This is a genomic window from Pseudonocardia hispaniensis (assembly GCF_042658695.1).
GTDB lineage: Bacteria > Actinomycetota > Actinomycetes > Mycobacteriales > Pseudonocardiaceae > Pseudonocardia > Pseudonocardia hispaniensis.
Genome location: NZ_JBHSQW010000044.1, coordinates 524,634 through 580,054, shown reverse-complemented (window position 1 = coordinate 580,054; position 55,421 = coordinate 524,634). Strand labels below are relative to the sequence as shown.

The 55,421-nt window shown below is 71.7% G+C and carries 55 protein-coding genes and 1 tRNA gene (2 of these 56 cut by a window edge); 21 read left to right on the top strand and 35 right to left on the bottom strand.

Features of this window, described 5'->3' with window-relative positions:
* Window positions 1-114: the 3' end of a hypothetical protein gene (locus ACFQE5_RS23090; RefSeq protein ID WP_379588024.1), read on the top strand. The gene continues 351 nt to the left of window position 1, outside the view; only the last 114 of its 465 coding nucleotides appear in the window; its start codon lies beyond the left edge, outside the window; it ends in the stop codon at window positions 112-114.
* A 39-nt stretch (window positions 115-153) separates the two neighbouring features.
* Window positions 154-3,120, top strand: coding sequence for a hypothetical protein (locus ACFQE5_RS23085; protein WP_379588022.1), 2,967 nt, complete (start codon window positions 154-156; stop codon window positions 3,118-3,120).
* A gap of 169 nt (window positions 3,121-3,289) precedes the next feature.
* Here ACFQE5_RS23085 and ACFQE5_RS23080 read toward each other — a convergent pair whose 3' ends face one another.
* From ACFQE5_RS23080 to ACFQE5_RS23065, 4 genes are read right to left on the bottom strand one after another with little or no spacing between them, the layout of a single operon-like run.
* Complete coding sequence (locus tag ACFQE5_RS23080) at window positions 3,290-5,467, bottom strand: FtsK/SpoIIIE domain-containing protein (protein WP_379588021.1); 2,178 nt, start codon at window positions 5,465-5,467, stop codon at window positions 3,290-3,292.
* Window positions 5,464-5,634, bottom strand: a complete 171-nt coding sequence (locus ACFQE5_RS23075) for a hypothetical protein (protein WP_379588019.1) — start codon at window positions 5,632-5,634, stop codon at window positions 5,464-5,466. The genes ACFQE5_RS23080 and ACFQE5_RS23075 overlap by 4 nt, the downstream gene beginning before the upstream one ends.
* The gene (locus ACFQE5_RS23070; protein ID WP_379588018.1) at window positions 5,631-5,942 is read right to left on the bottom strand and encodes a hypothetical protein; all 312 of its coding nucleotides are present in this window, start codon (window positions 5,940-5,942) and stop codon (window positions 5,631-5,633) included. Before ACFQE5_RS23070 ends, ACFQE5_RS23075 begins: the two co-directional genes overlap by 4 nt.
* Window positions 5,939-6,691, bottom strand: a complete 753-nt coding sequence (locus ACFQE5_RS23065; protein ID WP_379588017.1) for a DUF2637 domain-containing protein — start codon at window positions 6,689-6,691, stop codon at window positions 5,939-5,941. The genes ACFQE5_RS23070 and ACFQE5_RS23065 overlap by 4 nt, the downstream gene beginning before the upstream one ends.
* A gap of 117 nt (window positions 6,692-6,808) precedes the next feature.
* On the opposite strand from ACFQE5_RS23065, the gene ACFQE5_RS23060 reads away from it, so the two are divergent.
* Complete coding sequence (locus tag ACFQE5_RS23060) at window positions 6,809-7,075, top strand: hypothetical protein (RefSeq protein WP_379588016.1); 267 nt, start codon at window positions 6,809-6,811, stop codon at window positions 7,073-7,075.
* Between the two features lie 73 nt (window positions 7,076-7,148).
* On the opposite strand, the gene ACFQE5_RS23055 is transcribed toward ACFQE5_RS23060, so the two are convergent.
* From ACFQE5_RS23055 to ACFQE5_RS23015, 9 genes are all read right to left on the bottom strand, one after another.
* A tRNA-Ile gene (locus ACFQE5_RS23055) sits at window positions 7,149-7,223 on the bottom strand.
* A 207-nt stretch (window positions 7,224-7,430) separates the two neighbouring features.
* Entirely contained in the window at window positions 7,431-7,865 is a 435-nt protein-coding gene (locus tag ACFQE5_RS23050) for an SRPBCC family protein (protein ID WP_379588015.1), read from the bottom strand.
* Between the two features lie 15 nt (window positions 7,866-7,880).
* The gene (locus ACFQE5_RS23045; protein ID WP_379588014.1) at window positions 7,881-8,714 is read right to left on the bottom strand and encodes a phosphoenolpyruvate hydrolase family protein; all 834 of its coding nucleotides are present in this window, start codon (window positions 8,712-8,714) and stop codon (window positions 7,881-7,883) included.
* Entirely contained in the window at window positions 8,711-9,901 is a 1,191-nt protein-coding gene (locus ACFQE5_RS23040) for a Tm-1-like ATP-binding domain-containing protein (protein ID WP_379588012.1), read from the bottom strand. The genes ACFQE5_RS23045 and ACFQE5_RS23040 overlap by 4 nt, the downstream gene beginning before the upstream one ends.
* A 52-nt stretch (window positions 9,902-9,953) precedes the next feature.
* Window positions 9,954-10,226 carry a DUF1876 domain-containing protein gene (locus ACFQE5_RS23035; RefSeq protein WP_379588010.1) on the bottom strand — a complete coding sequence of 91 codons (273 nt, stop codon included), beginning with the start codon at window positions 10,224-10,226 and terminating at the stop codon, window positions 9,954-9,956.
* 6 nt (window positions 10,227-10,232) lie between these two features.
* The gene (locus ACFQE5_RS23030; protein ID WP_379588009.1) at window positions 10,233-11,324 is read right to left on the bottom strand and encodes an LLM class flavin-dependent oxidoreductase; all 1,092 of its coding nucleotides are present in this window, start codon (window positions 11,322-11,324) and stop codon (window positions 10,233-10,235) included.
* The gene (locus ACFQE5_RS23025) at window positions 11,321-12,355 is read right to left on the bottom strand and encodes an ABC transporter substrate-binding protein (protein WP_379588008.1); all 1,035 of its coding nucleotides are present in this window, start codon (window positions 12,353-12,355) and stop codon (window positions 11,321-11,323) included. The genes ACFQE5_RS23030 and ACFQE5_RS23025 overlap by 4 nt, the downstream gene beginning before the upstream one ends.
* A 38-nt stretch (window positions 12,356-12,393) precedes the next feature.
* A complete protein-coding gene (locus ACFQE5_RS23020) occupies window positions 12,394-13,248 on the bottom strand; it encodes an ABC transporter ATP-binding protein (protein WP_379588007.1) in 855 nt (284 codons plus the stop codon).
* Window positions 13,239-14,228 carry a FecCD family ABC transporter permease gene (locus tag ACFQE5_RS23015; protein WP_379588006.1) on the bottom strand — a complete coding sequence of 330 codons (990 nt, stop codon included), beginning with the start codon at window positions 14,226-14,228 and terminating at the stop codon, window positions 13,239-13,241. Before ACFQE5_RS23015 ends, ACFQE5_RS23020 begins: the two co-directional genes overlap by 10 nt.
* Window positions 14,229-14,426: 198 nt before the next feature.
* Here ACFQE5_RS23015 and ACFQE5_RS23010 point away from each other — a divergent pair, with 198 nt between their 5' ends.
* Window positions 14,427-14,750: a hypothetical protein gene (locus tag ACFQE5_RS23010; protein WP_379588004.1), complete on the top strand. Its 324-nt coding sequence runs from the start codon at window positions 14,427-14,429 to the stop codon at window positions 14,748-14,750.
* A gap of 6 nt (window positions 14,751-14,756) precedes the next feature.
* Here the strand turns inward: ACFQE5_RS23010 and ACFQE5_RS23005 are convergent, their stop codons facing one another.
* The 4 genes from ACFQE5_RS23005 to ACFQE5_RS22990 are packed head-to-tail and all read right to left on the bottom strand — an operon-like array spanning window position 14,757 to window position 17,626.
* Window positions 14,757-15,314 (bottom strand): PadR family transcriptional regulator, encoded by a 558-nt coding sequence (locus ACFQE5_RS23005; RefSeq protein ID WP_379588003.1) that lies wholly within the window; start codon window positions 15,312-15,314, stop codon window positions 14,757-14,759.
* 9 nt (window positions 15,315-15,323) lie between these two features.
* Entirely contained in the window at window positions 15,324-16,589 is a 1,266-nt protein-coding gene (locus tag ACFQE5_RS23000; protein ID WP_379588001.1) for a PPE domain-containing protein, read from the bottom strand.
* 21 nt (window positions 16,590-16,610) lie between these two features.
* A complete protein-coding gene (locus ACFQE5_RS22995; RefSeq protein ID WP_379588000.1) occupies window positions 16,611-17,204 on the bottom strand; it encodes a DUF3558 domain-containing protein in 594 nt (197 codons plus the stop codon).
* Window positions 17,201-17,626 (bottom strand): PE domain-containing protein, encoded by a 426-nt coding sequence (locus ACFQE5_RS22990; RefSeq protein ID WP_379587998.1) that lies wholly within the window; start codon window positions 17,624-17,626, stop codon window positions 17,201-17,203. Before ACFQE5_RS22990 ends, ACFQE5_RS22995 begins: the two co-directional genes overlap by 4 nt.
* 149 nt (window positions 17,627-17,775) lie before the next feature.
* Between ACFQE5_RS22990 and ACFQE5_RS22985 the strand changes: the two genes are divergently transcribed.
* The 3 genes from ACFQE5_RS22985 (at window position 17,776) to ACFQE5_RS22975 (ending at window position 20,329) form a co-directional block, all read left to right on the top strand.
* A complete protein-coding gene (locus ACFQE5_RS22985; RefSeq protein ID WP_379587997.1) occupies window positions 17,776-18,405 on the top strand; it encodes a PadR family transcriptional regulator in 630 nt (209 codons plus the stop codon).
* A 209-nt stretch (window positions 18,406-18,614) separates the two neighbouring features.
* Complete coding sequence (locus ACFQE5_RS22980) at window positions 18,615-19,556, top strand: ATP-binding cassette domain-containing protein (protein ID WP_379587996.1); 942 nt, start codon at window positions 18,615-18,617, stop codon at window positions 19,554-19,556.
* A complete protein-coding gene (locus ACFQE5_RS22975; RefSeq protein ID WP_379587995.1) occupies window positions 19,553-20,329 on the top strand; it encodes an ABC transporter permease in 777 nt (258 codons plus the stop codon). The genes ACFQE5_RS22980 and ACFQE5_RS22975 overlap by 4 nt, the downstream gene beginning before the upstream one ends.
* 19 nt (window positions 20,330-20,348) lie before the next feature.
* On the opposite strand, the gene ACFQE5_RS22970 is transcribed toward ACFQE5_RS22975, so the two are convergent.
* The gene (locus ACFQE5_RS22970; RefSeq protein WP_379587994.1) at window positions 20,349-21,266 is read right to left on the bottom strand and encodes a DoxX family protein; all 918 of its coding nucleotides are present in this window, start codon (window positions 21,264-21,266) and stop codon (window positions 20,349-20,351) included.
* 101 nt (window positions 21,267-21,367) lie between these two features.
* On the opposite strand from ACFQE5_RS22970, the gene ACFQE5_RS22965 reads away from it, so the two are divergent.
* From ACFQE5_RS22965 to ACFQE5_RS22955, 3 genes are read left to right on the top strand one after another with little or no spacing between them, the layout of a single operon-like run.
* On the top strand, window positions 21,368-22,378 hold the full coding sequence (locus ACFQE5_RS22965; protein WP_379587993.1) for an ROK family protein: 1,011 nt from the start codon (window positions 21,368-21,370) through the stop codon (window positions 22,376-22,378).
* 9 nt (window positions 22,379-22,387) lie between these two features.
* On the top strand, window positions 22,388-24,028 hold the full coding sequence (locus tag ACFQE5_RS22960; protein WP_379587992.1) for an alkaline phosphatase D family protein: 1,641 nt from the start codon (window positions 22,388-22,390) through the stop codon (window positions 24,026-24,028).
* Window positions 24,025-24,558 (top strand): GNAT family N-acetyltransferase, encoded by a 534-nt coding sequence (locus ACFQE5_RS22955; RefSeq protein WP_379587990.1) that lies wholly within the window; start codon window positions 24,025-24,027, stop codon window positions 24,556-24,558. The genes ACFQE5_RS22960 and ACFQE5_RS22955 overlap by 4 nt, the downstream gene beginning before the upstream one ends.
* Here the strand turns inward: ACFQE5_RS22955 and ACFQE5_RS22950 are convergent.
* Entirely contained in the window at window positions 24,548-25,276 is a 729-nt protein-coding gene (locus tag ACFQE5_RS22950) for a TetR/AcrR family transcriptional regulator (protein ID WP_379587989.1), read from the bottom strand. The genes ACFQE5_RS22955 and ACFQE5_RS22950 overlap by 11 nt on opposite strands.
* A gap of 84 nt (window positions 25,277-25,360) precedes the next feature.
* On the opposite strand from ACFQE5_RS22950, the gene ACFQE5_RS22945 reads away from it, so the two are divergent.
* Entirely contained in the window at window positions 25,361-26,806 is a 1,446-nt protein-coding gene (locus ACFQE5_RS22945) for an MFS transporter (RefSeq protein WP_379587988.1), read from the top strand.
* 15 nt (window positions 26,807-26,821) lie between these two features.
* On the opposite strand, the gene ACFQE5_RS22940 is transcribed toward ACFQE5_RS22945, so the two are convergent.
* Window positions 26,822-27,589 (bottom strand): maleylpyruvate isomerase family mycothiol-dependent enzyme, encoded by a 768-nt coding sequence (locus tag ACFQE5_RS22940; protein ID WP_379587987.1) that lies wholly within the window; start codon window positions 27,587-27,589, stop codon window positions 26,822-26,824.
* A gap of 190 nt (window positions 27,590-27,779) precedes the next feature.
* On the opposite strand from ACFQE5_RS22940, the gene icmF reads away from it, so the two are divergent.
* Entirely contained in the window at window positions 27,780-31,025 is a 3,246-nt protein-coding gene (icmF, locus tag ACFQE5_RS22935) for a fused isobutyryl-CoA mutase/GTPase IcmF (RefSeq protein ID WP_379587986.1), read from the top strand.
* Window positions 31,026-31,136: 111 nt separating this feature from the next.
* Window positions 31,137-31,907, top strand: coding sequence for a helical backbone metal receptor (locus ACFQE5_RS22930; RefSeq protein WP_379587984.1), 771 nt, complete (start codon window positions 31,137-31,139; stop codon window positions 31,905-31,907).
* Between the two features lie 41 nt (window positions 31,908-31,948).
* Here the strand turns inward: ACFQE5_RS22930 and ACFQE5_RS22925 are convergent, their stop codons facing one another.
* Window positions 31,949-32,521, bottom strand: a complete 573-nt coding sequence (locus ACFQE5_RS22925) for an HdeD family acid-resistance protein (protein ID WP_379587982.1) — start codon at window positions 32,519-32,521, stop codon at window positions 31,949-31,951.
* Between the two features lie 223 nt (window positions 32,522-32,744).
* Between ACFQE5_RS22925 and ACFQE5_RS22920 the strand changes: the two genes are divergently transcribed.
* The 4 genes from ACFQE5_RS22920 (at window position 32,745) to ACFQE5_RS22905 (ending at window position 35,311) form a co-directional block, all read left to right on the top strand.
* Entirely contained in the window at window positions 32,745-33,398 is a 654-nt protein-coding gene (locus tag ACFQE5_RS22920) for a DUF1326 domain-containing protein (protein ID WP_379587980.1), read from the top strand.
* Window positions 33,395-34,222 carry a DUF2182 domain-containing protein gene (locus tag ACFQE5_RS22915; protein ID WP_379587979.1) on the top strand — a complete coding sequence of 276 codons (828 nt, stop codon included), beginning with the start codon at window positions 33,395-33,397 and terminating at the stop codon, window positions 34,220-34,222. Before ACFQE5_RS22920 ends, ACFQE5_RS22915 begins: the two co-directional genes overlap by 4 nt.
* 25 nt (window positions 34,223-34,247) lie before the next feature.
* Entirely contained in the window at window positions 34,248-34,706 is a 459-nt protein-coding gene (locus ACFQE5_RS22910; RefSeq protein ID WP_379587977.1) for an NUDIX domain-containing protein, read from the top strand.
* A gap of 74 nt (window positions 34,707-34,780) precedes the next feature.
* On the top strand, window positions 34,781-35,311 hold the full coding sequence (locus ACFQE5_RS22905) for a MarR family winged helix-turn-helix transcriptional regulator (RefSeq protein ID WP_379587975.1): 531 nt from the start codon (window positions 34,781-34,783) through the stop codon (window positions 35,309-35,311).
* Between the two features lie 12 nt (window positions 35,312-35,323).
* Here ACFQE5_RS22905 and ACFQE5_RS22900 read toward each other — a convergent pair whose 3' ends face one another.
* The gene (locus ACFQE5_RS22900) at window positions 35,324-36,175 is read right to left on the bottom strand and encodes a class I SAM-dependent methyltransferase (RefSeq protein ID WP_379587974.1); all 852 of its coding nucleotides are present in this window, start codon (window positions 36,173-36,175) and stop codon (window positions 35,324-35,326) included.
* 61 nt (window positions 36,176-36,236) lie between these two features.
* On the opposite strand from ACFQE5_RS22900, the gene ACFQE5_RS22895 reads away from it, so the two are divergent.
* Window positions 36,237-36,866 carry a PadR family transcriptional regulator gene (locus ACFQE5_RS22895; protein WP_379587972.1) on the top strand — a complete coding sequence of 210 codons (630 nt, stop codon included), beginning with the start codon at window positions 36,237-36,239 and terminating at the stop codon, window positions 36,864-36,866.
* Window positions 36,867-36,894: 28 nt separating this feature from the next.
* Here ACFQE5_RS22895 and ACFQE5_RS22890 read toward each other — a convergent pair whose 3' ends face one another.
* The 4 genes from ACFQE5_RS22890 to ACFQE5_RS22875 all read right to left on the bottom strand — a co-directional run bounded on the left by ACFQE5_RS22890 (window position 36,895) and on the right by ACFQE5_RS22875 (window position 40,556).
* A complete protein-coding gene (locus ACFQE5_RS22890) occupies window positions 36,895-38,136 on the bottom strand; it encodes an NAD(P)/FAD-dependent oxidoreductase (protein ID WP_379587970.1) in 1,242 nt (413 codons plus the stop codon).
* 113 nt (window positions 38,137-38,249) lie between these two features.
* Window positions 38,250-38,894 (bottom strand): GTP cyclohydrolase I FolE, encoded by a 645-nt coding sequence (gene folE / locus ACFQE5_RS22885; protein ID WP_379587969.1) that lies wholly within the window; start codon window positions 38,892-38,894, stop codon window positions 38,250-38,252.
* Window positions 38,895-38,951: 57 nt separating this feature from the next.
* A complete protein-coding gene (locus ACFQE5_RS22880; RefSeq protein WP_379587968.1) occupies window positions 38,952-39,665 on the bottom strand; it encodes a helix-turn-helix transcriptional regulator in 714 nt (237 codons plus the stop codon).
* A 54-nt stretch (window positions 39,666-39,719) separates the two neighbouring features.
* Window positions 39,720-40,556, bottom strand: a complete 837-nt coding sequence (locus tag ACFQE5_RS22875; RefSeq protein WP_379587966.1) for a LuxR C-terminal-related transcriptional regulator — start codon at window positions 40,554-40,556, stop codon at window positions 39,720-39,722.
* A gap of 217 nt (window positions 40,557-40,773) precedes the next feature.
* Between ACFQE5_RS22875 and ACFQE5_RS22870 the strand changes: the two genes are divergently transcribed.
* The gene (locus ACFQE5_RS22870; RefSeq protein WP_379587964.1) at window positions 40,774-42,120 is read left to right on the top strand and encodes an MFS transporter; all 1,347 of its coding nucleotides are present in this window, start codon (window positions 40,774-40,776) and stop codon (window positions 42,118-42,120) included.
* Window positions 42,121-42,693: 573 nt separating this feature from the next.
* On the opposite strand, the gene ACFQE5_RS22865 is transcribed toward ACFQE5_RS22870, so the two are convergent.
* The 9 genes from ACFQE5_RS22865 to ACFQE5_RS22825 all read right to left on the bottom strand — a co-directional run bounded on the left by ACFQE5_RS22865 (window position 42,694) and on the right by ACFQE5_RS22825 (window position 52,079).
* Window positions 42,694-43,818: a glycerate kinase gene (locus ACFQE5_RS22865; RefSeq protein WP_379588084.1), complete on the bottom strand. Its 1,125-nt coding sequence runs from the start codon at window positions 43,816-43,818 to the stop codon at window positions 42,694-42,696.
* 223 nt (window positions 43,819-44,041) lie between these two features.
* Window positions 44,042-45,424: a DNA-binding protein gene (locus ACFQE5_RS22860; protein ID WP_379587963.1), complete on the bottom strand. Its 1,383-nt coding sequence runs from the start codon at window positions 45,422-45,424 to the stop codon at window positions 44,042-44,044.
* Window positions 45,421-46,638 carry a bifunctional 3,4-dihydroxy-2-butanone-4-phosphate synthase/GTP cyclohydrolase II gene (locus ACFQE5_RS22855; RefSeq protein ID WP_379587962.1) on the bottom strand — a complete coding sequence of 406 codons (1,218 nt, stop codon included), beginning with the start codon at window positions 46,636-46,638 and terminating at the stop codon, window positions 45,421-45,423. The genes ACFQE5_RS22860 and ACFQE5_RS22855 overlap by 4 nt, the downstream gene beginning before the upstream one ends.
* Before the next feature lie 334 nt (window positions 46,639-46,972).
* The gene (locus tag ACFQE5_RS22850) at window positions 46,973-47,638 is read right to left on the bottom strand and encodes an AmiS/UreI family transporter (RefSeq protein WP_379587960.1); all 666 of its coding nucleotides are present in this window, start codon (window positions 47,636-47,638) and stop codon (window positions 46,973-46,975) included.
* A 97-nt stretch (window positions 47,639-47,735) separates the two neighbouring features.
* Window positions 47,736-48,830 (bottom strand): sulfite oxidase, encoded by a 1,095-nt coding sequence (locus tag ACFQE5_RS22845; RefSeq protein WP_379587959.1) that lies wholly within the window; start codon window positions 48,828-48,830, stop codon window positions 47,736-47,738.
* A gap of 57 nt (window positions 48,831-48,887) precedes the next feature.
* The gene (locus tag ACFQE5_RS22840) at window positions 48,888-49,214 is read right to left on the bottom strand and encodes a hypothetical protein (protein ID WP_379587957.1); all 327 of its coding nucleotides are present in this window, start codon (window positions 49,212-49,214) and stop codon (window positions 48,888-48,890) included.
* 79 nt (window positions 49,215-49,293) lie between these two features.
* A complete protein-coding gene (locus tag ACFQE5_RS22835; protein WP_379587955.1) occupies window positions 49,294-49,893 on the bottom strand; it encodes an NADPH-dependent FMN reductase in 600 nt (199 codons plus the stop codon).
* 102 nt (window positions 49,894-49,995) lie between these two features.
* Window positions 49,996-51,168 (bottom strand): dimethylsulfone monooxygenase SfnG, encoded by a 1,173-nt coding sequence (sfnG, locus tag ACFQE5_RS22830; RefSeq protein WP_379587953.1) that lies wholly within the window; start codon window positions 51,166-51,168, stop codon window positions 49,996-49,998.
* Between the two features lie 137 nt (window positions 51,169-51,305).
* Window positions 51,306-52,079, bottom strand: a complete 774-nt coding sequence (locus ACFQE5_RS22825) for a flavin reductase family protein (protein WP_379587951.1) — start codon at window positions 52,077-52,079, stop codon at window positions 51,306-51,308.
* A gap of 531 nt (window positions 52,080-52,610) precedes the next feature.
* Between ACFQE5_RS22825 and ACFQE5_RS22820 the strand changes: the two genes are divergently transcribed.
* Together ACFQE5_RS22820 and ACFQE5_RS22815 are read left to right on the top strand one after the other, a co-directional pair.
* A complete protein-coding gene (locus ACFQE5_RS22820) occupies window positions 52,611-54,137 on the top strand; it encodes a glycine hydroxymethyltransferase (protein WP_379587949.1) in 1,527 nt (508 codons plus the stop codon).
* Window positions 54,138-54,228: 91 nt separating this feature from the next.
* Window positions 54,229-55,421 carry the 5' portion of a pyridoxal-phosphate-dependent aminotransferase family protein gene (locus ACFQE5_RS22815; RefSeq protein WP_379587948.1) on the top strand. Its footprint extends 25 nt past the window's final position, so the window shows 1,193 of its 1,218 coding nt (coding positions 1-1,193); the start codon lies at window positions 54,229-54,231; the stop codon falls past the right edge of the window.

Sequence of the window (55,421 nt, the reverse complement as noted above, 5' to 3'; positions counted from 1 at the left end):
GGCGGCACCGACGCGGACATCATCCCGATCGCCGCCTACAGCTTCGACGGCCAAACCGACGGCTCCACAATGATCATCAACCCGAACCAGGACGGCGCCTACTACTCCGCCTGACCACCACGACACCTACCCGGGCAGAGGGGAGCTGGCGGAGTGGCAGTCAAGCGGTTCCTCGCGAACGTCGCCCCGCCGGTCACCGTCTCCACATCCGGCGTCTGGAACGACCAGGCCGGGAAGGTCGCCCGCGGCCTGACCGCGACGCCGCAGGGGACGAACACATCCAGCGCCCGCGCGGAAACGACCGCCACGTCCCCCTGGGATGTGGCGCTCGGGCAATGGGTATCCGATCCGATCCTGCAAGCCGGGACGCTGCAGGGTGCGTACACGTACTGCCGCGCCATCCAAGAGTCGAGCTCCAACGCCGATCTCCAGTCCCGCACGCTGATCTACGTGATGTCCGGTGACGGCACCACCGTGCGCGGCACAGCGGCGAACGGATTGGCCACCGGCGAGTGGCCGACGACCAACACCGCCCAGCAGATCAACGGCACCCTCAATCCGGTCGCCTGTCAGGTGGGCGACCGGATCGTCGTCGAACTCGGGTACCGAGCGACCAACACGGCCACCACCTCCTACACGGGGACGATCCGCTACGGCGGCATCGACAGCACAGACCTTGCCCCCGGCGACACGGGCACAGCTGTCACCACCCGCCCGGCGTGGATCCGGTTCGACGACCCAGCGGTCGACGCCCTGTTCACCACCCCCGACCCGGGCGGCTCCCGCACGGAGCCCACCCTGCGCGGGAACACGGTGCTCGCCACGCACACCACATCGGGCTCCACGGCGAGCGTCACCGCCGACGCCACCGGCCTCGGCAGCGACCCGCAGGTCGGGGACACCATCGTGTGCTGGCAGGCGATGGACTGGGACACCCTCGCCGACATGTCCGGCCCGGCCACCGTGTCCGGCACCGACGGGTGGGTGCAGCAGCCGACCGCGGACGGCGGCACCAACAAGACCCACATCCGCACCTACACGACGAAGGTCACGGCCGCCGGCGCGAAGACGATCACCACCACGATCGGCAAGCCCGGCGACTTCCACGGGCTCGCCGTCGCCGTCGTGATCGACGCGGAGGCCGTGGACGACGCCAAGGGCATCGGCGCACCCGGCCCGGTCTCCGACCACGCCAGCCCGGCCGCCACCGCCAGCGTCGAGAACGTGCTGCAGCTCGCAACCTGGGTCGGGCTGACGTTTTCGGCGCCGGCCCCGGATTACACCCCGCCGGCCGGGTGGACGCAGCGCGCGAAACGGATCAACGGCACCGTCGTGGCGATGATCACCGCGTCCCGCACCCTCGCCGACCCGGGCGCGGTGGCCGCAGCGTCGGCGACGTGGGGGAACCCGGCCGGCTCCGCATCGGAGGGCTACTCGTCGTCGACAGTGCTGCTCCGCGGCGCTGCGGCCGGCGGCAGCGAGCACACCCTCACCCGCGCCGGTGACACCTCGACGCCGCGGCCCCTGCGCGCGTCGAAGAGCAGCAGGCTCCCCCGCCCGGGCACCGCGGACGGTGCGCGGCCGCTCGCCGTGTCCCGCGTCTACCGGCTCGGCCAGCCCGGAGAGACCACCTCCCCCCGGCCGCTGGCGCGCGCCACCAAGACCACCAGGCCCGCCCGGCCCGGCGACACCGCGGCCCCGCGCCCGCTCGACGTCGTGAAGGACCACCCGCCGCTCGGGCGACCCGCCACCGCCGCGGACACGCGCGAACTCGCCCGCCCCGCGAAGACCATCTCGCTCGCCCGGTCCGGCGCGGAGGACGGGCCGCGGCCGCTCACCTCGATCAAGAGCTACCTGCTGGGCCGCGCCGGAGACAGCACGGCCACCCACCCGCTCGCGCGCGGGTCGAAACGCACCGGGCTCGCCCGGCCCGGGGAGACCGGCGGGGCACGCGAGCTGGTGCTCGCGGTCATCGGTGACCTTGCCCGCGCCGCCGACACCTCGGCGGCCCGCCCGCTCACCCGGGCATCGAAGAGCACCACGCTCGCCCGACCCGGCGCGGTGGACGGCGCCCACCCACTGGGCCCCGTCAAGAGCTACACCCTCGGGCGGCCCGGGGACACCTCAGCCCCGCGGCCGGTGCGCGCGTCGCGCGCCTACACCCTGCCGCGTCCCGGCGACACCGCGGCGTCTCAGCCGCTGGCGCGTGCGGCGAAGACCACCCAGCTCACCCGCCCCGTCGACACGAGCGCTGCGCGGCCGCTCGAGCGCGCGGCGAAGTCGGCCCAGCTCGCCCGGTCCGGCGCGGCCGCCAGCGCCCGCGCGCTGGCCCCCGCCAAGAGCTACACCCTCGGGCGGCCCGGCGAGACCGGCGCCGCCCGCCCGGTCGGCAGCGGCGTCGGGATCGACCTTGCCCGCGCGGGCGACCAGACCACGCCGCGGCCGCTGGCCCGGGCGAGCAAGACCTACGTCCTCGGCCGGGTCGGCGAGCTCTCCGCGGCCCGGGCGGTGAGCCGTGCTGCCGCCCGCGGCATCGCCCGCGCCGGCGACGCGTCGGCCCCGCGAGCCTTGGCCCGGGCGGTGAAGGTCTACGTCCTCGGTAGGCCCGGCGACGCCACAGCCCCGCGGCCGTTCGACGTCGTGAAGGGCTACCCGGCGCTGGGCCGGCCCGGTCAGCTCGCGGTCGCCCGCGGGCTCGGCCGCACCCGCAAGACCGGCAGGCTCGGGCGGCCGCGGGTGCTCGAGCGCACTCGCCCGCTCGGCGCCGGCTCCCGCACCGATCTCGCCCGCGCCGGCGACGCGGCGGCCCCGCGCCCGCTCGGCCGGGCGAGCAAGGCCTACGTCCTCGGGCGGGCCGGCGAGACCAGCGCGGCCCGGCCGGTGCGTGGGGCGCGTTCTCATCCGCCGCTGAGCCGGCCCGGTGACCTCGCCGTCGCCCGACCCGTCGGGCGAGCCCGCCGGTTCCCGCTCGGCCGCACCGGCGACACCGCGGCCGCGCGCCCGGTCACCGTGGACCGGCGGATCCGTTACCCGCTGCGCGCCGGCGTCCCCATCGACCAGGTGCGGCGGCTGCGTGCCGGCCGCCCCGACTGGCAGACTCGCGCACCGTCGCCGCCCTGACCCGCGCGTGAGCCTGTCCGCTCCCCAGCGCAGCGCCCTCGCCTTGAGCACACGCTCGGGCGGGGGCGCTGTTGTCGTGTTCGCGGGAGGGCAGGCCGCCGACCCGAGGGCTTATGCCCTGCCGCCGGGGCGGCCCGCCCGTCCCTGGGGTGACCTGCGGTGATTCCGGTCAGGGCACGGAGTCGGCGCGTGCCCTGAGCGCGTCCTCGACGGCCTGGGCGCGCACGACACGCTGCCCGTCGGACTTGCCCTTGGGGATACCGAGCCGGTCCAGCGCGGCCCCGAGATCCGTGGTCGTCCACGAGCCGTAGACCTCCGGGCGGGCCTCGGCGAGCCGACCGAGCAGCTCCACGGTGCGCACCCGCGGCTCGTCGCGCAGCGCCGCAGCGATATCGGCGAGATGATCCGGCGGTGCGGCCGTGTCCTCGGCGACGGCCGCGAGGTGCCGGCCGCCGCGCCGCCACACCTCGAGCGCGCGGGCCGCGACCCGCTCGGCCTGCTGCTTGGTGACGTAGTGGGTGCGCACGACCGCGAACGCCTGGCCCAGCGGGATGTCCTCGACCTCGCCGGCCACCACCACCGTGCCTGCGTCCCGCCCGGCGCGCAGGTCGTAAGGGCGCGCACCCCGGTCCGCCGCGTCGGCCAGGATCATCCGGGCCGCGCTGATGTTGGGCACGTACAGCGACGCACGCACGTGTGCGCCCTCCCGCACCCGCACCGGCACGGTCTGCGGATCCGGCCGTTGGGTGGCCTGCATCAGGTGGATGTTCACCGCGCGGGCCTGGTCGTGCAGCCGCTTGGCCGCCTTCTGTGCGCGGGCGTCGTCCTTCGACCCGCCCAGCTGGCTACCATCCGAGGCCTTCCCCGCCATGTACATCACCTGGCACTCGTCGACCACCGCGTAGATCGGGTGGAACCCTGATCCGCGGCGGCGAGACAGCTCCCGGGTCAAACTGAGCCCCTTCGCTGTCTTCTCATCGAACCGGCGCTGCATCTCCGCGACCAGCTCCTCGAGCATCACCACCGCGGCCTCGGCGTGCTGGTCGGCCTGCCCGCAGACGTAGGTGTGGCACCGCGGCCGCAGCATGTCGAAGTCGCCGTCGCCCTTCAGGTCGGCGATTCGCAGCTCGACGGTGGGGTCCAGCGCGAGCCCGAGCAGCAGCAGCCGCAGCGCGGTGGTCTTGCCCTGCTTCGAGTTGGCCCCGATCAGCCAGTGCTTCTGCAGCATGCCGATGCGGATCGGATCTCCGCGCATGGTCACACCCCACGGCAGCCGGTCCCGGAACACGTCGAACCCGCCGTCGTCGAGCAGCGGCCATGCCGGGGCCGGACGATCCATGGTGCCCTTGTCCGCGACCCAGCAGTCCAGGACGCGGGCGTCGGCGTCCGGCTGGCGCTGCGGCCACACCTCGTGTTTGTGCCGGTTGAGGTTGGCCGCCAGCAGCTCGACCTTCGCCGTGGGAAGCAGGTCCGCCGCGGCGACGCCCAGCGGCAGGCGCACCTGAAAGTAGGTGCCGCCACCCTGCTCGCGCGGGGCGACGAGGAACTCCAGCCGCGCGCCGTCCTTCAGCGCCCGGGACAGAGCCGCGATCCCCAGATAGGCCAGAGCCTGGGCGATCGTGTCGGCGGTGACCTCGGCGCCGGCCTGTGCCCGCTCGTCCGGGGTGAGCAGCCACCCCGGCGGGTCGGCGGCCCGCCGACCTTCCCGCCACCCGGCCACCAGCAGCAGCGGCAGCCCCGCCCACATCCCTATCCCGACCAGTGCCGACAGCAGCGCGCCGACCGCGGCGAGGACGGCGCCGACCCCGGCCCACCAGTCCGCCCAGCCCGCCCCGCCTGGGGTGGTTTCCACCGCGATCCCACCCGCCACCAGCAACCCGATCAGCACCCCGGCGGCGACGGCGGCCGCCTTGAGCACACCGGCCACCGCACTCGGCAGCTCCCGCAGCCGGCGGGCGCGGCCGTCCTTCGCCGCCTGGAGCCGCTCGGACCACTCGGCCAGCGCAGTCGTGTCCCCGGCCAGGCGGGCGAGGCGGATCTGCTCGCGCACATGCCCGTGCGTGACCGCCTGCCCGGCGCGCCGCGCCCATGACACATACCCCTGGGCGGCCGTCCAGCCCACGCGCACCACCCGGCGCGCCTGCGGCTGGCCGGCGAGCGTGGTGACCAGATGGACCGGGCGACGGGCGACCACGCGGGCGGTCCGAGCGAGCACCGGCGCCGACCGCTCGGCCGGCGCGGCGTCGTCGACGATCTCCGCATCGAGGACCGCGGTCTCCAGCTCGCCCTCCGCCCGCAGCCGCAGCTCCGCGCCCGGCCCGGTGCGTGCCTGATCCGCCACGGTCACCGCCGTCCCCGCCGCTTGCGGGTGGCCGGGGTGAGCACCAGCACCAGCCGACCCTGCCGATCCCGATACACAAGCCCCGACACCCGAGTCCGGGCCGGCTTGGAGAACGCCGCGACCAGCAGCACCGCCAGCACGATCGACAGCGCCAGCGCGGCGCCCCCGCTCACCGCGCCCACCCCCGCCCGCCGGACGGCACGACCTCACCATCGACCACCACCGACGGGCGCACCGCGCCGACCGGGAGCGGGCCGGGGCTGGCCAGGGAGTGTCGCACCGTCACCACATGCTCATGGCGGACCACCACCACGACCCGCCCGGCGGGCGCGCGCTGCTCGTCGCGGTCCGGCACCGCCAGCGCAGCGCCCGCCGATCCGGGCTGCGGATGCCGGCACCGACCCCGCCCCCACACCAACCCCACCGGGACAGCCACCGCCGCCCACCCAGCGACCAACACGAGGACCTCACCGAGGGTCACGACGCCACCCGGCCACGCAGACGGGCGAGCAGCTGCCGCGCCTCGTGCTCGGAGATAGCCAGCTCGCGCGCGAGCCTTCGCCGCCCGGCGCCCGCGGCCACCAACGCGGCCGCTCGCCCGTCCAGGTCGTCCCCCTGCTCGTCGCCCGCGGACGGCACCACCGACAGCGTCCGCGCAGCCGCGGAGGCAACATCGCGCTCAGCCTCGGTCTCGGCCGGCATGGCTGGCACGGGTGCGTGGACCGGATGCCAGATCGGGATGTCGGTCCGGTCCGGCATCACCGATTCCTCCGTGATGGCCGGGCTGGCTCTCCCGACGAGGACCGCCAGATGGACGAGCGCGGCGAGGGTGGCAGGCGCGATCGCTGAGACTGCGACCACGACGAGCCAGTGCGGGCGGGCGGAGTACGCGGCGAGGCCGTGCCCGAGCGCGTTCCCACCCACCGAGCCGGAGAGCAGGATGAGCGCGAGCGCCCGCCCGTACGAACGGGCGCCCCCGGGCGAGGCCCGTCCGAGCCAGATGATCGAGCCTGCCGCTGCCCCCGCATCGACCACGATGGGCAGCATCGGGGCCAGCTCAGCGGTGAACCCACACAGAAGGGCGAGGTCGCGGAGCGCCGAGAAGGACAGCACCGCCGCACACACGGCGACGATCACCATGAGCCCGTAGAGAGGAATCCGGCGGATCACCGGCTGGCCTTCGAGCAGCAGCCGCGGGGGCAGCCACCGTAGCGGACGTCCGGCGACCACTTGAACGTGAATCCCATGAGGGACCCCCTGCAAGGCTTGGAAAAAATCAAGGACGAGCTCTAGGCTGGACACGTCCTTGGAAAAAGTCAAGGTCAGCCTGACCTAGGCTCCGCTCTCGTGGCGGACACGAACCCCGAGGTGATGAATGCGCTGGTCCGCCTGATGGCGAACCTCGACGAGCCGTCCGCGCTCACCGACGACGAACTCGTGCGCGCCGTCATCGAGGCGCGCGAGGCGAAGAAGAAGGCCGAAGGAACCGCTGCCGCCGAGCTACGCCGCCGCGGGTGGACGTGGCCCCAGATCGGCAAAGCGATCGGTGTCGACCAGTCGACCGCGCACGGCTGGGCGCAGCCCTACCTACGCGCTGGTGAAGGCGAACCGTGACCGACGCCGGGGGGCTTCCGCCCCATTTCCGCCCCTTGATCTTGATTCGGCGACCGGGAAACCGCCTCTGACGTGGGGCGGGTGGGGCTCGAACCCACGACCTGACGGATTATGAGTCCGCTGCTCTGACCAGCTGAGCTACCGCCCCGGTGGGGCGAGCCTAGCGACCCGGTAGGTCGGCGGAACAGGCTGACCCGTCCGATCTGGCTCGACCCCGTCGGTCAGTTCGCTCCCGCAACCGCGCCAGGCCGAACCTGTCGAAGCGTCCGCGCACCTGGCACGCAGGCCCACCCCGACTCGGTCGCGGAAATACCGCGACTCGCGCTCGGAAATACCGCGACTCGCGGGGGGAGGGTCAGGTGGTGAAGCGCTTCTGGAGGGCGGTGAGGCCGGCGGCGTAGACGTTGCCGGCGAACAGCTCGGTCAGCTGCGCTTCGGCGGCGCCGTCGGCGTCGTACTCCGACCACCACTCGACGAACGCCTGGCCGGTGTCGGTGACCGGGGCGACCCGGATCGTGGACACGTAGCGCCGCACGTCGAACGGGTTCTCCACGAACTCGTAGGTGTAGCGGCGGTCGGCGTCGTCGAGGATGACGAGCCGTTCCACGACCACCGCCCCGTCGCCGAGGGTCAGCTTCCGGATCGCGCCGACCTCGGCGGCGGCACCGGAGGTCAGCTCGCTGCTCGCGATCGCGGGATGCCAGCCGGGCAACCCGTCGAAGTCACGGACCAGCTCCCAGACCTGGTCGGCCGAGGCGGGGATGACGGCACTGGCGTAGGGACGGGGCATGGGAATCCTCCTTGATCACATACGGGACAGGCGGGTCTTGAACGCGCGGGTCTGTTCGGTCAGCGCGGTCTCGGTGGGCAGCCGCTCCATGCTGGAGGCGCCGTAGAAACCGTGACAGTGCTTGGCACGTGCGAGCACATAGGCCGCGTCGTCGGGCATCGCGATCGGACCGCCGTGACAGAGCACGAGCACATCCTCACGCACCTCGAGCGCGGCGGACGACCATTCGTCGATCAACGCGACGCAGTCGTCGAGCGACTTCGCGGTCTCGGCGCCGATCGACCCCCCGGTGGTGAGGCCCATGTGGCAGACGACGATGTCGGCACCGGCCCGGGTCATCGCCCGAGCGTCGTCGGCGGAGAACACGTACGGCGTGGTGAGCAGGTCCGCGGCGCGAGCGGCGGCGACGAGGTCCACCTCGAGGCGATAGCCCATCCCGGTCTCCTCGAGATTGGCCCGGAACACGCCGTCGATCAGCCCCACCGTGGGGAAGTTCTGGATCCCGGCGAAGCCGAGATCGGCGAGCTCGCGCAGGAACCGATCGGTGATCATGAACGGGTCGGTGCCGTTCACCCCGGCGAGCACCGGTGTGTGCCGCACCACCGGCAGCACCTCGGCGGCCATCTCGACGACGATCTCGTTGGCGTTGCCGTAGGCCAACAGCCCGGCCAGCGAGCCGCGGCCGGCCATCCGGTACCGGCCGGAGTTGTAGATGACGATGAGGTCGATCCCGCCGGCCTCCTCGCATTTGGCGGACAACCCGGTGCCGGCGCCACCACCGATGATCGGCTCACCGCGGCGGGCCATGTCCTGGAACCGTTCGACCAGCTCCGCGCGAACGAACCTCACCTGCTCACCTCCTGCCACGCCTGTACCAGCGCGGCCGCGAACTCCGGATCGTTGACGTGCTGCGGCAGCCGGATGACCCGGCGATGCTCGGTCTGCCGGATCTCGTTCTCCAGCGTCGCGAACAGCGCCTCGTCGGCCTCCGGATCCCAGAACGGCTGCCCGGGCGCGTCCAGCGCGGAGACCCCGCCGACGGGCAGCAGGAACCGCACCGGTCCGTCGCACGCATTGAGCTTGCGGGCGAGGAACCGCCCGATCTCGACGCACTCGTCCCGGCTGGTCCGCATCAGCGTCACCTGCGGGTTGTGCTCGTAGAACAGGCGGTCGGCGTACCGGGCGGGCACGGTGGCGCGAGCGCCGAAGTTGACCATGTCCAGCGCCCCGCAGGACCCCACGTACGGCACCGTCCGGCGGGCGATGGCGTCCAGCCGATCCTGGCCCGCGGCCATCACCCCGCCCGCGACCAGGTCGCACACCTCGGTCGTGGTGATGTCGAGGACCGAGCTGACCAGTCCGTCGTCCACCAGCTTCTCCATGGCCCGGCCGCCGGTGCCGGTGGCGTGGAACACGAGCGGGTCGACGAGGCCTTCGAGGGCCGTGGTCACGGCCGTCACGCAGGACGTGGTGACCCCGAACATCGTCAATCCCACCGCCGGCAGGTCCGTCCCGACCGGTATCTCGTGGGTGACCATCCCGGCCAGCGCGTGCGCCGCGTTGCCCAGCACCCTGCGGGAGATCCGGTTCAGTCCGGCGACGTCGGTGACCGAGTACAGCATCGCGATGTCGGCCGCCCCGACGTACGGCGCGACATCGCCCGACGCGACGGTCGACACCATGATCTTCCCGATGCCGACCGGCAGCGCCCGCATCGCCGGGGTGATCAGCGCCGTGCCGCCGGAGCCACCGAGACCGAGCACACCGCCGACGTCGTCCCGGGAGCGCAGGAACCGCTCCAACGCCACCGCCATGGCGGCGACGGCGCTGCCGCGGTCGCCGGTGAACACCGCCCGCTCACCGTCCGGATGGTGCGCCGCAACGGTCTCCGCATTGACGTCCACATCGGAGTCCGTCCTGCTGGTGGACACGTCGACCGTCACCACATCGGCCCCGGCCGCGCGCACCAGGTCCGCGACGTAGCCCAGCTCGGCGCCTTTGGTGTCGTAGGTGCCGATGACATACGCAAGGCCCATGAGGGCTTTCTAGCGTACGTTCGGTCCCGGCACGAGCAGCCCACGCCGTCGGTCAGGCCCGCAGATGCGCGGGCCGGTGGGTCACCTCCTCGATCTCGCCCGCGGCCTTGTCGAGCAGCAGGTGCACCAGCTCCGACAACGCTCTGGCCGCGGCGATCTCCTCGCCGATGCGGGGCTGCGCCGGGTCCGCGGGATTCCGCTTGGCCTTCCCGCGTGCGCGCAGCTCGGTGCCGTCCGGCAGCCTCAGCAGCAGCGCGGCCGCGGTGTGGACGTCGCGCTCGTCCTCCTGGAACTCGACCTCGATGTGCCATCCGACGGTGGGCATGGCGACTCACCTCCCCGTGCTGGGACAAGGATGCGCCGAAAGGCCTCCGGCGACATCCCTTCCCGGCACATCTCGCCGGCGATCCGGAGGGGAGACCGCGGGGAGCAGCTCGTCGACGAGCAGCCGGCCCGTCGCGCGCACGCTCTCGGCCGGCATGGTGCCCATCCACCCCAGGTTGAGGTTGATCGTCTCCGTGCCGCATTCCGCGGCCAGCTCACGCACCCGGGCCGCGACCGACTCCGGGGTGCCCACGAGCGCGGTCTCCCGGACGAACGTCTCGGGCCGCAAGGCGCGATCATCGGTGACGTCGGGACGGTCGGCCATCCCGAACGAGCGCAGCAGACCGGTCAGAACCTGCGCAGGCTCCCGCGCCCGCCGCCGCGCCTCGGCCTCGTCCTCGGCGAGCAGGACGAACCGATGGACCGGAGAGTCGCGCAACAGTCCCTGCGCCCGCTCGCCCGCCTGCCCGCGCACGATCTCGCGCCCCCGCAGCACCGCGGGCGGCGCCTGAATGTAGTGCTGAACCAGCGGCATCCCGGTCTCGGCGGCGGCCCGGATCGACGCGGGCGAGAACGCCGCGCGGTAGAACCGGGGGGCAACGGCCGGCACCACGAGGCTGCTGGCCGCCCGTCCGCGGTGGTGGGCGGCGTCGATGTCGACGACCTCCCCGCCCAGCAGCCGCCGCACCAGATCCAGATGGGTGGCGAAGTCCTCCCGGATCCGCTCCTCCGGCGCCCCGAAGGCATCGGTGTACGGGCCGGGCCGGTGCGGCGCCACACCCACCGCGACCCGGCCGGGTGCGAACTCGCAGAGGCTGGCGATCTCCTCGGCGATCCGCAGTGGATGGTGCAGCGGCAGCAGCAGCGCCGCCGTGCCCAGCCGGATGCGGGGCACCCGCCCGGCCACGAACGCCAGGAACGGCAGCGTCGACCAGCACACCCGGCGCAGCCGCCCCGAAGCCAGATGCTCCTCGTTGACCCAGACCCCGTCGAGTCCCCTCGTCTCGGCGAATTCCAGGAACGCCATCGCCTCCGGCAGCGGGAGCGGCTCCAGCCCGGCCTGGCAGCCCGCCAGGCCGAGCCGCAGATCGGCCGTCACAGCCCGGCGAGGATCTCGTCGACCTGCGCCTTGTCGAGCTCGACCCGGTAGATGTCCGCGTAGAACCGCGCCACCTCGTTCTCCAGGTCGAGCCCCCCGAGCTGCTCGGGGTGCAGCTGCTTGGCCGCCCACAACACGGTCAGCGGCTGCTCGCTGGTGCGGTTGCCCCACAGGTGCGCGGCGATCGGCGTCGCGTACACCCGCTTGTTCCGCACGGCCGCGACCCCGGCGAGCCTCGGGTCCTCGGTGACCGCGGTGATCTCGGCCGGGCTGCTGACGAAGATGACCTGCGGGTCCCAGCCGAGGATCTGCTCGATGTTGAGCTTCAGCGGCTCCTGGTCGGAGCCCGCCGTGACGCTGCGACCACCGGCCTGGGTGATCCACCATTCGGCGATCAGATGCGGCCGGGTCATCCCCTTGTGCGACAGGTACAGCGCGGTCGTCCGGTCGGCCTCCGGGACCGCGGCGAGCGCCTCGGCGATCCGCTCCCGGGACTGGTTGAAGTACGCGGTGTAGGCGCGGGCCCGCTCGGGTTGGTCGAGCACCTGGCCGAGCAGGTCGACGACCTTGGTGACGTCCTCGGGGTCGCGCCACTTCAGGGTGACGACCTTCAGCCCCACCTTCTCCAGGGGCTCGGCATCTTCCTTGTTCATCGTCAGCACGACATCGGGTTTGAGCTCGAGGAGCTTCTCCGTGGACGGCTGACGGTCGGCCGACTGGGTGACGGGCTGCTGCTCGATCTGCGGGGCGAACACGTACTGGTACTTCCACCGCGGGTTGCGGGCGAAGTCGGGCAGGCCGTTGACGATGACCTCGCCCTTGCCGAGCGCGAAGAGGAAGCTGTTGATCACCGGAACCGCTCCGAGCGTGGCCACCCGGCTCACCGTGGCCGGGACCTCGACGGTGCGGCCGTTCATATCGGTGATCGTCCGGGTGTCGCTGGGGGTGGCGGTCGCGGCACCGGCTCCGCAGCCGGTCAGGACCAGGGCGAGTATCGCCACCAGCGCGGCGACCAGGCGAGACGTTCTCATGGACGGGACCTTCTGTGTCGGGGTGGGGAGTCGGCCGGTCAGGAGACCGGGCCGAGGGCCTCGGAGGCGACGGCCGGGGCGTGCGGCGCGGGCACGCAGACCGGCGTGGGCTCGGGGTGCCCGGGCAGGGCGACCGCGCCGACGTGAACCGGTGTGCCGTAGACCTCGGTGAGCCGTTCGGCGGTGAGCACCGCCGCGGGGGCGCCGTCGGCGGCGATCCGCCCGGCGGACAGCAGGACGGCCCGGTCGGCGTAGTGCAGCGCGTGGTCCGGCTGGTGGGTGGTCATCACGACCGTGTGCCCGGACGCCGCGAGCTGCGCCACGGCGTCGAGCACGCGGCGCGCGTTGCCCAGGTCCAGGGCCGCCGTAGGCTCGTCCAGGACGAGCACCCGGGCCCGCTGGACGAGTGCGCGCGCGATCAGGACCAGGGACCGTTCGCCGCCGGACAGGTGCGCGATCGAGCGGTCCGCGAGGTGCCCCACGCCCAGATCGGTCAGGACCTCCAGGGCCATGGCACGGTCGCCGTGACTCGGGGTGCGGCCCCGCGGCAGGTGCGGGGTGCGGCCCATGACGGCGATGTCCAGCGCCGTGAACGGGAACGTCGTCGAGGTCGACTGCGGCACGTACGCGACGCGCCGGGCTCGTTCCCGGGCGGACAGCGAACCCAGGTCGCGGCCGGTCAGCCGAACCGTGCCGCGCGCCGGGGTCAGCAACCCCAGCAGGCAGCGCAGCAGGGTGGTCTTCCCCGCACCGTTGGGGCCGAGCAGGCAGGCCACCTCGCCGTCCTCGATGCGCACGTCGATGCCGACGAGCCGGTGGTTGCCGCCGGAGTGGGCGAACTCGAGCGCCTCGGCCTCCAGCGCCGGGGTGGACGATGCGGGTGTCACAGCCATTGGCTCCGGGCTCGGGCGAGCAGCAGGACGAAGAACGGGGCGCCGATCACCGCGGTGAGCACCCCCAACGGGAGCTCCATCGGGGCGCTGCGCGCGACGTCGTCGACGAGCACGAGGAACCCGGCGCCCATCAGCACGGCGGCTGGCAGCAGGCGGTCGAACGAGGGCCCGACGAGCATCCGCGCAAGATGCGGGACGACGAGGCCGACCCAGCCGACGATGCCGGCGAGACCGACCGCGGTCGCGGTCAGCAGGGTCGAGGCCCCGATCACCACCGCCCAGGTGAGGCGCCGGTTGATCCCCAGCGTGCTCGCCTCGTCGCTGCCCGCGGCCAGCACGGTGACCGGCCAGCGGACGGCGTGCAGCGCGGCCAGGCAGACCGCGATCACCACCGCGGCGCCGAGCAGGTCCTCGACGCGGATCCGGCCCAGTCCGCCCATCAGCCAGAAGGTGATCGACGGGAGGGTGTCCTCCGGGTTGGCCAGGAACTGGGTGATCGAGATGAACGCCTGGAACAGCGTGGAGACCACGATGCCCGCCAGCACCAGCACCACCGTCGAGCCGCGGCCGAGCAGCCGGGCGATGGTGAGCGCCAGCGCCGCCGCGACGAGCCCGAATCCGAACGCCATCAGCTGGATGGCCGTCCACGGCAGCTCGGCCAGCAGCCCGAGTGCCGCGCCGAAGCCCGCGCCCGCCGAGACGCCGAGGATCGCGGGCGAGACCAGCGGGTTGCGGAACATGCTCTGGTAACCGGCGCCCGCCGCCGCCAGCCCGGCGCCGACCAGTACGGCCCCGATGATCCGGGGCAGCCGAACCTGCATCACCACCGTTTCCTCGACGGTGCTCGCCGCGTGTTCGGTCCCCGTCGCCTTCGCGAACAGGATCTGCAGGACGGTCCAGGTGTCGACGCCGAACGGGCCGAGGGGGAACGACACCAGGATGATCGCCACGAGCCCGGCGAACAGGAACAACAGCCGCATCCGCGTGGATGTCCGGGGAGCCAGCGCACCCGAATCTGCGCGACGGGCAGCCGTCGGGGGTGAAACCTGCATGACTCTCCGTCGAATCGCTTGGACGTCTCACTGTAGCTACCAGTAGTCTGCATGAGACTAGTAGGTGACACCGGGCGGGACCACATCCGGATGGTCGCCGCCACGCACCGCCGCAGGAGGCCCCCGATGTGCACCAACACCACCCCCGTCGAGCCGAGCCCCGCGCCGAGCGCGCAGACCTTCCCCACGACGGCAGAGTTCCTGGCCGCGATCACCCCGGGCATGGAGCTGTGCACCAGCGACTTCACCGGGTGGGCACAGGTCGAGAGCGTGGTTGCGGGCGAGACGCCGGTCGTGCGCGGGCGGCGCCGCGCCGACTCCCGGCTCGTGGAGGTCCCGGCAGGCGAGCTGATCGACTTGCGCGGCGGTCACTGCGTGCGCATCGACCGGGTCCGGGCCACGATCGACCAGCAGGGGTGGGAGGTCAACGGACCGGACGCGGCGGGCTGAGCGTTCCTATCCGAGCTCCGACGGCCGGTCGCAGTGCCGCCGGATGGCCTCGTCGAGAAAGCGCATGACGGCGCTGGTGGTCTCGGTCCGCCAGATCCCCAGCAGCGCGTCGAACCCCGACCCGGCCGGACCGGAGTCGGTCAGCGCCTCGTGGACCGGCGCCAGCGCGCGTCGCTGCGCCTCGAGCAGGGGACGCATGCTCCGCCCCAGATCGTCCAGTAGGGCCAGCTTGAGCAGCAGTTCCAGCCGAACGTCACGGACGTGGCGAACGGGTGTGGCGAGCCAGCCGTCGAACGCCTCGCGACCCGCCGCCGTCACCTGTTTCGGCGACCGCGACGGGCCGAGCGGGGTCGACTCGGGTTCGCCGGAGACGACGAGACCGCGCCCCTCGAGAGCGTTGAGGGCGCGGTAGACCAGCGGACGCCGGACCGTGAGGACCCGGCCGATGCGACTGCCGGGAGTGAACTCGCGGGCGAGGGCGAAACCATGCCTCGGCCGGCGGACGAGCAGGCCCAGCACCGCGCCCTCGGTGAGGGTGAGGGAGGATCCGCCGCTACCGGACATGCGCCCACGCTAGTCGTCGGCATCCGCGGGCTCTCCGCCGATCACCCCGATCGTGTGCGGCGGAAGGTCCGCCAGCCAGATCCGCTCCGGATCGTCCTCGACCAGCCACGACGGCCGGGAGTGCTCGGCGCCGTCGCCGCGGCCCACCGCACCGGGCGGAATCATCGGAACCCCGGGGTGGCCCGCGGTCGTCCGGGGTGCGGGCCCGGTGCCACGGGCCGGCGCGGGCTCGCCGGCCGGACCGGGACCGCCGAGCGGTCTCGGAGCCGTCGGCCCGCCGCCCCGCAGGGCTCCCGAGCCCCCGGACGAGCCCTCACCGGCCGATGCGGCCGGCCGAGGATCTCCGGTACGGCCGCCGGGCCGCGACCCGTCGACCGGCCATCGTGCCCCGAGCGCCGGTCCGGTCACGCCCGGCCCCGGCACCGGCCCGGGAGGCACGATATGGGGGGCGACCGTCCCGGCTGCCGCCCGGCCCGGTGGGAGGCGAGATTCCGGTTCCCGTGGTCCACCCCGAGCCGACGCGCCGGAGGGGGCGACCGAGGGGGCCGGTGTGATCGGCGGCGCGATGGCCCCCGTACCGGCACCGCTTGCGACGCCGCCGCCTCCGGTGCCAGCCCCGCCGGTGGCGCTCGCGGCACCGGGACTACCGGCGTCGAGCGGGGTCCCACCGGCCGCGGGCGCGACCGGCGGGACCGCGCTCGGCGGGCCCACCGGGCCGCCGCCGCCGGCCGACCAGAGCGGACCCGACGGCGCGGGGCCGGTGCGCACATCCGGGACGGGGGTGACCGGCGGCTCGAAGGCCTGGAACGTCGTGGTGAGGTTGTGGTTGGTGTTGCTCTGGTAGCGCTCCGCCGCATCGACCGCCACCACCCGGGCCTCCTCCGCCCGCGGTCCGTGCACCGACGCCCGGTCCTGCGGACCCGCGACATCGGTGAGGGCCGCCATGTCGATGCGCACCCGGGTATGGAAGGCGGCCTGATCCTCCAATGCCATCGCCGCCAGCCGGGCCTGCGCAGCCCCGGTCTGCCCGGCGGCGGCCAGCTGGATGATGTGCCGAGCGCTCGCGTCCGCCGCCGCCCCCTCGTGCCCGGCCTGTGCGGCGCGAAGGACCGCGCTCAGGTCATCGGTCGCCTTCTCCAGGGTCTCCGCCAGCGCGGTGTAGACGGCGGCCGCGGCCTCCAGCACCCCGCTGCCGGGCCCGGTGAGGACGGGATCACGAATCTCCCGAAGCGACCAGGTGTGGAACGGCAGTTGGGTCGGTGGATAGTCGGTCACCGAATGTCTCCTCCCGGGTCGTCACGTCAGCGGCGGCAGGTTCGACAGCACCGCCGCGGCCATCCGCCGCGACCGCTCGCAGGGATCGGGTAATGAGCCAACACCGACCTTCCCGTCAACCCACAGCAATCGGTCATCGGCGACCCCGACCCACAGTTCACAGAACGGACCGGGGTTGAGGTTGGCGCGAACAGACGGATGGCCGGCGACCTCGCCCGGCTCGAACACCGCAAACCCCGTGCGCTGCAGATAAATGCTCTCGAGCCCGTCCGTGGCCTCGTCGGTGGCGATCAGCAGGGCTGCGACGTCGCCCTCCCCGGCCGACCAGCTGCAGTCCCGGGTGAGCCGGCTGTGGGCCGGGCGCGCCGACTCCGGCCGCAGACCAAGCTCAACCAGCTGCCTCGGCGTCAACAGCTCGCAGGCGGCGATGCCGCGGGCGTCCTTGGGATGCGGCACCCGGGGCGCGTGCCTCTCCGAGGTCGGCGGCGCGGACGGCGCCGCCGTGGCGGGCACGGCCCCCGGCGGCCCCGCCACCGCAGGAGTGGTCACCGGCTGCCCACACGCTGCCACCGCCAGCAGCGCCCCCAGTGCCAGCAGACGGACCACCCGGCTCATGCCCGGTCCGCGCGGTTCGCCTGCTCCGCCTGGACATAGGCCTCCAGCTGCTGGCGCAACGCCTGCCGGGTGGCGTCGATCTGATTCGCCCACGTCTCGACATAGGCGCTTGCGCGCCGTGTCATCTCGGCCGCATTCCGCGTCATGTTGACGCTCACTTCATCGTTGCTCGGAGCTTCGAAGTGGGCGTGGCGCAGGGCAGGCAAAGCTGCCATCCGAAGATCCTCGACGATCTGCCCCAGTTCCTCGATGCACCGCTGCGCGCGTTCCGGATCCACCACCAACGTCCCGGTCGCCACCGGACCCGCATCCGGCGTGGCGAGGGCCACCAGGACCCGGCGCTGCGCCGCCCGCCCCCGCACCGGACCCACTCCGAAAACGTGATCGATCGCGACACCCCGCGGCCCCGTCATGGCCGACATCGTCTCAGGAGCGTCCCGCGCCGTGGGCCGTTTCGGCCCGATCGAGAAAGCCCGACTGGACCAGCACCGCCCACCCGAACGGCGGCGCCGCTTGACCCCCATCGCCCGCACCCGAACACTCGACGTCGAATACCACGAGGAGGGTGAGCGTGGCCAAGCGCACGGTGTCCAACCCCCTCGCCCTGGCGGTGCTGGGGCTGCTGAGCGAACGCCCGATGCATCCGTACGAGATGGCCTCGACCCTGCGGGGCCGGGCCAAGGAGGAGAGCATCAAGCTCAACTACGGATCCCTCTACTCCGTGGTCGAGTCCCTGCACAAGCACGGGCTGATCGAGGCCGTCGAGACCGTCAAGGAGGGCCGGCGCCCCGAACGGACGATCTACGGGATCACCGAGCCGGGTCGCACCGAGTTCGCCGACTGGCTCAGCGAGCTGATCGCGGTCCCGGCCAAGGAGTACACCCGGTTCGAGGCGGCCCTGTCGCTGCTCGGCGGGCTCCCGCCGGACGAGGTGCTCGGCCTGCTGCAGCTGCGCGCCCACCGACTGGCGATGGCGGTCGCCGCCGGCGAGTCGGCCCTGGCGCGCTCGGCCGCCCAGGGGCTCCCCCGGCTGTTCTCGATCGAGTTCGAGTACCGGCTCACCCAGGCCCGCGCCGAGCTGGCGTTCGTCGAGCTGCTGATCGACGACGTCGCCGACGGCCGGATCGAGGGTTACGAGATGTGGCGACGCATGCACGAGTCGGGCGAGTTCCCGACCGACGCCGAGATCCACAACCGCTGACCCCGACGACGTCATTGTGACGCCACTCTTGACGCCATGGGTTCGACGCCAGATACTCGGCGTCGGATATTCACCGCTCATGAAACCCCGGCCGGATGCGGCAACATCCGGCCGGGGCCACCTCCCAGGTCGGCTCCGCAGGCGGACGAACCCAGGCGCACCTGCACGATAACCGCGACACGGACCGGCCTCCGGCAGAAAGGTCCGATATGGAACCGGCGATCAGCGCCGAGGGCCTGACCAAGCGCTACGGCGAGGTCACCGCCCTCGACGGCCTGTCCATCAGCGCCGAGCCCGGCACCGTGTTCGGCCTGCTCGGCCCCAACGGCGCGGGCAAGTCCACCACCGTCAAGATCCTCACCACGCTCACCCTCCCCGACCGGGGGCAGGCCCGCGTCGCGGGTCTCGATGTGGTCTCCGGCGCCGCCGAGGTGCGACGCCACATCGGGGTCGTCACCCAGCGGCCCGGCACCGACCCGCAAGCCACCGGCCGGGAGAACCTCGTCCTCACCGGTCGCCTCCACGGCCTCGCCCGCGGCACCGCCCGGCACCGGGCCGATGAGCTCCTCGAACGCTTCGGCCTCGCCGAGGCGGGCAACCGCATCGTCCGGACCTACTCCGGCGGCATGGCCCGCAAGCTCGACGTCGCGATGGGGCTGGTCCACCACCCGCCGGTGCTGTTCCTCGACGAACCGACCACCGGGCTCGACCCCGCGGCCCGCGCCGACATGTGGGCAGCGATCGCCGACCTCGCCCGGGGCGGCACGACGGTCCTGCTCACCACGCACTACCTCGAGGAGGCCGACCAGCTCGCCGACCAGGTCGCGATCGTCGACCACGGGCGCGTCGTGGCCACCGGCACCCCCGACACCCTCAAGAGCGGCCTGCGCGGCGACGCGGTCGTCGTCGAGCTCGCGCCGGAGGCCGAACCGGCGCACGCCGAGGCCGTGCTCGCCCGGGCCGGTGCCCGCGAGATCACCGGCGAGGCGCGGACCATCCGGGCCCGCGTCGACGACGGCGCCCAGGCGGTCCCGGCCGTGCTCGCGGCATTGGAGCAGGCGGGCGTGGCGGTCGCGGCGATCACCGTGGCCCGGCCGTCGCTCGACGACGTCTACCTGCGCCACACCGGCCGGACGCTGGTCGCGGCATGAGTACCCTCGTCCCGCACACCGCCCATCTCACCGGCCGCAGCCTGCGCGCGTTCGCCCGCCAGCCGGTCTTCGTCGTCCTCACCCTCGTGCAGCCGCTGATCTGGTTGCTGCTGTTCGGGCAGTTGTTCCGCAACATCGTGCAGCTGCCCGGGTTCGAGGCCGAGTCCTATCTGGACTTCCTCGCGCCCGGCGTGGTGATCATGACGGTGCTGTTCTCCAGCGGCTGGAGCGGCATGGCCTTCATCGAGGACATCGACCGCGGCGTGATGGACCGGATGCTGTCCTCGCCGGTGAGCCGCGGCGCCCTGATGGCCTCGTCGGTGGTCTACAACGGCTTCACCACGGTCATCCAGTCGGTGGTCATCCTCGCGATCGCGCTGGTCGCGGGTGCCCGTTTCCCCGGCGGGGGGCTCGGGGTGCTGGTCCTGCTGCTCGCCGCGGTGCTGCTGGCCGCCGCGTTCGGATCGCTGTCCAACGGGATGGCCCTGCTGGTACGCACCCGCGAGTCGCTGATCGGGTTCTCGACGACGCTCACGCTGCCGCTGTCGTTCCTGTCCTCCGCGATGATCGCAACGAGTGTCGCCCCGGGCTGGATCCAGGCCGTCGCGACCTGGAACCCGGTCGACTGGGCCGTCGTCGCGGGCCGGGAGGCACTGTCCGCGTCCCCCGACTGGTCCGCGGTCGGCGTCCGGCTCGCGGGCCTGGCGGCCGTGGCACTGCTGCTCACCGCGCTGGCCACCGGCGCGTTCCGCAGCTACCAGCGTTCGGTCTGAGACATCCCGGGCGCGGTGATCAGTGCACCGCGGCGATCCGCTTGCGAACGTCATGGGCCGCGCCCTCCGCCACGACGCCCAGATCGTGGGCCCGAACGGCCAGGTCGCTGCGCAGCTTCGCGGCCTGCGTGGCGGCCTCGGCCGCAAGGGCGGTCAACTGCTCGGCGTAGCCGGGGGTCCTGCGACGGGCCTCGGCCAGCGCCTTGCGCACCTGCGTCTCCCAGGCGGCGAGCGCGGCCTGCCGCTTGTCGGCCTCCTTACGGAACGCCCCGGCCCGGTGACCGGCCTCGGTGTGCCAGTGGGTGGCCCGCTCCTCGAGGGCCTTACGCCACTCGGCCCCGCGCTTCTCGACCAGCCGCTGCAGGTGCTGCCGGCGCCGCCGCATCTCCCGGGACGCCTCGCGGGAGACCTCGCCGGCCCGCTCGGTGGCCTCGTGAGCCCGCCCGGAGAGCTCGTGGGCGAGGCCGGTCACCGTTCCCGCCTGCGTGGCGGCGGTGGCGGCGGCGAGCCGGGCCGCCCGCCTGCCGCGCCAGGCCAACGAGGGCCTGCCCGCGGTGTCGGCGGCGGCGATGAGCAGCCCGCCGAACAGGCTGACGTTCTTGATGAACTGGGTCCGCTGGGCCTGCCGCTCGGCCGGGTCCTCGATCTCCCAGAACCGGTGGCCGGCCAGGGTCGTCGGGATCAGCGTGCCGGCCAGCACGGCCGAGGAGAGCCGGGGCACCACGCCGAGGGCGAGCAGCGAACCCGCGGCGATCTTGATCGCGGCCTCGGTCTTGATGAGGGTCTCGTCAGCGGGCCGCTGCTCGATGGGGGCGATCTCCACGATCTTGTCGATGGCGGGAGAGGCCGCATCGAGGACGGGTTTGGCCGCCGTGACGTGCCCCTCGGGCGCGCGCAGGGCGTTGATCCCCGCGGAGATGAAGATGGATGCGAGCATGGGCCGCGCAACGCGACGCAGGAGTGACATGAGGGCCCCGTTCCCGAGTCGGACTGGTGGCAAACCCGCGCCCGGTTCGCCGGGTGCGGGATGCTGCCCGGATGACAAGCGTAGGGCACCGCAGCAGCGGGCGCCGGGCCATCGGTCTCGACATCGGGGGAACCAAGATCGCCGGCGCCGTCGTGCGGGAGGATGGGACGGTCCTCGCGGAGCTCACCGAACCGACGCCGCAGAACTCCGACGCAAGGACGATGAGCAAGGTCCTGCTGGGCATCACGGAGCGGTTGCGCGCCGACCACCCGGAGGTGGTGGCCGTCGGAGTCGGGGCGGCGGGCCTCGTCGAATGGCGGCGCGGCCTGATCCGCTGGGCACCCAACAGCGCCTACCGCAACTGGCCGGTACGCACCGAGCTCGAGGATGCCACCGGCCTTCCCACCATGGTCGACAACGACGCCAACGTCGCCGCGCTCGCCGAGGCGCGGCTGAGTGCCCGGCGCTACCGGGACATGGTGCTGCTGACCGTCGGGACCGGGGTGGGCGGCGGCATCGTGCTCGACGGCCGGATCTACCGCGGGCCCACCGGCCGGGGCGCCGAGCTCGGACACATGATCGTCGATCCGGGCGGACCACGCTGCGGCTGCGGCAATCACGGCTGCCTGGAGGCCGTCGCCTCGGGAACCGCGCTGACCCGGATGGGCCGGGACGCGGCCGCCGACGACCCGACCGGACTCATCGCCACCCTGGCCCGCGACGAACCCCGCGGAGCCGTGACCGGCGAGACCGTGACCAGGGCGGCGAACCGGGGTGACCCGGCGGCGCGCGCCTTGTTCGCCCGGCTGGGCCGCTGGCTGGGGGTGGGCATCGCCTCGCTGGCCAGTGTCTTCGAGCTGGACGCCGTCGTCGTCGGCGGCGGTCTGATCGAGACCGGCGACCTGCTGCTGGCCCCGGCCCGCGCCGCCGCCCGCGAGTTCGCCTACGCGCCCGAGGTCCGTGGTGTCGTGCCGGTCGAGCCGGCCGCGTTCGGCTCCGAGGCCGGGATGGTCGGAGCCGCGCTGCTGGGGCTGGAGCACGCCGGGTCGAACAGGGCCGAACCGCAGGCCGGCGCCCCCTAAGGTGGCACGATGGCGTCCCTGCTGCTGGGCCCCGTGTTGCGACATGTCGACGAGACCACCGCGATCGTGTGGGTGCAGACCGACGCGGCGGCCCGGGTGGAGGTACTGGGCTGCGCTGCCGACACCTTCGAGGTGGCCGGCCACCACTACGCGCTGGTCGTCGTCACCGGCCTGCAACCCGACACCCGCACTCCGTATGAGGTGCACCTGGATGGCGTGCCGGTATGGCCGCCACCGGTGTCGGCGTTCCCCCCCAGCGTGATCCCGACCCGGGGACCGGCGTCGGCGGGCCGGCACCGGATCCTGTTCGGGTCGTGTCGGTACGTGAAGGTGCCCGACCGCAAGGACGCCGCCCGGCTCGGCATCGACGCGCTCGATGCCTACGCCGTCCGGCTGGCGCGGCGCCCGCCGGAGCAGTGGCCCGACGCGCTGCTGCTGCTCGGGGACCAGGTCTACGCCGACGAGCTCACCCCCCAGACCCGCAGGCGCATCGCGGGGCGCCGCCATGCGCACCCCGAGTGGCCCGACGACGAGATCGTCGACTTCACCGAGTACGTCGGCCTGTACTGCGACTCCTGGGCCGACCCGGAGATTCGCTGGATCATGTCGACGGTGCCGACCGCGATGATCTTCGACGATCATGACGTGCGCGACGACTGGAACACCTCCGCGCGCTGGCGGCAGACGATGGCGCGGGTGCCCTGGTGGCGCGAGCGGATCCGGTCGGCACTGGCCTCCTACTGGGTGTACCAGCACCTGGGCAACCTCTCGCCCGACGAGCTGGCCGCCGACCCGGACTACCGGAAGATCTCCGGGCGAGGCGGCGACGTCTGGCCGCTGCTGGCCGACCTCGCCGATCGGGCCGACGCCGAGGTCGACGGGGCCAAGGGGGTTCGGTTCAGCTTCCGCTGGGACCTCGGCCGCAGCCGGCTCATCATGATCGATTCCCGGAACGGCCGGATCCTCGAGGACGGGCAGCGCCGCATGCTCGGCGAGCGCGAGTTCAGCTGGGTGCAGGACCAGGTTCCGGCGCCCGACGAGGTCGACCACCTGCTCCTGGGCACCTCGGTGCCCTGGCTGCTCCCACCCGCGATCGCGGCACTGGAGAGCCGCAACGAGTCCGCGGCCGCACGGCCGGGATGGCGGGGACGGCTCGCCGAGCAGCTCCGCCAGCGCGCCGACCTGGAGCATTGGCCCGCCTTCCGGGCGTCCTTCGACCGGCTCGCCCAGCTCGTCGAGGACGTCGCGGCCTGCCGGGAGGGGGCGTCGGGGCCGGCGACGGTCAGCGTACTGTCCGGTGACGTGCACCATAGCTATGTCGCCCGCGCACACCTGCGCTCCGGACGCACCGGGAACACCGCCGTCCATCAGCTCACCTGCTCGCCCGTACACAACCGTGTCCCGCGGGTGCTCGAGCTCGGCTTCCGGCTCGGTTGGGCGGGAGCCACCGCACGGCTCACCCGCCGCTGGGACCGCCGTGTCGGCCCCGGCGAGCCGGCGGTGCGCTGGGAGCGGCGGGGTGGACTCGTGTTCGGCAACACGATCGCGACCCTGCTCGTGGACGGCCGCCGGGCCGAGGTCCTGTTCGAGCAGCCGGACAGCGCGGCGTCGCTGCGGACGGTCGCCCGCCACGAGCTGAGCGCCCGATGACCGGCGCCGAACCGGCGGTGACCGTCGGCAGCGACGCGCTCGCCGGCCAGACCGTCGTGCTGCGGCCGACCGGCGCGCAGCACGTCGGATCGTTCATGGAGATCCTGCAGCACCCCGAGGTCTCCCGCTGGTGGGGCGGCTACGACCTGGAACGGGTCCGCCGCGAGCTGCTCGGCCCGCACGGCTACGCCGTCGAGCTGGCCGGCGAGGTCATCGGGCTGGTGATCTTCCGCGAGCAGAACGACCCCGACCACCGGTACGCGGGGATCGACATCGCGCTGCACCCGGACGCGCACGGCCAGGGGCTGGGCACCGACGCGATGCGCGCCCTGGTCCGGTACCTGTTCGACCGCCGCGACCATCACCGCATCGTCATCGACCCCGCGGCGCACAACGAACGCGCCATCCGCAGCTGCCGGCGGGTGGGGTTCCAGCCGGTCGGGGTGATGCGGCGCTACGAGCGGTCCGCCGACGGCACCTGGCACGACGCCCTGCTGATGGATCTGCTGCGCGAGGAGTTCATCGGCTAGCAGCGGCCCGATCGGCCTGCGCGGCGAGCCCCTCGACCAGCAGGTTCAGCCCGAAGGCGAACCGCTCCTCGCCGCCGCCGCCCACCATCAGCGGCGCGAGCGCGACCATCGTCGGGAACCGGTCGGCCGGTAGCTCGCTCAGGTACCGGCCGACCTGCTCGACGTACCTCTGCGGATCGCGGCCCGCGCGCTGCCGGTCGACGCGCACCGCTCCCTCGACCGCGTTCGCGGCGACGAAGAGGCCGACGACATCGACCGCCCAGGCGACGGCCTGGTCGGGCACCCCGCCCAGCCGCAGCAGGGCCATGGTGGCCTCGGAGACGCGCAGCGCGTTCGGCCCCAGCGGCACCGTGCCGAGCGCCACCGTGGCGATGTCGCCGTGCCGGGCCAGCGCGGCGTGCGAGTCCTTCCACAGCTGGGTGACCTGCTCCCGCCAGCGTCGCGGGTCGGGTTCGGGGATGGGTACCTCGCCCACGACCTCGTCGAAGACGAGATCGAGCAGCTCGTCCTTGTTGGCGACGTGGGCGTACAGCGACGCCGCACCGGTACCGAGCTCGGCGGCCACCCGGCGCATGCTCACCGCGTCGATGCCCTCGGCGCGCAGGACCTGCAGCGCCGCCTCGACGATCACCTCGCGGCTCAGCTGTCGGCGCGCGGGCGCGACCTTCCGCGGGGTCCGCCATGGGGGTTCGGGAACAGCATCGGACGCCGCGGCCATGCCGGGAATCCTACTTGACACGAACGTCGTTCGCTACTAGAACGCTGTTCGTTCACGAACGCCGTTCGCAACCTGGGGGTTGCCGTGCCCGACCTGCACACCACCTCGCCCGTCGACCCGGCCCGCGACGCACCGCCCTATCGCTGGCGCTGGCCCGCGCTCGTCGCCGTCCTCACGGCCGAGATCATGGATCTGCTCGATGCCACGGTCGTCGGTATCGCCGCGCCGTCGATCGAGACCGAGCTCGGCGGCGGATCGACCATGATCCAGTGGATCGCCGCGGGCTACACGCTCGCCTACGCCGTCGGACTGATCACCGGCGGTCGGCTCGGTGACCGCTACGGCCGGCGCCGCGTCTTCCTCCTCGGCCTCGTCGGATTCGTCGCGATGTCGGCGCTGTGCGGGCTGGCCGTCTCCCCCGCGATGCTCGTGACCTGCCGGATCCTTCAAGGGCTCGCCGGTGCCGTGCTCATCCCGCAGGGATTCGGGATCATCAAGGCCACCTTCCCGCCCCGCGAGCTCGGTGCGGCCTTCGGCGCGTTCGGTCCCGCGATGGGGCTCGCCGCGGTCGGCGGCCCCATCCTGGCCGGGATGCTCATCGGCTGGGACGTCGGCGGCGCGGGCTGGCGAACCGTGTTTCTGATCAATGTGCCGATCGGGCTCGCCTGCCTGGCGCTGGCCTGGCGCGTGGTGCCCGAGTCGCGATCCGACGCCGCGCTGCGGCTCGACCCGGTGGGCATGCTGCTGGTCGGCGTCGGCCTGCTGGCGGCCGTCTTCCCGCTGGTGCAGGGCCGCGAGCTGGGCTGGCCATGGTGGACGTTCGCGCTGCTCGCGGCCGCGGTTCCGGTGCTGGTGTTGTTCGGCAGGCATCAGGCGTGGCATTCCCGGACCGGCCGCTCGCCGCTGGTGGACCCCGCACTGCTGCGCAACCGGGCGTTTCGCGGCGGCCTGGTGGTCGGTCTGGTCTTCTTCGCCGGAATGACCGGGCTGGCTCTGACCATCGGGCTCTACCTGCAGATCGGGCTGGGCTACTCGCCGCTGCGGGCGGGGCTGACCCTCGCCCCGTGGGCGTTCGGCGTGGCCGCCGGTGCGGCCCTGTCCGGTGCCGTGCTGGCCAACCGCTACGGGCGCGCGGTGATCCAGGCCGGTTCGGTGGTCATGGCGGCGGGCATGCTCGGGCTGATCGTCACCCTCGAGCTGGCCGCCGAGCCGGTCACCGGCTGGCAGCTGGCACCGGCGCTGGCCGGGTGCGGCCTGGGCATGGGGCTGGTCATGGCGCCGTTCTTCGACATCGTGCTCGCCGGCGTGACCCTGCCGATGGTCGGTTCCGCCTCCGGGGTGCTCAACGCCAACCAGCAGCTGGGCGCCTCGGCCGGGGTCGCGGTTCTCGGCACGGTGTTCTTCCAGGTGGCCGCGTCCGGGACCGCCACCGCCGGGATGCAGGCGGTGCTGTGGAGCGCGATGGGGGCCGTGCTCGCCGCCGGTGCGCTCGCCGTCCTGCTGCCGCGCCGCGCCCGGCCCGAGGCCTGAGGGCCGGCGCGGGCGTCAGAACGGGGTGCGGGCGAGAAACCGCGCCAGGACCTCGCGGTCGCCGAGGACCTCCACCCTGGGGGGCTCGGCCGGGATCCGCCGCAACAGGGCGAGGAAGAGGTCGCTCGCCGCGCCGCGGACCGCGACGGTGCCCTTGGCGTGCCCATGCTCCCAGGCGATCCGCTCACCCGCGGGGCGCACCATCCACTCGCCGGCCGCGCCGAGACCCTCGTCCGTGGCGTGCAGGTGCATCGTGGCGCCGTCGGACAGCGGCGGCTCGCCGGCCTCGCGGCGCGGCACCGTGAGCAGGTCCAGCCATTCCGAGACGGCGTCGGCGGCGAGCTCGGGCGCCAGGTCGTAGGGCACGCCCAGGGCGAGCGCGGCGTCCGCCCGGTGCGCGACGACCTCGTGCAGCCGGCGTCGGATCCACCATTCGGCCGGCCGCGGCCCGGTGAACGTCCAGACCGGAACCTGTGCCCCGACCCCGTCGACGGCGGCGAGCAGATCCGCGGCGCCGTCCCGCAGCCAGGTCGCGGCGCCGTCCGCGTCGGCGGGCGGTTTGCCGTCGGCGACGGTGCGCGGATCGACCGGCTCGCTCGCCCTGGTCCGCACGATCGTCGCCGACCAGCGCTCGCCGCGGCCCACGTGGGTGATCAGGTTGCGGATGGTCCAACCCGGGCAGGTGGGGACCGGCGCCTGCGGGTCGGCGGTGCGGGTCAGCTCGGCGAACAGGGCGGTCTGGTCGAGGAACGCGGCGCGATGGTCGAGATCCAGGTCGGTCACGCCCCGACGCTACCGGCGCACCGGCGGGCGGGAAACCGGGGCGGACGATGCCCGGCCGAGCCGCTGCCGGTCCGCGGCCGGCCGCAGAGTGACGCCGGTCGCCTCCGTGCGGCCAAAGCTTGTACACCAAATACTAGGATGTAAAACTAAATTGGCCGCCATCGAGCATTCTCCTGCCAGGAGGAAACCCATGACAGCGACGTCCGCGCTGCACGTACCCGCGCATCCGGTCCGGTTCGTCACCGCCGCGAGCCTGTTCGACGGCCACGACGCCGCGATCAACATCATGCGTCGAATCCTGCAGAGCCAGGGCGCCGAGGTGATCCACCTCGGACACAACCGCTCGGTCGACGAGGTCGTCTCCGCCGCCATCCAGGAGGACGTGCAGGGCGTGGCGATCAGCTCCTACCAGGGCGGGCATGTCGAGTACTTCAGCTACCTGGTCGACCTGCTGCGCGAGCGGGGCGCCGGGCACATCAAGGTCTACGGCGGCGGCGGCGGGGTGATCGTCCCCCACGAGATCGAGCTGCTGCACTCCCGCGGCGTGTCCCGCATCTTCTCCCCCGAGGACGGCCAGCGCCTCGGCCTGCCCGGCATGATCAACATCATGATCCGGGAATGCGACGTCGACCTGGCGGCCACCCTTCCGGAGTCCTTCGACGGCCTGTTCACGGGTGAGGCGCGCACCCTGGCCCGCGCCCTCACCCTGGCCGAGAACCGGCGACTGCCCGACGAGGTCCACGCCCGCATCGCGAGCGCGAACAACCAGCGGCACGTGCCCGTGCTCGGCATCACCGGCACCGGTGGCTCGGGTAAGTCGAGCCTGACCGACGAGCTGGTCCGCCGCTTCCGGCTGGACCAGGAGGACAAGCTCCGCATCGCCGTGCTCGCGGTCGACCCGACCCGCCGCCGCGGCGGCGGCGCGCTGCTCGGCGACCGGATCCGGATGAACTCGCTCGTCGGCGAGCAGGTGTACTTCCGCTCGATGGCCACCCGAGGCAGCGACGGGCGGCTGCCCGAGGAGCTCGGTGACACCATCGCGGTGCTCAAGGCCGCCGGGTTCGACCTGGTCATCGTCGAGACCCCGGGTATCGGTCAGGGCGACGCGGGCATCGTTCCCTTCGTCGACCGCTCCCTGTACGTGATGACGCCGGAGTTCGGCGCCGCGTCGCAGCTGGAGAAGATCGACATGCTCGACTTCGCCGACGTCGTCGCGATCAACAAGTTCGAGCGTCGCGGTGCCGAGGACGCCCGCCGCGACGTCGGCCGCCAGCTCGTGCGCAACCGCGAGGCCTTCGGCGCCAAACCCGAGGACATGCCGGTCTTCGGGACCAGCGCCGCCACCTTCAACGACGACGGCGTCACGGCGCTGTACCAGCACCTGATCGAGCTGCTCGGGGAGAACGGGCTGACCGTCGGCGAAGGCAGGCTGCCGCGGGTCGACCGCAAGACCTCCAGCGGCTACGCCTCGGTGATCCCGCCCCAGCGGGTCCGCTACCTCGCCGACATCGCCGAGACGGTGCGCACCTACCACTCCCAGACCGACCGGCTCGTCGATGCCGCGCGCCGCCGTCAGCACCTGCGCACCGCGGCGGCCGCGGTCGCCGAGGCCGGCGGCGAGGTCGGCGCTCTGACCGAGCTGGTCGCGGAGGCCGAGAAGCAGCTCGACCCGGACGCCGCGGCGCTGCTCGACGAGTGGCCCCAGGTCGTCGAGGACTACTCCGGCGACGAGCTGGTCGTGAAGGTCCGCGACAAGGAGCTGCGCACCGCGCTCACCCGGGAGACGCTCGCCGGCAGCAAGGTGCCTCGGGTCTCGCTGCCTCGCTACACCGAGGACGCGGAGCTGCTGCGCTTCCTGCGCAAGGAGAACCTGCCCGGGAAGTTCCCGTTCACCGCGGGGGTGTTCCCCTTCAAGCGGGAGGGCGAGGACCCCGCGCGGATGTTCGCGGGCGAGGGTGACCCGTTCCGCACCAACCGCCGGTTCAAGTACCTGTCCGCGGAGTCCGACGCCAAGCGGCTCTCCACCGCCTTCGACTCGGTGACCCTCTACGGCCGCGACCCCGACACCCGCCCCGACATCTACGGCAAGGTCGGGACGTCCGGTGTCTCCATCGCGACGCTGGACGACATGAAGGCGCTCTACGACGGGTTCGACCTGACCGCACCGACCACCTCGGTGTCCATGACGATCAACGGCCCGGCCCCGACGATCCTCGCCTTCTTCCTCAACACCGCGATCGACCAGCAGATCGATTCGTTCCGGGCGGCCAACGGCCGCGAACCCAGCGAGCAGGAGCGCGCCGACCTCACCGCGTTCGCGCTGGCCAACGTCCGCGGCACGGTCCAGGCCGACATCCTCAAGGAGGATCAGGGCCAGAACACCTGCATCTTCTCCACCGAGTTCAGCCTCCGGATGATGGCCGACATCCAGGAGTGGTTCATCCAGCACCAGGTGCGGAACTTCTACTCGGTGTCCATCTCCGGCTACCACATCGCCGAGGCCGGGGCCAACCCGATCAGCCAGCTCGCGTTCACCCTCGCCAACGGCTTCACGTTCGTGGAGAGCTACCTCGCGCGCGGGATGGACATCAACGACTTCGCCCCGAACCTGTCGTTCTTCTTCTCCAACGGCATGGACGCCGAGTACTCGGTGATCGGGCGGGTCGCACGGCGGATCTGGTCCGTGGCGATGCGCGATCGGTACGGCGCGAACGAGCGGGCGCAGAAGCTGAAGTACCACATCCAGACCAGCGGACGGTCCCTGCACGCGCAGGAGATGAACTTCAACGACATCCGCACGACGCTGCAGGCGCTGTGCGCCCTCTACGACAACGCGAACTCGCTGCACACCAACGCCTACGACGAGGCGATCACCACCCCGACCGAGTCGTCCGTCCGCCGGGCGATGGCCATCCAGTTGATCATCAACCGGGAATGGGGCCTGTCGATGAACGAGAACCCGCTGCAGGGTTCGTTCATCATCGACGAGCTCACCGACCTGGTCGAGGAAGCGGTGCTGCGCGAGTTCGACGCGATCGCCGCGCGTGGCGGCGTGCTGGGGGCGATGGAGACCGGCTACCAGCGCGGCAAGATCCAGGACGAGTCGCTCTACTACGAGCACCGCAAGCACGACGGCACGCTGCCGATCATCGGGGTGAACACCTTCACTCGTCCCGGGGGCGACGACGAGGAGCCCCAGGAGATCGAGCTGGCCCGCGGCACCGAGGAGGAGAAGCAGTCCCAGCTGACCCGGCTCGCCGACTTCCAGGCGCGCCACGCCTCGTCGGCCCCGGCGGCCCTGCGTCGGCTCCAGGACGTGGCCACCGGCGACGGCAACGTGTTCGACGAGCTGATGCGCGCGGCGCGGGTGTGCTCGCTGGGCCAGCTGAGCGAGGCGTTCTTCGAGGTGGGTGGCCAGTACCGGCGCAACATGTAGGCTCTCCGGCTCCGCGGGGGTACGGCACGCCCGTCCGAAGCGTTCGGGCGGGCGTGCCGTTCGCGCGTGTGCGGCGGGGACGGCTGACGGACGACGGCGAGGAGGGCGGGCGTGCGCACGCTGATCGACGACGAGCGACGCGAGGTGCGCGTATCGCGGGACGTGCGCCGGGTGGTGTCGATCGTCCCGTCGCTGACCGAGGCGGTCGCGGCATCCGCGCCGGAGCTCCTGGTGGGGGCGACCGACTGGTGCACCCATCCGGCCGACCTGGACGTCCCGCGGATCCGCGGCACCAAGAACCCCGACGTCGAGACGATCGTCGCGCTCGCGCCCGACCTGGTGCTGGCCAACCAGGAGGAGAACCGGCTGCCCGACCTGGACGCGCTGCGGGCGGCGGGCGTGCCGGTCTACGTCACCGACATCCGCACCCTCGACGGCGAGTACGGCGCGTTCGACTCGCTGGCCCGCATGCTCGCCGCCTGCGGGCTCGACGATCCGGCGTGGCTGACCGCCGCCCGCGACGCGTGGTCGGCGCTGCCCGAAGCCGGGCGGCGGCGCCGGGCGGTGGTGCCGATCTGGCGCAGGCCGTGGATGGCGGTGGGCCGGGACACGTTCACCGGCGCGGTGCTGGCCCGGCTGGGCATCGACAACGTCCTCGCCGACGGCGGCCCCACCGGCGAGCGCTACCCGCGCTTCGATCCGGGCGAGCTGCCGCCGCACGACCTCGTGGTGCTGCCCGACGAGCCGTACCTGTTCACCGCCGACGACGGCCCCGAGGCGTTTCCCGAGGTGCCGGCGAAACTGGTCAGCGGCCGGCTGCTGACCTGGTACGGCCCCAGCCTGCTGGAGGCCGCCCGGGACCTGCCGGCGGTCCTGGCGTGACGGTGCCGAAATGGCCCAGCTGGTGACCGGCCGAGGGCCGATCAGCCCGCGGCGGCCCGCACCTCACGGCGGACCCGGATGGCGGCCATGATCACCAGCACGCCGAAGACGACCGCGAACACCCCGACCATCCAGAGCAGCGCAAGCAGCCCGGCCCCGGGCAGTGCCAGCAGCAGCACACCGAACAGGACCCCGATGATCCCGCTGGTCAGCAGCCAGCCCCAGACGTCGGAGCCCCGTTTGCGGGCCGCGAACGCCTCGACGACCTGCGCGATCCCGTGCACGATGCTCCAGAAGGCGATGATCAGCAGGATCGCCAGCGCCGTCACCCCGGGCCACAGCAGCGCGATCACACCGGCGGCGAGCGACACGACGCCCTGCACGACCTGCCATCCCCAGTGCTGCTCGACCGTGCGGTGGCGCACCCCCAGCACGATCGCGGTGATCCCGTCCACGACCGCGTAGGCCCCGAACACGATGACCAGCGCGAGCAGCGCCGTGCCCGGCGCGAACAGCGCGAACAGCCCGAAGGCGACCGCCAGCACCCCACGCAGCAGGATCAGCCACCACAGGGTGGTCAGCGCGCCCCGCGCCTGCGAACTCGTGATGTCCATCCGACTTCCCCCCACTCGTCGCAGTGAGTTTCCGACGACCCTAACGATCGCGGGCGACATGTGAACGGGTCCTCGGTCCCGATCGTTCGGTGCGAGTGGCCTCGGCGTGCGTGATCGGCGGCGAACCGGGCAGCCCGGTCGGGGCCGGACCCCTGGCGTTCATCGGCAGGCCGCGGGACAGTGAAAGCTGCCATCGAAGGCCGTGTTCCGTGGAGGGATCCCCATGGCCGCTCCCACAGCTCAGCAATGGCACCTGCAGGGCGAGTGGTTCGACGCCTGCAAATGCTCGATCCCCTGTCCGTGCTCGTGGGCGCAGCCGCCCACCCACGGCGACTGCGACGGTGTGCTGCTCTGGCACATCCGCGAGGGCAGCTACGGCGAGACCAGGCTCGACGGGCTGAACGTCGCCATGCTCGCCTCCTTCGTCGGCAACGTCTGGGCCGAGCACAGCGACGCCTATGCGGCGGTCTTCCTCGACGAGCGGGCCGACGAGCAGCAGCGCGAGGCCCTGCAAGCGATCTTCGGCGGCCAGGCCGGCGGCTGGCCCGCGTCGTTCGGCGAGCTGTTCGGCGCCGAGATCCGGGGCATGGAGTACGTGCCGATCCATGCTGCCATCGCCGAGGACCTCGCCACGTGGAGCATCGAGATCCCGGGCAAGGCGGCCGCCACCGTCGAGGCGCTCACCGGGCCGACCACGCCGGAGGGCACGCGGGTGCAGGTGCACAACCTGCCGGGCGCCGAGGTCGGGCCGGGCCAGGTGGCCACCTGGGGCCGGGCGACGACGGACCGCGCGGATGCCTTCGGCTTCCACTGGGAGCGCAGCGGCAACTCCAGCAAGCACATGCCCTTCGATTGGAGCGGACCGGACGGGCTATGACCTCGCGTGTGGCCGCTGCCCGCGGCGGCTCGGGCGTCCCGGCCCTGCGGCACTGGTCGCGCGGCGAGTTCGCGCTCGCCGCGCTGCTGCTTGCGCTGGCGGCGACGGCCTGGCTGCTCACCCACCGTCTCGCCATGCCGGACATGCGCGTCGGGGTCCTCACCGGGGCCGACCCCATGGCCGGGACGATGATGACGCCGGGGTGGGCCGCGACCGGGCTGTTCCTGGGCACCTGGTTCGTGATGATGGCCGCGATGATGCTGCCCGCGATCGCGCCGTTCACGGTCGGCATGACCCGGCTCATGCGGGCCGGCGGATCGGGCTGGCCGGGCACCCTCGCGCTCACGACCGGCTACTTCGTGGTGTGGACCGGGGTCGGCGTACTCGCCTACGCCGCGGTGCAGGGCCTCGACGCGATCGCCCGCACGTCGCCCGACCAGGCCGCGCGCGCGGGTGCGGCGGTCCTGCTGGTCGCGGGGCTCTACCAGTTCACCCCGCTCAAGCGGGTGTGCCTGCGGCATTGCCGCTCCCCCGCGCTGCTCGTGCTGCAGCACGGCCAGCAGGCGGTGCGCAGCCGGTTCGGCGCCTTGCGGGCCGGGCTCGGCCACGGCGGCTGGTGCCTCGGGTGCTGCTGGGCGCTGATGGCGGTGCTGCTGGCGGCGGGTGCGATGAGCCTGGTCTGGATGGGGGTGATCGCGGCGGTGGTCGCGGTGGAGAAGGTGCACCGGCACGGTGAGACGATCAGCCGGGTGTTCGGTGGCCTGCTCGCCGTCCTCGCCGTCATCGTGCTGGTCCAGCCGGGGGTCGTGGGCGTACTGGGCTGACTCCCGCCCCTGCGATGATGGGGCGATGCGGCGCAGCGCGGGGATCCTGCTGCACCGGCCCGGCGGCGACGGCGGGCCGGAGGTTCTGCTCGGACACATGGGCGGCCCGTTCTGGGCACGCAAGGACGACCACGCCTGGTCCATCCCGAAGGGTGAGTACCCACCGGACGAGGACCCGCGGGAGGCCGCGGCGCGCGAGTTCGCCGAGGAGCTCGGCTCACCGCCCCCGGATGGCCCCCTGGTGGACCTGGGCAGCGTCCGCGGCTCGGGCAAGGTGATCACCGCGTTCGCGCTGCGCGGCGACCTGGACGCCGAGCGGATCGTCAGCAACGTCTTCGAGATGGAGTGGCCGCCGCGGTCGGGCCGGTGTCAACGCTTTCCGGAGGTCGACCGGGCCGCCTGGTTCGACCTGTCCACGGCCCGCGTGAAGATCGTCAAGGGGCAGGCGGTGTTCCTCGACCGGCTGGCGGCCGCCCTCGGCTGAACGTGCCGAGCCCGGTGCCCGCCGTCGCCCGCCCGGCCGACCGCGTTCCGTCCTGGCCCGCATAGGCTGCGCGAATGCCCGAGCAGGAGCGCGACCTGGACTACTGGTCCTTCGTCGACGTCGCGATCAGCCGCACGACCCGGGCGCTGCCCGCCGTCGACGCGCGCGCCATGCGCCTGGTGCTCAGCCTGCATCGCGCGGCGAACGCGATCGTCTACGACCTGGAGTCCACGGTGCACCGGCCGCGGGGCTGGTCATGGCCGGGGTTCCGGGTGCTCTTCGTCGTGTGGCTGACCGCTCCGGTGGAGGCCAAACGGGTCGCACAGCTGTCCGGGATGAGCCGTGCGGCGGTCTCTGCGCTGGTCAACACCCTGGAACGGGCCGGCCTGGTCTCCCGGCGGCAGGCCAGCCACGACCGGCGTGCGGTCGAGCTCAGCCTCACCGCCGAGGGCGAACGGGTCTTCGCCACCGCGTTCGTCGAGCACAACAGCCGCGAACGGGACTGGGCGGGCGCGCTGGACGAGCAGGAGCTCACCACCCTGACCGCCCTGCTGGAGAAGCTCATGGCCAGCCCCGTTGCGGCGGCCGCCAACCGGCGGCGTTGAGCCGCCCCGGCCTCAGGTCCGGTCGGCGGCGATCAACCATGCCGCCGAGTCGTACTGCACGCCCTGTTCGGTGTGGTGCGCCGCGAGGCTGGTGCGCAGGGCGTCGAGTGCCCGGGCCCGGCCGCCGTCGTCGAGCCCCTGCAGCATCCAGCCCAGCAGCCCGAGGATGAACCCGAAGGCGTCCTCGACATCCGAGCCGAAGCGCATCGGCTCGGTCACGCCGGTGAACCGCGGCTCGCCGAACCCCGTGCCGGTCAGCAGGTCGTGCACCCGCTCGGGCTCGCTCAGCGAGAACGGTCCCGGGGCGTCGGGCGCCGGTGGCGGCAGGTCGCGCCCGGCGGCCAGCGCGGTGCTCAAGGCGATGATCCACTCATTGCGCGGCGCGGGCTGCCAGGCCAGCAGGACCAGCCGCCCACCCGGCCGAACCCCGCGGGCGATGTTCGTGAACGCCGCCACCGGATCGCCGAAGAACATCGCCCCGGTCCGGCTGAGCGCGAGGTCGAAGAAGCGCGGCGGGAACGGATGCACCTGCGCATCGGCCTGTTCGAACGCGGCGTTGACCACTCCCTCGCGTTCGGCGCATCGCCGTGCCACGGCGATCATCCGGGACGACAGGTCCACGCCCAACGCGGAGCCCGATCCGGCCCGGCGGGCGGCGTCGCGGGTCGTCTGCCCGGCACCGCAGCCGATGTCGAGCACGCGCGCCGTCGAGGCGATCGCGGCGGCCTCCATGAGGTGCCGATGGTGGCGGGCGATCGCGGCGTCGAAGCGCGCGGCGTGCTCGGCCCAGTAGCGGCCCTCGTCGCCGTCCCAGGCGCGCATCTGCTCGACGTTCGACTCGGCGATCGGTATGGGGCAGGTCATCGCGCCACCGCCTGTATAGTCCCAATGGGATCGCCCATTAGATACTCCAAAGGAGAGTAGAATGTCAAGCGGTTCACGCCCGCGGCTCACCACCACCTCGTACGCGATCCTGTGCCTGCTGGCGGTGCAGCCGTGGAGCAGCTACGAGCTGACCCGGCAGATGGACCGCAGCCTGGGACGCATCTGGCCGCGGGCGCAGAGCAAGCTGTACGAGGAGCCGAAAAAGCTGGTCGAGCACGGTCTCGCCGAGGCCACCACGGAACACGTCGGCCGCCGGTCGCGCACCGTCTACAGCATCACGCCCGACGGCCGCGCGGCGCTCGCCGCCTGGCTGCGCGACCCCGGCGAGGGCCCGGTGCTCGAGTGGGAACAACTGGTCAAGGTCTCCTTCGCCGACTTCGGCACCAAGGCCGACGCGCTGGCGACGCTGGCCGCCACCCGGGCCTGGGCGGTCGAGCGCAACGTCGAGAACCTCGCGGCGGGGCGCGCCTACCTCGCCGGCGAAGGCCCGTTCCAGCGCCGGGCGGCACAGAACTTCCTGGCCGGGGCGTTCCTCACCGACTTCTACGCCCTGGTGGCCCGCTGGGCCGAATGGGCCGGCGAGCAGGTCTCGCAGTGGCCGGACGACCCGAGCCGGGCCGAACCCGATCGGGCCGCCATGGAGGAGGTCGTGCGGCGCGCCATCTGGTGAGCGCGCGGGCCTTGCCCCCGTGGTCGCGTCACAGCTCGGACAGCGGTACGCCCGGGTCGGCGAGCCGGTCCGGATCGACCGGTGAGCCCGAGCGGACCAGCCGCTGGATGTCGTCGGTGACGTCCCAGACGTTCACGTTCATTCCGGCCAGCACCCGGCCGCCGGAGAGCCAGAACGCGACGAACTCCCGACCGGCGAGGTCGCCGCGCACGACGACCCGGTCGTAGCCGCCGGGCTGGACGTATCCGGAGTACTCCATCCCGAGGTCGTACTGATCGGAGTAGAAGTACGGAACCCGGTCGAAGATCACCTCCTGGCCGAGCATCGACCGGGCGGCGGCGGGGCCGCCGTTGAGCGCGTTGGCCCAGTGCTCGACCCGGATCCGCCTGCCCAGCAGCGGGTGGTACGCATTGGCGACGTCGCCCGCGGCAAAGATGTCCGGATCGCTGGTCCGCAGCGACTCGTCGACCACCACCCCGTTGTCCACCGCGAGGCCGGCGGCCTGCGCCAGTTCGACCGCCGGGGTGATGCCGACACCGACGACGACCGCGTCGGCGGGAACCGAGGTGTCGTCGTCGAGCAGCACCGAGGCGACCCGCCCGCCACTCCCGGTGATCTCCCGGATCCCGGTTCCCAGCCGCAGGTCGACCCCGTGCGCGGCGTGCAGATCGGCGAAGACCTGGGCCATCTCGTCGCCGAGTACCCGCCGCAGCGGCAGCGAGTCCAGCTCGACCAGGGTGACCGCGGCACCGCGCTCGCGGGCCGCCGCCGCGACCTCCAGCCCGATCCAGCCGCCGCCGATCACGGCGATCCGGGCCCCCTCGGTGAGCACCTCGCGCAGCGCGTCGGACTCCTCGATCCGGCGCAGGTAGTACACGCCCTGTGACTCGACCCCGGGGACCTCGAGGCGGCGGATCACCGACCCCGTGCTGAGCAGCAGCCTGGTGTAGCCCAGGCGCTCACCATCGGCCAGGGTGAGGGTGTGCGCGGCGGGATCGAGCTTCTCCACCCGCACCCCGGTGCGCAGTTCGATGCGCTGCTCGTCGTACCAGGCGCGCTCGTGCACGAACGCCTTCCCACGCTCCTGGCTGCCCAGCAGATAGCCCTTGGACAGCGGCGGTCGCTCGTACGGCGGCTCGGGTTCCTCCCCGATGAGCACCACGCGCCCCGTGAAGCCCTCGGCCCGCAGGGTCTCGGCCGCCTTCGCCCCCGCCAGGCTCGCGCCGACGATCACGAAGGTCGGCTCATCATGCGAGATCGGTTCGGTCATCGGTCCCACCTTCCTGTCTCGTGCTCGAATGGATCACCCGACGAGCAACAGCCGATGCCGCGCCCCAAGCCGTCGATGCCCTGCGGCGGAGGAACCCTGCGTCGCCGTCCAGGCTAGGAGGAGATGCCGGTCAGGGCGAAGAACTCGTGCCGTGAGCGAGCGTCGGTGCGCAACGCGCCGTGCACCGCGGAGGTGATCGTCCGGGAGCCGTTGGCGCGGACCCCGCGCAGCGACATGCACATGTGCTCGGCCTCGATCACCACGCCGACGCCGCGTGGCGCGAGATGCTCCTGCAGCCAGTCGGCGACCTGCTTGGTGAGCCGCTCCTGCACCTGGAGGTCGTGCGCGAACAGCTCGACCACCCGGGCCAGCTTGGACAACCCGAGGATTCGGTTGCCGGGCAGATAGCCCACGTGGGCCACGCCGCAGAACGGCAGCAGGTGATGCTCGCACAGCGACTGCACCGGAAGGTGGGTGGCGACGACCAGCTCGTCGTACCCCTCGTCATTGGGGAACGTGGTCAGGTCGAACTGCCGGGGCGTCAGCAGCTCGACGAACGAGCTCGCGACCCGACGCGGCGTGTCCGCCAGATGGACCGACTCGGGGTCCTTGCCCAGCGCCCGGAGCAGGTCGGCGACGGCCTGTTCGGCGGCGGCCACGTCCACCGCGCGATCGCTGACCACCCGCAGCCGGGGAGCCGGGGCTGCGGCGCGGGAGGACGGTGGCTGACGTGGGGAAGCGGTCACGTCGGCAGCCATGAGCCCTCCTTCTAAAGACAATATCTATCGTTATTAGAACGACACTTCGGCCCGCTGTCAAGATCTGTTCCCGGGACGTGCGGGGGCGGGCTCCAGCCGCACGCAACAGCGGTCCGCACGGGGGGCCAGCCGCGCCGTCCACCCCGGGTGGTCGAGTCCGTCGAGGAGTCCCTGCAGCAGGCACAGGTTCATCCCGCACACGAGCTCCGGATGCTCCTTCGCCAGGACATGGAACGGGCAGTTGACCAGCGCGACACCTCCACCCTCGGCGCGAGGCTCGAACCCGTGCTCCGCCAGCACCCGCAACGCCGCCTCGCGGCCGTCCAGACCCGATCCGGCGGGACATGCGCTGCGCGCCAGCGCCGTGCCCAGCCGGTGCGCGCGCCTGCCGAGCACCAGCCGTGGCGACGCGCCGGAGCTCTCCACCTCGACGAGCGCCCCGGCCAGCAGGTTGCCGGCCAGGTCGTAGCGGCGCTCGGGCAGCGAGACCACGACCTGGCAGGACGACCGGCGATAGAGCTTCGCCGGCCGGCCGGCACCCGGGCCGGTCCGCCCGGTACGGCGCTCGTAGACGACCTCGAGCAGACCCTCCTCCACGAGCCGGTCCAGGTGGAACGCCGCGGTCGTGCGAGGCAGCCCGATGGCCGCGGCCGCCTCGTCACGGCTCACCGACCCGGGCTGGCTGACCACATGCTCGTAGAGCCGGTGGCGGGTCGGTTCAGCGAGCGCGGCGACCGCCGCGATCTGGGTGTGCCGGCCGTCGTCGTCCATACCGCCATCGTATAAGCAACATTTGTTGACGAAACGAGTCCGGCGGCGCCGGCGTCACAGCTGCCCGGACTCACGGGCCGCGTGCACCGCCGCGGTCCTGTTGTGCACGTTGAGCTTGCGCATCGCGGCCCGCAGATAGGCCTTGATGGTCTGGGGGCTCAGGCCCAGATCCTGGGCGATCTCGAGGTTGCTCGCGCCGACCGCCACGAGCCGCAGGGCATCCAGTTCCCGCGGCGCCAACCGGATCGACGACGAAGCCGCGGCGCGGCCCGGGTCGCGTTCGCCCAGCCTCCGGCAGACGCGTTCGAGGCGGGCGCGCAGCACCGGATCGTCCGTCGAGCGGATGATCATCCCCAGCTCGTCGAGGGCCGCCCGTACCCCCGGCGGCGACTCGGTCGGTCGCGACACCGCGGGCCGTTCCCTCCCGAGCAGCCCCTCGATGTCCTTCCCGAGCCGGGACGCCACCGCATTCGCGCGACGCAGCGCGACGTCGCCGATCGACATGTCCGCGCGGACGGCCCCGTAGACCACGCCGCCGATCGAGCCGTGCACGGTGATCGGGACGGCGAGTACCGAGGTGAGCCGTTCCGGGGCGACATGCCGGTCGTAGTCGTGCGTGATCGCGCGGCTGCTGGTGTAGTCGTTGACCAGGCAGGGCACACCACGCGTGAGCGCCGTGCCGCCAAGACCCCGGCCGGCCGATACCGACACCCCGTGCAGCGATGTGGTGCGGTTACCCCGCAATTGCGTGATGAGCAGATGTCTGCCGAGCTTTCCGTCGCGCGTCGCGCCGCCGAACACGATCGGGAGCCCGGTGCTCTGCTGCAGGACGGCGAGCCGCTGCCGGAGCATATTCTCGATCATGTCGCGCCCCGGGTCGGTATCGACCACGCCCGCTCCCTTCTCCGACCACACCGCCGCGTTCGGGCCATTGTCCGATTCACGCGGATAACGACCGTACGCACCGTTGGTTGCCGACTCGGCACGAACCCCCGCTACCCACTTTTGCGTGTAGTGCCGTCCGCTGCCGTGCGGCATCGTCACGTCGCCCCGCAGGGCGACGCCGCGAGCCAAAGGGCCGCGGTCTTCACGATCGAGGAGGACATGGATGTCCACCCATGAGGCGTCGCCGCCATCGGAGGTTCCGATGCGGCGGGTCGCCATTGCGAGTTGTGTCGGCACAACGATCGAGTTCTACGACTTCTTCATCTACGGAACGGCGGCCGCGCTCGTCTTCCCGAAGGTCTTCTTCCCGGCCCTGGGCTCGACCGCGGGCACCGTGGCCTCGTTCGCGACGTTCGCGGTCGCGTTCTTCGCCCGACCCGTCGGGGCAGTGGTGTTCGGCCATTTCGGCGACCGGATCGGCCGCAAGCGCACCCTGATCTCGACGCTGCTGCTGATGGGCCTGGCCACGATGCTCATCGGGCTGCTCCCGGGCGCCGCGACGATCGGGGTGGCCGCCCCGATCATCCTGGTCATCCTGCGGTTCGCCCAGGGCTTCGCCGTGGGTGGTGAATGGGCCGGGGCCACCCTGCTCACGGCGGAGTACGCGCCGAAGGCCAAACGCGGCTTGTACGCGGTCTTCCCGCAGCTCGGCCCGGCCTTCGCATTCGCCCTGTCCAGCGCGACCTTCCTCGTCACGGGCCTGACCCTGGGCGACACCGACCAGGTGTTCCTGGACTACGGCTGGCGGGTGCCGTTCCTGCTCAGCGTCCTGCTGGTCGGGGTGGGCCTCTACGTTCGGGTGACGATCGAGGAGACGCCGGTGTTCCGGCAGGACCAGCAGCGGCGGGCGGCGCAGGGCGGGCCCGGGCGTACTCCCTTCCTCGACGCGATCCGCCACCAGCCCAAGGAGGTGCTGCTGTCGGCCGGGTCGTTGACGATGCTGTTCGCGTTCTTCTACATGGGGACGGCCTATCTGACCAGCTACGGCACCAAGCCCGACGGGGCCGGGCTGAGCCGTCCGGTCGTGCTGACGCTGGGCATCGCGGCGGCCGTGGTCTTCGGGCTGGTGATCGTCGCGGCCGGCATCTGGTCGGATCGCATCGGGCGCCGCGGCGTCATCATGACCTCCTGCGCCCTCGGCGTGGTCTGGGCTCTGGTGCTGTTTCCGCTGCTCGACACCCGTTCCGCCGTCGCGTTCGGCATCGGCCTCACCGTCACCCTCGCGATTTTCGCCATCTCCTACGGGCCGGCCGGGGCGTTCCTGCCGGAGCTGTTCGAGACCCGCTACCGCTACACGGGCGCCGGGATGGGATACAACCTCGCGGGCGTGCTCGGTGGCGCGATCCCGCCGCTCGTCGCACCGCAGCTCGCCGCGTCGTTCGGCAGCATCGGGATCGGCGTCATGCTCGCCGGGCTGGCGGTGCTGAGCTTCTTCTGCACCCGCGCGCTGGCGGAGACGAAGGACCGCCGGATGCAGGACGTCGAGCCCGCCGGGGCGGCGGCCGCCTGACCCCGGCCTGGCGTTCCACCGGACGGGAGTCCGCGGCCCGTGGCACTGCTCGCGCTGTCGGCAGAACACAGCGAGGAGCAGACAGCCACGGGCCGCGCTCGTTCAGCAGCACCGTGGGACCCCGTCCGGTCGAGATCGAAGCGCCTGCCTGTCCCCGGGCCGGGGAGCTCCCGAGGTCGTGGCACCCCACGGCACGCCGTGACGCGCCGTCTCACCAGCGGCCATAACTCCAACCGGCGATGGGAACGAGCCCGCAGAAGCGCATTCTGTTGAACGCATTCGACATGACATGCGTCAGCCACCAGGCCTCGGGCAAGCCGCGTTGAAAGATGCCGCTACGTCCTGGCTCGCCGGTTCTCCACCCTGGACCACCTGACCAAGGGCCGGGTGGCCTTGTCGTCTCCTCCTATCCGAACAGTGCCGCGGTCAACGCACGACAACCAATACGACATAACGGACGAGTACATGGAGGTGCTGTACAAACTCTGGGTGTCGAGGACAGCACGCTTTCGTCGCCGTTCGAGGACTTCTCCGCCAAATCCTGAAGGTGTAACCCCTGCGGTGGTCCCGCGCTCAGGCTGGAGCCGACCAGGAGCGAACCAGCGCGGCCGTTTCCTTGCGCAGCAACGAGTAGGCATGCCGGTGTGCGTGCTCGAGGGACGGCGCATGATCGGCGAGCGCCCGCGCGCCGGAGATCCCGGCCGCGACCAACGCCTCCCGGTCCAGCCGGACTCGGCCCGCGACGGCGAGCACCGGGGTGTGCCGAGCCGCGGCGAGCCTGGCGACGCCGGCCGGGACCTTGCCGGCCAAGCTCTGCGCATCGAGCGACCCCTCGCCGGTGACGACGAGATCGGCGCGGGCCACCGCAGGGCCCAGTCCGGCGAGCTCGGCCACCAGGTCGAACCCGGACACCAGCGAGGCGCTGAACCCGGCCAGTGCTCCGGCCGCAAGGCCACCGCCCGCGCCCGCGCCCGGGATCTCGGCGATCCGTCCGGCACCGGCCGCCACCAGCGCCCTCGACCAGGCATGCAGCGCCCGGTCGAGGACGGCGACGTCTCGGTCATGGGCGCCCTTCTGCGGGGCGAACACCGCGGCGGCACCGCTCGGACCGACCAGCGGATTGGTGACATCGGTGGCGACCCGCACCCGGACGCCCGCGCAGCGGCGCCGGACCGGCGTGAGGTCGACGGCGCGCACCGTCGTCAGCGCCTGTCCGCCGAGCCCGACCCGACGGCCGGCCGCATCGGCCACCACACAGCCGAGCGCCTGCAACATCCCCGCTCCGCCATCGGTGCTGGCAGTGCCGCCGACGGTGAGCACGATGTCGCTGATGCCCTGGTCCAGGGAGTGAGCGAGGAGCTCGCCCACTCCCCAGGTATGCGCCGCGAGCGCCGACCACGGCGTCGGCTCCAGGTAGCCGAGCCCGCAGGCCTGCGCGGACTCGACATAGGCGACCCCGTCGCACACGGCGTAGCAGGCATCGACCGGATCGGTGACCGGCCCGGCCACCCGCACCTCGACGGGTTTCCCGCCACCCGCGATCAGGACATCGAGCGTCCCCTCGCCGCCGTCCGCCATCGGGATCTCGACGACCTCGGCGTCCGGCATCACCGCGCGCACACCCTCACCCATCGCGGCGGCGGCCTGCACCGCGGTCAGGCTTCCCTTGAACTTGTCCGGCGCGACAACGACCCTCATCGACTCGTCACCCCCCGTCAACGGGACCATCCGCGAGGCTACCGCCCGAACGGTGAGCTGCGGGGTGGGCACCGCGATCAGCAGCGCCTCCGGCGGCAGCTCCAGCCGGCAGAGCGTGGCGTGGCTGGTCGATCGTGAACCCGTCACGCATGCCGGAAGGCTCCCTGTCGACACGCGCCACCGGCGCAGGCAGCGCGGACCCCGAGATCGAGCACCGCAGGCCTCAGATACCCAAGGCCCGTCGCACCAGCGCGGCATTACGCCGCGATACCGGGACCACCTCGTTCCCACGGGTATCCAGGACCAGGAACAGCTCACCCTTGAATCCCCGTTCGACCTCTCGAACGTGGTTCAGGTTGACCAGAAACCGGCGATGAACGCGCAGGAACCCGCTGGTCGAGAACTCCCCCTCCAGCTTGTCCAGACTGTGGCCGGAGGACTGCAACCTGCCCCGGTCGGTGCTCAGCCAGATGTCGTTGCCGTCCGCCTCGGCGAAGCGCACCTCGCCGGGACGCAGTAGCACCAACCGGTCGCCCCGGGTGCCGACGATCCGGCGCGGAGAGGCGCCGTAACGCTCCGCGTCACCGACCGAGCTGAGGGGTTCACCCTCGTCCTTCCCGAAAAAGACCAGCGATCCGATCACCCGCCGGGAGGAGAAGACCGGGCGGACGGTCACCGCGATCGGCTCGTTGGACAGCTGCGTGTCGATCTGCGAGTAACCGATCCATGACGGGTCGCGCCGCCCGTTCTCCGAAGCCAGGCGCGCGAGTCGGGACAGCCCGACCTCCCACCGCGTCGCCGGGTCGACGGCGGGGTGACAGGCCGGGACATCGAGGTACAGGCTCGCCTGGTCGTCGGCGAGCACGACCTTGCCGGCCCGGTCGAGCGCCACCATCCCCCCACCTGGGGGCAGATGGGCCTGCCCGAAGGCCCCGACCAGTTCGAGGCCCGCCTGACGGGCCGTCCGGCGGAGGGCCTCCTTCGCGGTGGCGACGCCGTCGGACAGCCACCGCGTCACCGCGTGCGGCAGGCTCGTGCGCCAGCGCGAGATCGTCAGGATGGCCGCGGGTTCGCCGGTGACGACATCCCGGACCGCGATACCCCCGCAGACCCAGTTCTGGAATCCCTGACACCAGTGTTCGGCGCCGCGGATCAGCACCGGCCCGGCGGATTCGACCGCGGTGCCGATTCCGTTCGTCCCGCTCGCTCCCTCGGCCCAGGACGACATCGGCGCGAGATTGTTGTCCCGCGCCCGGCGCAATGCCGACCGGTCACCCCATGCCGCGAGGATCCGGCCCGCGCCGTCGGCGACCGACACGACGCAGTCGAGGTTCTCCACCTCCCGCTGAATGGATACCGCGCTTCCGCCGAGCTCGGCGAACACCACGTCGTAGAGCGAGGCGTGTTCACTCGGAATGGGAGCGGCCGGCGCCTCACCGAGGCTCGGGTCAACCCGGTACTCCTCGCGACACCGGAACCAGGAGCGCACGACATCGGCGGGGACACCGGTCACCTGGTCCTCACCGGCGACGAAACGCTCCCATTCCCGGGCGATCTGGTCGCCGTAGTCGAGCGTGTCCTCGAGGGCCCCGCTGTCGATGCTCACGAGGACATCCCCAGCGGGAGATCGAAATCGTGCCCGAGCCGCTTCGACTTGGCGGTGAGATACGCGACGTTGTGTTCGGTGACGGCGGTCCGTAACGCCACCCGGGAGACCACCTCGACGCCGTAGCCGGCGAGACCACCGTACTTGTGCGGGTTGTTGGTCATCAGCACGACGCGCCGCACCCCGAGGTCGGCCAGCATCTGGGCGCCCACCCCGTACTCGCGGCTGTCGACGGGCAGCCCGAGCTCCAGGTTGGCGTCGACGGTGTCCCGCCCGCGCTGTTGGAGTTCGTAGGCACGCAGCTTGTGACCGAGGCCGATCCCCCGGCCCTCCTGCCCGCGAAGGTAGATCACCACGCCACGGCCGATCACCGAGATCCGCTGCATCGCGGCCTGCAGCTGCGGTCCGCAGTCGCAGCGCAGCGACGCCATCACGTCACCGGTGAGGCATTCGCTGTGCACCCGGACCAGGACGTCGCGGCCGTCCGCGACGGCTCCGAAGACCAGCGCGAGGTGCTCGGCGTCGTCCACCGTGGAGCGATAGGCGACCGCGTGGCAGACACCGTACTCGGTGGCGATGTCCGCCTCACCGGTCCGCTCGACCAGATGCGAGGTGATCCTGCGATGCCGCACCAGCGACTCCGTGCTGATCAAGGGCAGGTCGTGCGCCTTGACGAAACGCTCGATGTCCGGACGCCGCATCATTCCGCGCCGGTCCGGCGTGACCAGCTCGCAGAGCAGCCCGGCGGGGCTCAGACCGGCCATCCGGCACAGGTCGACCGCCGCCTCGGTATGGCCCGCGCGCTTGAGCACACCGCCCCGGCGGGCCCGCAGGGGAAGGACGTGCCCCGGCCGGACGAACTCCTGCGGCCCGATATCCACGTCGGCCAGCGCCCGGATCGTGGCCGCCCGGTCGTGCGCGCTGATCCCCGTGGTCGTCCCCCGTGCATAGTCGACGCTGGTGAGGAACGCCGTCCGCTGGACCTCCGTGTTGTCCTCGGCGATCGGGCTGAGCTCGAGTTGCTGGGCGCGTTCCCCGGTGATGGCGGTGCAGAGAAACCCCGACGTGTGTTCCAGGAAGAAGGCGACGTCATCGGTGGTGGCGTGCTGGGCCGCCATGATCAGGTCGCCCTCGTTCTCACGGTCCTCGTCGTCGGTGACCACGACGATGCCGCCGTCGCGCAGATGCTGGACTGCGTCTCCGATGCTTGTCATCGTTGGCCGCCTTCCTTGCCGCAGTATGGGATTCGGTGAGTCGCCGCGGGTGACGGCGGCCACGCCCCGGTCGTTTCGGCTTCCGTCGCGTGGTGACCAGCGAGCCCGCACGACCGCCGATACCCTTCCCACACAGGGCGCTCGATGTGTCGACCAGGCGTCGACGACTGCGGGCAAGATTGCCAGTGAGCCGTTGGAGCCGGTAGCGACACACTGCCGATGAGCTCATAAACCATCGCTATGGCAGACGTGGCCCGTTCCCCCACAACCGCGACCGGGCCGGGCGCGGCAGCGCTCGGCCCGGTCGGGGTCCTGGGCTGGTACGGGCAGGTGCTCAGGCCGATGCGGCCGACATCCGGTGCGTGCCGGCCTGGACCACCTCGTCGCTCGCGGCGTCCTCGGACACGCCGGCGCGGCCGGCCAGCAGCAGTGCGAGCACGATCGTCACCGCCGTGGCGACGATGAACGCCCACACCGGAATCGTCGTCCAGCCGCCGACCATGTTCATGAAGGCCTGCGCACTCACCGTCCAGATGGACTGGATCACGGCCACCCATCCGGTGAACGTGGCGAGTCGCGTCCTTCCCTGCGCGAGCAGCAGCCAGAACAGACCCCACAGAAAAGCCCAGTTCAGCCAGATGATGCCCTCCCGGGGCGCATCGAACCGCAGGAAGTTCACCAGCCCGAAACCGACCGCGGCGAAGACGACCCAGAGGCAGTACCAACCCACCCCGGTCGGGGTATGACCGGTCAGCGAGTTGATCCCCACCCACAGGAACGTCAGCGCGAACAACCACATCGGTGCCACCGCAAGCACGGTGTCGAACGCCGCGGCGTCGCTCCCGCTGACCTGGGTCAGCAGGTAGAACGGCGTCACCGTGCCCAGCACGCCGGTGAATATGTTGTAAATGGCGGCACCGTTGCCCTGGACATACCCCAGAACGGCCAGGCCATTGATGAGCAGGGTACCACCGATCATGAGCAGAACAGCGTATCCCATAGGTTCACCCGAGTTTCCACACTACCGTTTTCGGCAGGCATCGACGAATATGAGCACGACACCGTCCGAATCTTCGGTGTCGCACGACAATGACGCGTCAGCGCTCCGGGACGGTGACGACGACTCGCTGCACCGCGTTGCATTCGAAGCCGCCGAGGTTCCACTCCGGGTGCAGCGGTTGCCGGTTGCCGTCCGCGTCGGTGGCCCGGCAGCAGAGCTGGTGGCGACCCGCCTGCGCCTGCCACCCGTAGCTCCAGCCCACCCAGGCGTACGGGTCCCGCTGCGCCTCGAGAACGGCATCCGCCCAGGTCATCCCGTTGTCGGTGCTGACCTCGACCCGCTCGACCGGGGCGAAGCCCGACCAGGCCCGGCCCTGCAGCGTCGTCGGCCCGGCCGCCACCGTGCGCTCCCGGGTGTAGAAGTCCGGAATCCCGGGCGGGATCATCAGCGCACGCGGGCGGATCCGGCTCACCGGGATGCCCGGCTCGTCGGCATGCCGCCGGATCCGGTAGGCGTGGGACTGCTGATAACCCTGAAACGGCTCGTCCACCACCGTGATGCGCGACAACCATTTCACGTTGCCCATGCCGTACCAGCCGGGCACGACCAGCCGCAGCGGGAATCCGTGCTGCGGCGGCAACGGCTGGCCGTTGAGCTCGTAGACCAGCATGACCTCCTCACGCAGCGCGTTCGCGACCGAGAGGCTTCGCTCGTACCGCTGCTCGACCCCGTTCTCGGTTCCCGAGTCGGCGCCGGTGAAGACGACCTCCACTGCGTCGTCGGACAGGCCGACCTCCTCGAGCAGCCCGCGCAGCGGGGTACCCGTCCACTCCCCCGTTCCGACGGCCTCGACCCCCCAGGGCTGGCTCAGCGGGCGCGGGGACATCGCGATCCGGCCGTTGCCCGCGCATTCCATGGTGACCCGCTGGGTCACCCGGGGCCGGGACATGATGTCCTCCAACGTCAGCCGCGCCGGCCCGGTGACCAGGCCACCGACCTCCAGCGTCCAGGCGGCCGGATCGAGCGCGGGCACGTCGTAGTGGGTGAGCAGGTAGTGCATTCCGATGGGGGTGACGGGGTACCGCAACGCCTCCAGCAGGATCCCGTGGTTGCGGGTCGCCAGTCCTACCTCCTCCCGTGTCAGGTTGGCCATCGACACGGTGCCCTTCGGCGTCGACTCCGCGGTCGTCATCCCGCTCTCCTTCGCGCCCGGCTGTGGTGCCGGATGGTGCCCCGGCCCTGCAACGGATCAGCGACCGACGGTCTGCCGGGCCAGCCGTTCCCTCTCGTCCTCGTCGTCATAGGAGCTCGGCGTGTCCATGCCGACGCCGCCGTTTCCCCGCGGGAACGCCGCGACGAGCTCCTGATGTTTGTGGGGCAGCCGCAGGTACATCTCCTGCGCCTGCTCCGGCGGGAGCACATCGATGGTGCTGCGGTCGCCCTGGCGCTGCACGAAATAGTTCGAGTTCAACGCGCGGAACAGGAACGTCCCCTTCCCGTCGTCCGCCAGCAGGAACGACAGCGCGGTCCGATACCGCTCACCGTCGATGACAATGTTCAGGTTCTCCGGCCTCATGTGTCCTCCTCGATGTTGCGGACCAGTGATGTGACGAGCGCAGCGGGACATCCCGAGTACTTCGGCGTGGCCCGGTGTCTCACGTCTCGGCCAGGGTCTTCCTGGTGATCGTCGGCCGGTCGGCTCCCACGACCGTGCGCGGGACCCGACGGGCGAACTCGACGACCGCATCCACCAGCTGCGCCAGCCGGTCGATGATCCCGGGGTCCGCAAGCCGGCCCGCCGCGAAATGGTCGTTGTTGAGATAGACCGCTCCCGGGATCGGATGCCCGTAGAAGAACCCGATGAGCGGTTTGAGTTGATGCTCGACGGCGAGGAAATGGTGGTCCGATCCACCACTGGCGATGAGGCCCACGGGCTTTCCCTGCAACGCGTCGTTCGGCAGCACGTCGACCAGGTTCTTGAGGATCCCGGTGTACGAGCCGCGATACATCGGCGTGGCGATGATCAGAGCATCCGCCGCCACCACCGTGTCGATCACGACGCGGGTGTCGCCCTCGTACCGGTCGGGATCGCGCCCGTCGCAGAAGGCCATGTCGAGATCCCGGAGGTTGATGACGTCGGTCGCGACATCGTCGTACCTCCACCGGACGTGCGCCACCGCCGCCGTCAGCGCAAGCAGCGTCTTCGAGTCCGCGGAAGGACTCGCCGAGACTCCGAGCAGCTTCATCTTCTCCATCCCGTCATTGGGCGAGAGCGGTGGCCGCCGCCGCGAAGCGGGGAGAGCCGAGGGAAACCTACCCCGGCGCCCCGCCGGCGGCGCCCGCCATTCCGCGACGGCTCAGACGCCGCTGACCGCGAAGGTCTTACGGCCCTTCTTCATCGCCTGTTCACGCTCCCGGACGAGCGGAATGACCTTCTTGCCGAAGTTCTCCAGTTCCCACTCGTAGTGCAGGAAGCCGCAGAGCACGACGTTGATGCCCAGTTCCTTGAGCTCGATGATCCGGTCGGCGACCTGCTCCGGAGTGCCGATCAGCCCGGTCTTGAAGCCGTCGTTGTACTGCACGAGGTCCTCGAACGAGGAGTTCGCCCACATACCCTGCTTGTCACTGGTGGACTGGCCCGCGTTCTTCACCGCCTCGCCGAAGCCCTTGACCGCCTCGACGTCCGCGTTGGCGATGATCGCCCGGAGCGTCTCGACGGCCTCTTCCTCGGTGTCCCGAACGATCGCGAACCCGTTCGCCCCGAAGCGGATCTCGCTCTCATCGCGGCCCGAGGCGCGGGCCGCCATCCGGGTGTCGTTGATGATGCCGGTGAATCCCTCGTTGGTGTTGCCGTTCATGAACAGCACGTCCGAGACCCGGCCCGCCATCCTCCGGGCGGCCGTGGAGTTCCCGCCCTGGAACACCAGCGGCTGGTGCACCGGTTTGGGCAGCATCGGCGCGCCGTCGATCGTGTAGAAGTCACCGTAGAACGTGAACTCGTCCTCGTTCCACATGCCCTTCATGATGCGAATGAACTCCTCGGAGCGGCGGTACCGCTCGCTGTGGTCGAGCCACGGCTCGCCGTATCCGGTGAACTCACCCTTGAACCAGCCGCTCACGATGTTGATCGAGGTCCGGCCGTTGCTGATGACGTCGAGCGTCGCCTGCACCTTGGCGACGACACCCGGATGCCACAGCCCGGGATGGCAGGCGGTGATCAGTTCGAGCGTCGAGGTCTTCGCCAGGATGTAGGAGCTCATGACGAACGCCTCGTGCTGATGATCGGCGCCGTAGCTGGCGAACCAGCGGGTCTGCGCCAGCGCGGTCGCGAAGCCGTTCGCCTCGGCGATCTGCGCGTAGCGCACGTTGGACTCGTGGTCCCATTCCGTCTGCATCGGCAGCGTCGTGATCACCAGGCCGCCGGACACGTTCGGGACCCAGTAGGCGAACTGAATCTCGTCCGCCGACCTCTCGAACCACGCGGAGCGCGGCAGCTTGCTCTTGGGAAGGGGCGGGTAGCTCGGGGGCATCGGGTCGTCCTCCTTCGGGCGCCGGTGGCGCCATCGCGGTATCGGTATGGGTCGAGCCGTCGTACCGGTGTGGCGTCCTCGGACATCCGCCTCACCGGCCGCGGCGGATAGTCGGCACCGTCGCGTTGGCCGCTCGTTCAGGTCCAGACCTTCTTCGGCGTGCCGATCCCCTTCTCACGTAGATAGTCGATGGCTCGTTGCACGTCTCCGTTGTTCGCTTCGAGCGCTTTACGGCAGTCCAGGGCGCCGGCCCTGGTCTCCTTGCGAACGGCCCTGATCTGCTCACCGGTGAGCTCGACCGCCTGTCCGTTCGGACCGCCACTGCCCTCCACCGTTACCTCCGATTCGTTACTCGATCGGGAATTCCCCGCTGCCTTCCGCTGCACCTCGACCGCGTTCTCGAACTCGTCGCCGAGCCGATGGAAATGGCCTTGGTAGAAGACCAGTGGGGCCCGCTCGCGGTCGATCCCCATATCCATGACCCGGCCTATGGTGATGTAGTGGTCACCGGCGTCGATCACCTGCCGGATCTCGCATTCCAGATAGGCGATCGTCTCGTCCAGGATCGGGCAGCCCCGTGCGGAACGAGTGAATGTCAGATCAGCGAACCGGTCCGTTCCCTTGCGCGCGAACCGGCGGCACAGCTGGTCCTGGCCGTGCGCGAGAATGTTCACGGCGAAGTGACCGGCCTCGCGAATCACCGGCCAGGTGTCGGAACGTCTGTCCGGACAGAACAGCAGCAGCGGGGGGTCCAGCGAGACCGAGGTCAGGGAGTTCACGGCCAGCCCATGCGGCTCATCACGCAGGGTGGCCGTCACGATCGCCGCTCCGGTCGCGTAGCGGCCCATCACCTCGCGAAAGGTCGATGGAGACGGGATGGGTTCGTAGTCTGAACTGGCCGGAACACTCATCGAGGGCACCTCCACCACCTCGCCCGTCCGTGCGCAGTGCTGATGCGCGACCGCCGGCGGAAACACGGTGCGGATCGACGTCCCGCGAACGGCTGGTGTCGACGATGTACGCCGGAGTGTGAGCTGGGCAACAGGCTGCTGGCGAGCGGTGGGAATGCCAGAGCGGGCGGTTGTCCGGCGGAGGTGAACGGTGGCCGCTGCGGTCCGGAGCTGCACCGCGACAAGCCCGATCACCGCAGAGCGCGCCCGGAACTCATCAATGGTTCCGATGACGGCATTACGGAATCCGAAGGCCGTGACCTTGCCCGGGCCGCGAACAGGCTGGTTGACTCCTCACCGTTCTGGCCTTCGGTTGGCGAACCGCCACGGACGGCGGCCGAGCGAGTTCGGCCGACGATCTCCACGTGAGCACCGGGCGGGCCTGCGCCCGACCTCTCGGCCACCGGTGATCGAAGGCGGCCGCCGGCATCGGAAGAGACACGCCCGACGCATGCGGATCCCCGAGGCGCACGTGGAGCACGAGAGGAAGCCGTGGTAGGAGTCTGTGAGGTTCAGGATCCGACGTCGCGTTCCGCGGCGTCTCGCCGCTACATCGCGAACACCCCACCCGAACTGCTGAGTCCGGCCGCGATCGCGTTCCACGGTGCGCTGGACGCGGTCGGCGCCGTGCTGCCCGAGATCGCGCGCGCGATCGCCGCGGAGCTTCACGACCAACGCTCGAACATCAAACTCATCGCCAGCGAGAACTACTCCTCGCTCGCGGTTCAGCTGGCCCAGGGCACCCTGCTCACCGACAAGTACGCGGAGGGGGTGCCGGGCCACCGCTTCTACGCGGGGTGTGCGAACGTCGACGTCATCGAGCGCCGCGCCGCCGACCTGGCCCGCACGGTGTTCGGCGCCGACCACGCCTACGTGCAGCCGCATTCCGGCGCCGACGCCAACCTCGTGGCCTTGCTCGCGGTGCTTTCGCAGACCGTGGAGGCCCCGACCCTGGCCCGCCTCGGGCACACCACCCTGGCCGAGCTGTCCGATCCGGCCTGGGAGGCGCTACGTCACGAGGTCGTCGGTCAACGGCTGCTCGGCATGGACCTTTACTCGGGCGGGCATCTCACCCACGGCTACCGGCACAACATCTCCGCGCGCCTGTTCGAGGCGCATTCCTACACGGTCGACCGCGAGACCGGATTCCTGGACTTCGACGCCATCGTGCGCCAGGCCCGCGCGCTGCGGCCACGCATTCTGCTGGCCGGCTACAGCGCCTATCCGCGCCGGATCGACTTCGCCCGGTTCCGGGAGCTCGCCGACGAGATCGGGGCGACGTTCGTCGTCGACATGGCCCATTTCGCGGGCCTGGTCGCGGGCAAGGTCTTCACCGGCGTGCACGACCCCGTGCCGTATGCCCATATCGTCACGACGACCACCCACAAGACGCTGCGCGGCCCGCGCGGAGGTCTGGTGCTCTGCTCGAGCGAGTACGCCGACGCGGTCGACAAGGGCTGTCCGTTGGTTCTCGGCGGGCCGCTGCCGCACGCCATCGCGGCCAAGGCGGTCGCGCTGCACGAGGCGGGCCGGCCCGAGTTCGTCCGATATGCGCACGCGGTCGTCGACAACGCCCGCGAGCTCGCCGACCGGCTGCGCGGCCACGGCGCGCGGGTGGTGACCGGCGGCACCGAGAACCACCTCGTGCTGCTCGACGTGGCAACGTCCTACGGACTCACCGGTCGGCAGGCCGAGTCCGCGCTGCGCTCCAGCGGACTCACCCTCAACCGCAACGCGCTCGCGTTCGACCCCAACGGCCCCTGGTACACCAGCGGCCTGCGGCTGGGCACCGCCGCGGTGACGACGTTGGGCATGGGTTCCGCCGAGATGCACGAGATCGCCGGGATCATCCACGACGTCCTGACGTCCGCCCGGCCGGTCGATGGGAGCCGCGCGAGGTTCGACCTGCCCGACCCGGCGGTCTCCGCCGCCAGGAAGCGGGTCTGCGCCCTCCTCGACCGCCATCCGCTCTATCCCGAGATCGACCTGGGGCTGCTCGCCCCGGGTGTCTCCGGCTAACGCCGTCGCGACCCCACGTTTCACCCGCACGATATTCACCAACCAGCCTTTCTGACTGCTCACATACACGCTGAGAAAGGTGATGACGACGATGCCGGATGGTGTCACACACCTGTTCATTCCCGGCCCGACGAATGTGCCGGAACAGGTTCGTCAGGCGATGAACGTGCCCATGCAGGATCACCGGGCACCCGATTTCCCCGAGCTGACCCTGCCGCTCTTCGCGTCCCTGAAGAAGATTTTTCAGACCGAGACCGGCCGGATCTTCCTCTATCCCGCCTCCGGCACCGGCGCCTGGGAAGCCGCCATCACCAACACCCTCAACCGGGGTGACCGGGTGCTGATGTCGCGCTTCGGGCAGTTCTCCCATCTGTGGGTCGACATGGCCGAGCGGCTGGGCCTCGACGTGATCTGCGTCGACGTCGAATGGGGCACCGGGGTGCCGGTACAGGCCTATCAGCGCCACCTCGAGGCCGATCCGACGATCAAGGCGGTCTTCGCCACCCACAACGAGACGGCCACCGGCGTCACCTCCGACATCGCGGCGGTGCGCCAGGCGATGGACGCCGCCGGTTCCGACGCGATGCTCTACGTCGACGGCGTCTCCTCGATCGGCTCGATCGAGTTCACACAGGACGCCTGGGGCGTCGATCTCGCCGTCGCCGGCTCGCAGAAGGGCCTGATGAACCCTCCCGGGCTGGCCGTCCTCGGCGTCAGCCAGAAGGCGCTGGCCGCCGCCGAGACCGCCACGATGCAGCGCTGCTACTTCGACTTCGCCGACATGATCGCCTCCAACGATGTGGGCTACTTCCCCTACACCCCACCGACTCCGCTGCTGCACGGCCTGCGCGCCGCGGTCGACATGCTGCTCGCCGAGGGGCTCGAGAACGTGTTCGAGCGGCACTTCCGGCTGGCCGAGGGGGTGCGTCGAGGGGTGTGCGCGCTCGGCCTGGACCTCTGCGCGACCGCGCCGTACTGGTACTCCGACACCGTCTCGGCGGTCCGGGTGCCCGACGGCGTCGATGGCGCCGAGGTGTGCCGGATCGGGTACCACCGCTACCGCACCTCCTTCGGAGCGGGGCTGAACAAGGTCGCCGGAAAGGTCTTCCGGATCGGCCACCTCGGGCACCTCAACGAGGTCTCCTGCCTCGCCGCGCTGGCCAGCGCGGAGATGGCGCTGGCCGACGCGGGTGCGGACATCGAGCTCGGGGCCGGCGTCGCCGCCGCGCAGGCCTACTACCGCCGGGCCCTCGCCGACCGCCAGGACCTGCCCGACCTCGCCCT

Excerpts from the sequence above, each read along its gene's own strand:
- ACFQE5_RS23050 (WP_379588015.1), bottom strand. The coding sequence starts at position 7,865 with ATGCCCCGTCCCTACGCCAGTGCCGTCATCCCCGCCTCGGCCGACCAG.
- ACFQE5_RS23040 (WP_379588012.1), bottom strand. The coding sequence starts at position 9,901 with ATGGGCCTTGCGTATGTCATCGGCACCTACGACACCAAAGGCGCCGAG.
- ACFQE5_RS23035 (WP_379588010.1), bottom strand. The coding sequence starts at position 10,226 with ATGCCCACCGTCGGATGGCACATCGAGGTCGAGTTCCAGGAGGACGAG.
- ACFQE5_RS23025 (WP_379588008.1), bottom strand. The coding sequence starts at position 12,355 with ATGAGAACGTCTCGCCTGGTCGCCGCGCTGGTGGCGATACTCGCCCTG.
- ACFQE5_RS23020 (WP_379588007.1), bottom strand. The coding sequence starts at position 13,248 with ATGGCTGTGACACCCGCATCGTCCACCCCGGCGCTGGAGGCCGAGGCG.
- ACFQE5_RS23015 (WP_379588006.1), bottom strand. The coding sequence starts at position 14,228 with ATGCGGCTGTTGTTCCTGTTCGCCGGGCTCGTGGCGATCATCCTGGTG.
- ACFQE5_RS23010 (WP_379588004.1), top strand. The coding sequence starts at position 14,427 with ATGTGCACCAACACCACCCCCGTCGAGCCGAGCCCCGCGCCGAGCGCG.
- ACFQE5_RS23005 (WP_379588003.1), bottom strand. The coding sequence starts at position 15,314 with ATGTCCGGTAGCGGCGGATCCTCCCTCACCCTCACCGAGGGCGCGGTG.
- ACFQE5_RS22995 (WP_379588000.1), bottom strand. The coding sequence starts at position 17,204 with ATGAGCCGGGTGGTCCGTCTGCTGGCACTGGGGGCGCTGCTGGCGGTG.
- ACFQE5_RS22990 (WP_379587998.1), bottom strand. The coding sequence starts at position 17,626 with ATGTCGGCCATGACGGGGCCGCGGGGTGTCGCGATCGATCACGTTTTC.
- ACFQE5_RS22980 (WP_379587996.1), top strand. The coding sequence starts at position 18,615 with ATGGAACCGGCGATCAGCGCCGAGGGCCTGACCAAGCGCTACGGCGAG.
- ACFQE5_RS22975 (WP_379587995.1), top strand. The coding sequence starts at position 19,553 with ATGAGTACCCTCGTCCCGCACACCGCCCATCTCACCGGCCGCAGCCTG.
- ACFQE5_RS22970 (WP_379587994.1), bottom strand. The coding sequence starts at position 21,266 with ATGCTCGCATCCATCTTCATCTCCGCGGGGATCAACGCCCTGCGCGCG.
- ACFQE5_RS22965 (WP_379587993.1), top strand. The coding sequence starts at position 21,368 with ATGACAAGCGTAGGGCACCGCAGCAGCGGGCGCCGGGCCATCGGTCTC.
- ACFQE5_RS22960 (WP_379587992.1), top strand. The coding sequence starts at position 22,388 with ATGGCGTCCCTGCTGCTGGGCCCCGTGTTGCGACATGTCGACGAGACC.
- ACFQE5_RS22955 (WP_379587990.1), top strand. The coding sequence starts at position 24,025 with ATGACCGGCGCCGAACCGGCGGTGACCGTCGGCAGCGACGCGCTCGCC.
- ACFQE5_RS22950 (WP_379587989.1), bottom strand. The coding sequence starts at position 25,276 with ATGGCCGCGGCGTCCGATGCTGTTCCCGAACCCCCATGGCGGACCCCG.
- icmF (WP_379587986.1), top strand. The coding sequence starts at position 27,780 with ATGACAGCGACGTCCGCGCTGCACGTACCCGCGCATCCGGTCCGGTTC.
- ACFQE5_RS22925 (WP_379587982.1), bottom strand. The coding sequence starts at position 32,521 with ATGGACATCACGAGTTCGCAGGCGCGGGGCGCGCTGACCACCCTGTGG.
- ACFQE5_RS22920 (WP_379587980.1), top strand. The coding sequence starts at position 32,745 with ATGGCCGCTCCCACAGCTCAGCAATGGCACCTGCAGGGCGAGTGGTTC.
- ACFQE5_RS22915 (WP_379587979.1), top strand. The coding sequence starts at position 33,395 with ATGACCTCGCGTGTGGCCGCTGCCCGCGGCGGCTCGGGCGTCCCGGCC.
- ACFQE5_RS22910 (WP_379587977.1), top strand. The coding sequence starts at position 34,248 with ATGCGGCGCAGCGCGGGGATCCTGCTGCACCGGCCCGGCGGCGACGGC.
- ACFQE5_RS22905 (WP_379587975.1), top strand. The coding sequence starts at position 34,781 with ATGCCCGAGCAGGAGCGCGACCTGGACTACTGGTCCTTCGTCGACGTC.
- ACFQE5_RS22900 (WP_379587974.1), bottom strand. The coding sequence starts at position 36,175 with ATGACCTGCCCCATACCGATCGCCGAGTCGAACGTCGAGCAGATGCGC.
- ACFQE5_RS22895 (WP_379587972.1), top strand. The coding sequence starts at position 36,237 with ATGTCAAGCGGTTCACGCCCGCGGCTCACCACCACCTCGTACGCGATC.
- ACFQE5_RS22890 (WP_379587970.1), bottom strand. The coding sequence starts at position 38,136 with ATGACCGAACCGATCTCGCATGATGAGCCGACCTTCGTGATCGTCGGC.
- folE (WP_379587969.1), bottom strand. The coding sequence starts at position 38,894 with ATGGCTGCCGACGTGACCGCTTCCCCACGTCAGCCACCGTCCTCCCGC.
- ACFQE5_RS22880 (WP_379587968.1), bottom strand. The coding sequence starts at position 39,665 with ATGGACGACGACGGCCGGCACACCCAGATCGCGGCGGTCGCCGCGCTC.
- ACFQE5_RS22870 (WP_379587964.1), top strand. The coding sequence starts at position 40,774 with ATGTCCACCCATGAGGCGTCGCCGCCATCGGAGGTTCCGATGCGGCGG.
- ACFQE5_RS22865 (WP_379588084.1), bottom strand. The coding sequence starts at position 43,818 with ATGAGGGTCGTTGTCGCGCCGGACAAGTTCAAGGGAAGCCTGACCGCG.
- ACFQE5_RS22855 (WP_379587962.1), bottom strand. The coding sequence starts at position 46,638 with ATGACAAGCATCGGAGACGCAGTCCAGCATCTGCGCGACGGCGGCATC.
- ACFQE5_RS22850 (WP_379587960.1), bottom strand. The coding sequence starts at position 47,638 with ATGGGATACGCTGTTCTGCTCATGATCGGTGGTACCCTGCTCATCAAT.
- ACFQE5_RS22845 (WP_379587959.1), bottom strand. The coding sequence starts at position 48,830 with ATGACGACCGCGGAGTCGACGCCGAAGGGCACCGTGTCGATGGCCAAC.
- ACFQE5_RS22840 (WP_379587957.1), bottom strand. The coding sequence starts at position 49,214 with ATGAGGCCGGAGAACCTGAACATTGTCATCGACGGTGAGCGGTATCGG.
- ACFQE5_RS22835 (WP_379587955.1), bottom strand. The coding sequence starts at position 49,893 with ATGGAGAAGATGAAGCTGCTCGGAGTCTCGGCGAGTCCTTCCGCGGAC.
- sfnG (WP_379587953.1), bottom strand. The coding sequence starts at position 51,168 with ATGCCCCCGAGCTACCCGCCCCTTCCCAAGAGCAAGCTGCCGCGCTCC.
- ACFQE5_RS22825 (WP_379587951.1), bottom strand. The coding sequence starts at position 52,079 with ATGAGTGTTCCGGCCAGTTCAGACTACGAACCCATCCCGTCTCCATCG.